This window comes from Mucilaginibacter sp. (assembly GCF_028288225.1).
Classification (GTDB): Bacteria; Bacteroidota; Bacteroidia; order Sphingobacteriales; family Sphingobacteriaceae; genus Mucilaginibacter.
Map to the genome: position 1 here is coordinate 1 of NZ_JAQBOC010000085.1, position 54590 is coordinate 54590.

Annotated in this window: 48 protein-coding genes, 4 tRNA genes and 1 riboswitch; of the genes, 39 read left to right on the forward strand and 13 right to left on the reverse strand. The window is 41.2% G+C overall.

Translation table 11 applies throughout. The annotated features are described in order from the left end of the window. Positions 1-89 precede the first annotated feature (89 nt). Positions 90-965, forward strand: a complete 876-nt coding sequence (gene era / locus JWQ54_RS25210; RefSeq protein ID WP_299590575.1) for a GTPase Era — start codon at positions 90-92, stop codon at positions 963-965. A gap of 170 nt (positions 966-1135) precedes the next feature. Continuing rightward, the gene (gene der / locus JWQ54_RS25215) at positions 1136-2437 is read left to right on the forward strand and encodes a ribosome biogenesis GTPase Der (protein ID WP_299590576.1); all 1302 of its coding nucleotides are present in this window, start codon (positions 1136-1138) and stop codon (positions 2435-2437) included. A 40-nt stretch (positions 2438-2477) separates the two neighbouring features. On the opposite strand, the gene JWQ54_RS25220 is transcribed toward der, so the two are convergent. Both JWQ54_RS25220 and JWQ54_RS25225 read right to left on the reverse strand, forming a co-directional pair. Then, the gene (locus tag JWQ54_RS25220; protein ID WP_299590577.1) at positions 2478-2852 is read right to left on the reverse strand and encodes a four helix bundle protein; all 375 of its coding nucleotides are present in this window, start codon (positions 2850-2852) and stop codon (positions 2478-2480) included. A 127-nt stretch (positions 2853-2979) separates the two neighbouring features. Next, a complete protein-coding gene (locus JWQ54_RS25225) occupies positions 2980-4575 on the reverse strand; it encodes a S41 family peptidase (RefSeq protein WP_299590579.1) in 1596 nt (531 codons plus the stop codon). Between the two features lie 241 nt (positions 4576-4816). Here JWQ54_RS25225 and murQ point away from each other — a divergent pair, with 241 nt between their 5' ends. From murQ to metF, 6 genes are all read left to right on the forward strand, one after another. After that, positions 4817-5623, forward strand: a complete 807-nt coding sequence (murQ, locus tag JWQ54_RS25230) for an N-acetylmuramic acid 6-phosphate etherase (protein WP_299590580.1) — start codon at positions 4817-4819, stop codon at positions 5621-5623. Positions 5624-5780: 157 nt separating this feature from the next. Further along, positions 5781-6347 carry a hypothetical protein gene (locus JWQ54_RS25235; RefSeq protein ID WP_299590582.1) on the forward strand — a complete coding sequence of 189 codons (567 nt, stop codon included), beginning with the start codon at positions 5781-5783 and terminating at the stop codon, positions 6345-6347. Positions 6348-6494: 147 nt separating this feature from the next. Next, the gene (locus tag JWQ54_RS25240) at positions 6495-7226 is read left to right on the forward strand and encodes a Bax inhibitor-1/YccA family protein (RefSeq protein WP_299590584.1); all 732 of its coding nucleotides are present in this window, start codon (positions 6495-6497) and stop codon (positions 7224-7226) included. Between the two features lie 26 nt (positions 7227-7252). Beyond that, complete coding sequence (locus tag JWQ54_RS25245; RefSeq protein ID WP_299590585.1) at positions 7253-7393, forward strand: hypothetical protein; 141 nt, start codon at positions 7253-7255, stop codon at positions 7391-7393. A 149-nt stretch (positions 7394-7542) separates the two neighbouring features. Next, positions 7543-7651: riboswitch (SAM riboswitch) on the forward strand. A gap of 159 nt (positions 7652-7810) precedes the next feature. Then, entirely contained in the window at positions 7811-11530 is a 3720-nt protein-coding gene (gene metH / locus JWQ54_RS25250; protein WP_299590586.1) for a methionine synthase, read from the forward strand. 96 nt (positions 11531-11626) lie between these two features. Then, complete coding sequence (gene metF / locus JWQ54_RS25255; RefSeq protein WP_299590587.1) at positions 11627-12580, forward strand: methylenetetrahydrofolate reductase [NAD(P)H]; 954 nt, start codon at positions 11627-11629, stop codon at positions 12578-12580. Between the two features lie 229 nt (positions 12581-12809). Here the strand turns inward: metF and JWQ54_RS25260 are convergent, their stop codons facing one another. Continuing rightward, entirely contained in the window at positions 12810-14888 is a 2079-nt protein-coding gene (locus JWQ54_RS25260) for a M13 family metallopeptidase (RefSeq protein WP_299590589.1), read from the reverse strand. Positions 14889-15216: 328 nt separating this feature from the next. Here JWQ54_RS25260 and JWQ54_RS25265 point away from each other — a divergent pair, with 328 nt between their 5' ends. Then, complete coding sequence (locus JWQ54_RS25265; protein WP_299590590.1) at positions 15217-17898, forward strand: valine--tRNA ligase; 2682 nt, start codon at positions 15217-15219, stop codon at positions 17896-17898. Between the two features lie 112 nt (positions 17899-18010). Further along, positions 18011-19828 (forward strand): ATP-binding protein, encoded by a 1818-nt coding sequence (locus JWQ54_RS25270; RefSeq protein WP_299590591.1) that lies wholly within the window; start codon positions 18011-18013, stop codon positions 19826-19828. On the opposite strand, the gene JWQ54_RS25275 is transcribed toward JWQ54_RS25270, so the two are convergent. After that, the gene (locus JWQ54_RS25275; RefSeq protein ID WP_299590593.1) at positions 19813-20271 is read right to left on the reverse strand and encodes a type I restriction enzyme HsdR N-terminal domain-containing protein; all 459 of its coding nucleotides are present in this window, start codon (positions 20269-20271) and stop codon (positions 19813-19815) included. The two genes, JWQ54_RS25270 and JWQ54_RS25275, sit on opposite strands and share 16 nt — an antisense overlap. 169 nt (positions 20272-20440) lie before the next feature. Between JWQ54_RS25275 and holA the strand changes: the two genes are divergently transcribed. Together holA and JWQ54_RS25285 are read left to right on the forward strand one after the other, a co-directional pair. Next, positions 20441-21463 (forward strand): DNA polymerase III subunit delta, encoded by a 1023-nt coding sequence (holA, locus tag JWQ54_RS25280; RefSeq protein ID WP_299590594.1) that lies wholly within the window; start codon positions 20441-20443, stop codon positions 21461-21463. 57 nt (positions 21464-21520) lie between these two features. Beyond that, a complete protein-coding gene (locus JWQ54_RS25285) occupies positions 21521-21973 on the forward strand; it encodes a DUF6252 family protein (protein ID WP_299590596.1) in 453 nt (150 codons plus the stop codon). Between the two features lie 63 nt (positions 21974-22036). On the opposite strand, the gene JWQ54_RS25290 is transcribed toward JWQ54_RS25285, so the two are convergent. The 4 genes from JWQ54_RS25290 to JWQ54_RS25305 form a co-directional block, all read right to left on the reverse strand. Continuing rightward, entirely contained in the window at positions 22037-22474 is a 438-nt protein-coding gene (locus JWQ54_RS25290; protein ID WP_299590598.1) for a hypothetical protein, read from the reverse strand. A 22-nt stretch (positions 22475-22496) separates the two neighbouring features. Continuing rightward, positions 22497-22919 (reverse strand): hypothetical protein, encoded by a 423-nt coding sequence (locus tag JWQ54_RS25295; RefSeq protein WP_299590600.1) that lies wholly within the window; start codon positions 22917-22919, stop codon positions 22497-22499. A 53-nt stretch (positions 22920-22972) separates the two neighbouring features. Next, entirely contained in the window at positions 22973-23398 is a 426-nt protein-coding gene (locus JWQ54_RS25300) for a hypothetical protein (protein WP_299590601.1), read from the reverse strand. 118 nt (positions 23399-23516) lie between these two features. Continuing rightward, positions 23517-23906, reverse strand: coding sequence for a hypothetical protein (locus JWQ54_RS25305; RefSeq protein ID WP_299590602.1), 390 nt, complete (start codon positions 23904-23906; stop codon positions 23517-23519). Positions 23907-24235: 329 nt separating this feature from the next. Here JWQ54_RS25305 and JWQ54_RS25310 point away from each other — a divergent pair, with 329 nt between their 5' ends. After that, positions 24236-25294 (forward strand): hypothetical protein, encoded by a 1059-nt coding sequence (locus JWQ54_RS25310; RefSeq protein WP_299590603.1) that lies wholly within the window; start codon positions 24236-24238, stop codon positions 25292-25294. Positions 25295-25344: 50 nt separating this feature from the next. Here the strand turns inward: JWQ54_RS25310 and JWQ54_RS25315 are convergent, their stop codons facing one another. Further along, positions 25345-25731 (reverse strand): response regulator, encoded by a 387-nt coding sequence (locus tag JWQ54_RS25315; protein WP_299590605.1) that lies wholly within the window; start codon positions 25729-25731, stop codon positions 25345-25347. Positions 25732-26129: 398 nt separating this feature from the next. Between JWQ54_RS25315 and JWQ54_RS25320 the strand changes: the two genes are divergently transcribed. Genes JWQ54_RS25320 through JWQ54_RS25330 form a run of 3 tightly spaced genes read left to right on the forward strand, consistent with a single transcriptional unit; the run spans position 26130 to position 28748 of the window. Continuing rightward, the gene (locus tag JWQ54_RS25320) at positions 26130-26537 is read left to right on the forward strand and encodes an EVE domain-containing protein (RefSeq protein ID WP_299590607.1); all 408 of its coding nucleotides are present in this window, start codon (positions 26130-26132) and stop codon (positions 26535-26537) included. 4 nt (positions 26538-26541) lie between these two features. Further along, the gene (locus tag JWQ54_RS25325) at positions 26542-27669 is read left to right on the forward strand and encodes a carbohydrate-binding family 9-like protein (protein WP_299590609.1); all 1128 of its coding nucleotides are present in this window, start codon (positions 26542-26544) and stop codon (positions 27667-27669) included. Further along, positions 27666-28748, forward strand: coding sequence for a family 10 glycosylhydrolase (locus JWQ54_RS25330; RefSeq protein WP_299590610.1), 1083 nt, complete (start codon positions 27666-27668; stop codon positions 28746-28748). The genes JWQ54_RS25325 and JWQ54_RS25330 overlap by 4 nt, the downstream gene beginning before the upstream one ends. Positions 28749-28912: 164 nt before the next feature. Here the strand turns inward: JWQ54_RS25330 and JWQ54_RS25335 are convergent, their stop codons facing one another. Then, entirely contained in the window at positions 28913-29440 is a 528-nt protein-coding gene (locus tag JWQ54_RS25335; RefSeq protein ID WP_299590611.1) for an acyl-CoA thioesterase, read from the reverse strand. Positions 29441-29646: 206 nt separating this feature from the next. Here JWQ54_RS25335 and JWQ54_RS25340 point away from each other — a divergent pair, with 206 nt between their 5' ends. The 3 genes from JWQ54_RS25340 (at position 29647) to JWQ54_RS25350 (ending at position 33966) form a co-directional block, all read left to right on the forward strand. Continuing rightward, complete coding sequence (locus tag JWQ54_RS25340) at positions 29647-30021, forward strand: hypothetical protein (RefSeq protein ID WP_299590612.1); 375 nt, start codon at positions 29647-29649, stop codon at positions 30019-30021. Positions 30022-30147: 126 nt separating this feature from the next. After that, positions 30148-33738: a DNA polymerase III subunit alpha gene (gene dnaE / locus JWQ54_RS25345; protein WP_299590613.1), complete on the forward strand. Its 3591-nt coding sequence runs from the start codon at positions 30148-30150 to the stop codon at positions 33736-33738. A gap of 51 nt (positions 33739-33789) precedes the next feature. After that, positions 33790-33966 (forward strand): addiction module protein, encoded by a 177-nt coding sequence (locus JWQ54_RS25350; protein WP_299590614.1) that lies wholly within the window; start codon positions 33790-33792, stop codon positions 33964-33966. A gap of 193 nt (positions 33967-34159) precedes the next feature. Here the strand turns inward: JWQ54_RS25350 and JWQ54_RS25355 are convergent, their stop codons facing one another. After that, a complete protein-coding gene (locus JWQ54_RS25355) occupies positions 34160-34936 on the reverse strand; it encodes a carboxypeptidase-like regulatory domain-containing protein (protein ID WP_299590615.1) in 777 nt (258 codons plus the stop codon). A 684-nt stretch (positions 34937-35620) separates the two neighbouring features. Here JWQ54_RS25355 and JWQ54_RS25360 point away from each other — a divergent pair. Continuing rightward, on the forward strand, positions 35621-37105 hold the full coding sequence (locus JWQ54_RS25360) for a glycine--tRNA ligase (protein WP_299590616.1): 1485 nt from the start codon (positions 35621-35623) through the stop codon (positions 37103-37105). Positions 37106-37119: 14 nt separating this feature from the next. Here the strand turns inward: JWQ54_RS25360 and JWQ54_RS25365 are convergent, their stop codons facing one another. Next, the gene (locus JWQ54_RS25365) at positions 37120-38460 is read right to left on the reverse strand and encodes a putative sensor domain DACNV-containing protein (protein ID WP_367187138.1); all 1341 of its coding nucleotides are present in this window, start codon (positions 38458-38460) and stop codon (positions 37120-37122) included. Between the two features lie 93 nt (positions 38461-38553). On the opposite strand from JWQ54_RS25365, the gene radC reads away from it, so the two are divergent. The 7 genes from radC to JWQ54_RS25400 all read left to right on the forward strand — a co-directional run bounded on the left by radC (position 38554) and on the right by JWQ54_RS25400 (position 45424). After that, positions 38554-39252 (forward strand): DNA repair protein RadC, encoded by a 699-nt coding sequence (radC, locus tag JWQ54_RS25370; RefSeq protein ID WP_299590618.1) that lies wholly within the window; start codon positions 38554-38556, stop codon positions 39250-39252. A gap of 174 nt (positions 39253-39426) precedes the next feature. Beyond that, on the forward strand, positions 39427-39660 hold the full coding sequence (locus tag JWQ54_RS25375; protein WP_299590619.1) for a hypothetical protein: 234 nt from the start codon (positions 39427-39429) through the stop codon (positions 39658-39660). Between the two features lie 220 nt (positions 39661-39880). Continuing rightward, positions 39881-42280: a phenylalanine--tRNA ligase subunit beta gene (pheT, locus tag JWQ54_RS25380; RefSeq protein ID WP_299590620.1), complete on the forward strand. Its 2400-nt coding sequence runs from the start codon at positions 39881-39883 to the stop codon at positions 42278-42280. 170 nt (positions 42281-42450) lie between these two features. Then, a complete protein-coding gene (locus tag JWQ54_RS25385; RefSeq protein WP_073405404.1) occupies positions 42451-42738 on the forward strand; it encodes a hypothetical protein in 288 nt (95 codons plus the stop codon). Between the two features lie 19 nt (positions 42739-42757). After that, positions 42758-43051, forward strand: coding sequence for a cell division protein ZapA (locus JWQ54_RS25390; RefSeq protein ID WP_299590622.1), 294 nt, complete (start codon positions 42758-42760; stop codon positions 43049-43051). A gap of 216 nt (positions 43052-43267) precedes the next feature. Beyond that, positions 43268-44836, forward strand: coding sequence for a ribonuclease Y (gene rny, locus JWQ54_RS25395; RefSeq protein ID WP_299590623.1), 1569 nt, complete (start codon positions 43268-43270; stop codon positions 44834-44836). 72 nt (positions 44837-44908) lie between these two features. Beyond that, positions 44909-45424, forward strand: a complete 516-nt coding sequence (locus JWQ54_RS25400; RefSeq protein ID WP_299590634.1) for a DUF962 domain-containing protein — start codon at positions 44909-44911, stop codon at positions 45422-45424. 111 nt (positions 45425-45535) lie between these two features. Here JWQ54_RS25400 and JWQ54_RS25405 read toward each other — a convergent pair whose 3' ends face one another. Then, positions 45536-47290 (reverse strand): lysophospholipid acyltransferase family protein, encoded by a 1755-nt coding sequence (locus JWQ54_RS25405; RefSeq protein ID WP_299590625.1) that lies wholly within the window; start codon positions 47288-47290, stop codon positions 45536-45538. Positions 47291-47368: 78 nt separating this feature from the next. On the opposite strand from JWQ54_RS25405, the gene JWQ54_RS25410 reads away from it, so the two are divergent. From JWQ54_RS25410 to tuf, 12 genes are all read left to right on the forward strand, one after another. Further along, positions 47369-48244, forward strand: coding sequence for a helix-hairpin-helix domain-containing protein (locus JWQ54_RS25410; protein ID WP_299590626.1), 876 nt, complete (start codon positions 47369-47371; stop codon positions 48242-48244). Continuing rightward, entirely contained in the window at positions 48241-48768 is a 528-nt protein-coding gene (locus JWQ54_RS25415) for an adenine phosphoribosyltransferase (protein WP_299590627.1), read from the forward strand. Before JWQ54_RS25410 ends, JWQ54_RS25415 begins: the two co-directional genes overlap by 4 nt. 164 nt (positions 48769-48932) lie before the next feature. Next, positions 48933-49421, forward strand: coding sequence for a transposase (locus tag JWQ54_RS25420; protein WP_299590628.1), 489 nt, complete (start codon positions 48933-48935; stop codon positions 49419-49421). A 396-nt stretch (positions 49422-49817) separates the two neighbouring features. After that, on the forward strand, positions 49818-50990 hold the full coding sequence (locus JWQ54_RS25425) for an acyl-CoA dehydrogenase (protein WP_299590630.1): 1173 nt from the start codon (positions 49818-49820) through the stop codon (positions 50988-50990). A 161-nt stretch (positions 50991-51151) separates the two neighbouring features. Further along, the gene (gene rpsU, locus JWQ54_RS25430) at positions 51152-51346 is read left to right on the forward strand and encodes a 30S ribosomal protein S21 (RefSeq protein ID WP_073405414.1); all 195 of its coding nucleotides are present in this window, start codon (positions 51152-51154) and stop codon (positions 51344-51346) included. A gap of 47 nt (positions 51347-51393) precedes the next feature. After that, entirely contained in the window at positions 51394-52344 is a 951-nt protein-coding gene (locus tag JWQ54_RS25435) for a tyrosine-type recombinase/integrase (protein ID WP_367187139.1), read from the forward strand. A 12-nt stretch (positions 52345-52356) separates the two neighbouring features. Beyond that, positions 52357-52704 (forward strand): ribosome-associated translation inhibitor RaiA, encoded by a 348-nt coding sequence (raiA, locus tag JWQ54_RS25440; protein WP_299590632.1) that lies wholly within the window; start codon positions 52357-52359, stop codon positions 52702-52704. Between the two features lie 245 nt (positions 52705-52949). Beyond that, positions 52950-53022 (forward strand) — tRNA-Thr (locus JWQ54_RS25445). Positions 53023-53088: 66 nt separating this feature from the next. Continuing rightward, positions 53089-53169, forward strand: a tRNA-Tyr gene (locus JWQ54_RS25450). 88 nt (positions 53170-53257) lie between these two features. After that, positions 53258-53330: transfer RNA gene (locus tag JWQ54_RS25455), tRNA-Gly, on the forward strand. An 80-nt stretch (positions 53331-53410) separates the two neighbouring features. Then, a tRNA-Thr gene (locus tag JWQ54_RS25460) sits at positions 53411-53482 on the forward strand. Between the two features lie 69 nt (positions 53483-53551). After that, positions 53552-54590, forward strand: a 1039-nt coding sequence (gene tuf / locus JWQ54_RS25465; protein WP_299590633.1) for an elongation factor Tu, incomplete at its 3' end; no start/stop codon positions are given.

Here is a 54590-nt window from a genome sequence, read left to right on the forward strand (position 1 = left end):
CAAAAATGCATTTTACACTCCGTTTTAATTGGACTGCAAAGATATAATTCGTTTCTTTGCAGTCCAAATATTATTTTAATTATTTTTCTATGGCGCATAAGGCAGGTTTCGTGAGTATAATTGGTAAGCCCAACGCGGGCAAATCAACACTTATGAATGCCCTTGTTGGTGAAAAAATGTCAATCATCACCCCCAAGGCACAAACAACAAGGCACCGCATACTGGGTATTGTAAACGATGAGGACTACCAGATTGTATTTTCAGATACCCCCGGCGTTATTAAGCCACACTATGCCCTGCACGAAAGCATGATGCACCAGGTGGATGGCTCAATAGTTGATGCCGATCTGATATTGCTGGTTACCGATATTTATGAAGAATATGACGAGGCTGATGTGCTGAAAAAGCTGGAAGGCACGCAGGCGCCGGTAGCCGTGTTGATTAACAAGGTTGACCAAAGTGATGAGGAAACCGTAAAAGCCAAAGTGGAATTTTGGAAAGAGAAACTGAATCCGAAAGTGATTTTTGCTATATCAGCTTTAAAGGATTATAACGTGCTGGCGGTAATGAACTTTGTAATTGAGCATCTGCCCGAGCACGCTGCATATTATGAAAAGGACGCACTAACCGACAGGAATGACCGGTTTTTTGCATCGGAAATGATTAGGGCGCAGATCTTTAAACAATACAAAAAAGAGATTCCATATAGTACAGAGGTAATTGTAACTGCTTTTGTGGAGGGTGAGAAGCTGCACCGGATCAGCGCCGAAATTATAGTGGAGCGCGATTCGCAGAAAAACATAATTATAGGTAAAGGCGGCGAAATGCTTAAAATTGTTGGCACCTATGCCCGCCGGGATATGGAAGATTTTTTTCAGAAAAAGGTCTTTTTAGAAATGTTTGTAAAAGTTATCCCCGACTGGCGCAGTAAGAAAAATTACCTGAAACAATTTGGGTACGAATAAGATGTGAGATTTGAGATGGGAGATATGAGAGCCTTTAATTTGGTTATTTATCTGACATTTTAAGGCGCATCAATAAAAAATAATAAATAATTTTAGGTGTTGATTTCGGATGAGGGGTTTTTATCTCCCATCTCCCATCTCACATCTCACATCTCATATCTAAATCAAAAATGAGCAATATCGTAGCCATAGTGGGCAGGCCCAACGTAGGCAAATCAACTTTATATAACCGTTTAACTGAAACCCGCAAGGCTATTGTTGATGATTTTAGCGGTGTAACACGCGACAGGCACTACGGCGTATCTGAATGGATTGGGCGCCAGTTTACAGTAATAGATACCGGTGGCTATGTTGCCAATTCTGTTGATGTATTTGAAGCCGCCATCCGCGAGCAGGTAATTATTGCCATTGAAGAGGCAACCGTTATTTTATTTATGGTTGATGTAACCACAGGCATTACCGATCTGGATGATGAAATAGCTAATATATTGCGCAAAGGCAAAAAGCCTGTATTTGTGGTGGTGAACAAACTGGATAATAACCAGCAACTGGCAGATTCTATGGTGTTTTATAGCCTGGGACTTGGTGAACTTTACAATATTTCATCAATGACAGGCTCAGGAACCGGTGAGTTGCTTGACGAAGTGGTTAAGCATTTTGATGATGAGCCGCTTGAAGAAAACCAGCGGCCTAAATATGCTATTATCGGCCGGCCTAATGTTGGTAAATCTTCCATCATTAATTCGCTTATAGGGAAAGACCGTAACATTGTAACGCCAATTGCCGGGACCACCCGCGATTCTATCCATATCCATTACAACCAGTACGGGCATGATTTTATGCTGATCGACACAGCTGGGATGCGGAAAAAAACAAAGGTTAAAGAGAATATCGAGTTTTACTCGGTAATGCGTACCATTAAGGCGCTTGAAGAAGCCGACGTAGTGATATTGATGATAGATGCTGTTGAAGGGATCGAATCGCAGGATATCAATATTTTTCATCTCGCTGAGAAGAATAAAAAAGGTGTCGTTATTGTAGTAAACAAGTGGGACCTTATCGAAAAAAATAATAAAACCATTAAAGTTTTTGAAGAGCAGATCCGGGATAAAATAGCGCCGTTTACAGATGTTCCTATTGTTTTTACATCAGTTACCGAAAAGCAAAGGGTTTTAAAGGTTATTGAAACAGCCAATGAAGTTTATCAAAACAAGATCAGGAAGATCCCGACCTCAAAGCTGAACGAAATTATGCTGCCTATCATTGAGGCCTATCCGCCGCCATCAATAAAGGGTAAATATGTTAAAATAAAATACATCACGCAGATTGCAGGCACATCACCTATGTTTGCCTTCTTCTGTAATTTACCTCAATACGTAAAGGAACCTTACTACCGCTTTATAGAAAACAAGATCAGGGAAAACTTTAATTTTAACGGCGCACCGGTACAGGTTTGGTTTAGACAGAAGTAGAAGAGATTTCGGATTTCGGATGTTCGATTTCGGAATTGTTTTATTTATTATTTTTTGAATTTTTTTGATTTACTTTTGCCGTTTTACCAATTGCCGTAAATATGGCTGTAAGTTCATTGGCTTCCTTTTTTAAAGGGATAATGGTTTCTGATTTAATTAAACCTGATTCTTCCATTAGCTCAAGCCAATAAATAGATTCATCCGCTTCTTCTTCAACAATAACAATTTTATTAATGAAGTCTGCAGTTGATTTTCCTTTGCAGGCTGAACGATAATTAGCGCCAACTGAGGATGAGCTTCTTAATAATTGATTAGACAAAACATTCAACGAACGTCCTGCCGGAAGATCTTCAACAAATTTAATAACATCAATTGCAAATCTTTGTGTCCTGCGCTTTAATTCGGTTTTGTCCATAATTGTTGATTTAGGTTGTCAATTTGAGAATATTTTTATTTGATTCAAAACATTATATCTTGAAACCTCAAATCAAAAAATTCTAAATTCTTCAACAAATCCGAAATCGAACATCCGAAATCCGAAATCAACGAACCGCTTCCACCGCTTTTGCGAGTGTATTATCATCACCGTTTATGGCTTCGTAATAGGCATTATCTCCCCATTTAAAGCGGACGGCAGCTGCTTTAAGCATCGTTTTAATTATTGGCCTCGAGATCAGCAGCTCGTGTGAGTTTATATCTTTAACGGCTTGAGAAGCATATAGAATAAAGTTATCTACATCATCGTCATTGATAGTGTATTGTTTAATAAAAGCATCGGCAGTACTGAATTTGTTCAATTGCGGCTGAAGCTTATCAATAGTATAGGCAGTGAATTGCTGCTGATCGCTTAATTGCTGTAAAAGATAGGTGTTCTGGGTAGTGTCAGCCGGTACAAAAACATCGGGCATAATACCCCCGCCGCTAAAAACTTTACGGCCGCTTAGGGTACGGTAAGGAGATGGCCGTTTAAAGATACTGTCGTTAAGGTTGCTTTGGGCCGAAAATAGTTCGCCTTTCCGCATCCGCTCTGCTATCTCATTGTGATAGCTTTCTATTCCTGCTTTGTATGATTTTTGTATCGACCGGCCAGAAGGTGTATAATACCTCGCAATGGTTAAATTAACTGCCGACCCATCATTAAAAGCAAACTGCTGTTGTACAAGGCCCTTACCAAACGAGCGGCGGCCAACAATAATGGCACGATCCAGATCCTGCAAAGCGCCGGCCAGTATTTCACTTGCCGATGCTGAATATTCATCAATTATTACTGCTAATTTACCATCCTGGAATGTGCCTGAATCGGTAGCGAAATAATCACGGCGATCTTCATGAACGCCCTTCGTATAAACTATAAGCTTGCCTTTTTTTAAAAATTCGTCTGCAAGTGCTGTAGCCGTGTTGAGATAACCCCCTCCATTTTCACGCAGGTCGAGCACCAGTTTCTGCATGCCCTTTGTTTTTAGCTTACTTAAAGCATCTCTAAAATCAGCATCAGTAGTTAAAGCAAACTTGCTGATTTTGATATAACCAACATCGGGGGCAGCCATGTACGATGCATCAAGACTGCTGGTATTAACATATCCTCTTTTTAAGGTATATAACTTTTTGGCTGCAGAATTTTGACTGGCAACAGCAAGCAACAGCGTCGAATTTTTTTCGCCCCTTAAAGTTTTGCTTACAATCTGAACAGTAAGATGAGTTCCTGAAAACTTTTTATTGTTTACATCAATGATCTTATCACCGGTAACTAAGCCTGCGTTTGCAGCCGGGCCACCCGCATAAATTTGGGTAATTACCAGCGTATCACGCAGTAATTGGTATTCCAGGCCTATCCCGGTAAAGCCACCGGCAAGGCCTTCATTTAATGATGTTGCTTTTTGTTCAGGCAAATAAAGCGAATGCGGATCGAGGTTTTGCAACAGGTTGTTAACGGTAACGCCTTCAACACTGTCAACATTTACAGAATCTACGTAATTTTGCTTTACAAGATTAAGAACTTTTGAGATCTTATCGTTATCTTCTAATGAAAAACCCAGGCTTTGGTTCATCAGGTTACGATTACTGATAAATATGCCGATAGTTACGCCCAGCAAAACCAATACCATCGTTCTGAAAATTATACCAGCTGCTCTCTTCATACCTTCTAAATTACTACAAAGTTAATTAAATACAAGGAGATGTGAGACGTGAGATATAAGATTTGAGACGAGGTTTAATGATCTAAAGTCATTTTTTTATTATCTCACATCTCATGTCTCAAATCTTTCAATATTGAGATATAAGACGTGAGATATGAGATTTGAGATTGATCAAATGCCATTTTTTTTATCTCATATCTCAAATCTCACATCTTTCAATATTTTTCCCCAATTTTGTTAAATGGAAACCACAACCGAAAAGGAATCGCGCTACAATAACCTGGAACAAATGACGGTATTGGAGATCCTTGAAAATATAAACAAGGAAGATCAGACTGTTCCGCTGGCTGTGGCAAAAGCCTTGCCGCAAATTGAAAAGCTGGCAACTGTAACCGCAGTAAAAATGAAGGATGGTGGCCGGTTGTTTTACATTGGCGCCGGAACAAGCGGCAGGCTGGGGGTGGTTGATGCTTCGGAATGCCCGCCTACATTTGGTGTTCCGTTTGATGAAGTGGTCGGGATCATAGCAGGAGGAGATTTTGCCATCCGCAAAGCGGTTGAATTTGCAGAAGATGATGCTAACCAGGCCTGGATTGACCTGGCTGTGTATAATATTAATGAAAAGGATGTGCTGGTAGGCATAGCGGCATCCGGCACTACGCCTTATGTTATTGGCGGCTTAAAAAAAGCAAATGAAAATAATATTGTTACAGGGTGTATTGTTTGTAATGCCGGCAGCCCGCTTGCAGCCGCAGCAAAATACCCTGTTGAAGTTGTTACCGGCCCTGAATTTTTAACAGGGTCGACCCGAATGAAGGCTGGGACCGCGCAAAAGCTGGTTTTAAATATGCTGAGTACCTGTGTAATGATACAAATTGGCAAGGTAAAGGGAAATAAAATGGTTGATATGCAGCTAACCAACAATAAGCTGGTTGAACGCGGAACCCGCATGGTAATGAACGAAACCGGCCTGGACGAAAAAACAGCCGGCACTCTGCTGAAAAAACACGGAAGCGTTAGAAAAGCAGTAGAGAGCATTAAAAATTAATGTGCGGATTGAAAATGATGTGCGAATGTGCAAATATGCAGATGTGCGGATTATAAATTGGTTGGTAGAATAGAGAATGATTATTGGGACAGGCGGATGTTGGCGGATGCGAAGCTTAATTCGCATACTTGCACATCCGCACATTGGAAATTAGGATATGCACGAGATAGAACCATATTATAAATGGCGTGACGATTATGTTGCAGCAGAAGATGAATATTCGCCTTTTTATGCAACACAGTATAATGAGTTTGAGTTTGATAAACAGATCTACAATTACCTGTTACACCCGCAATGGGACTCATTCGGCTCAAATACTTTATACATGAAAGTGTTATTTGTTGATTACGAAAAAGCATACGCTATCATTGAATTTATAGGTGAATGGAATGATGCCATAAACAACGATATAATGCTGATGAAGCGCGAGATCATTGAGTTGATGATAGATAACGGCATCAATCATTTTATTTTGATAGGGGAGAATGTACTTAACTTTCATTCATCGGATGATTGCTATTACGAAGAATGGTTCCAGGATGTGGAAGATGGTTGGATAGCCGGGATAAATTTCAGGGATCACGTAATAGAGGAATTTAAGCGGAACAACATCGACTATTATATCAATTTTGGCGGCGCATTGGATGACCTTGGCTGGAGGTCATTAAAACCGATCCAAGTATTTAAAAAGGTTGAGGAACAACTGACAAAAAGGCTGAGTTAAATATTCGGTATGGGATTTGATATTAAATTAATAATTAAACTATTTAGGATTTTGTAAGTCTGATAAGGGAATTAAAAAATGTTTAATCTGGTATATAAATCTCATATCAATAATTAACTTTGAATAATTAATTTTTTTAATAAAAAAATGGAAAATAACACCCCTGACTACGTTTATAAAAACGTAATACAATTAAATGAAACTGATGCGTCGCGTAAATATTTAGCTAAGGTGTTTGCGTGGATGTTCGCTGCCCTGGGTATATCGGCTGTTGTGGCCTTTGAATTTTTTCTTAACCAGGGTTTAATGGATCTTATAATCAACCCTGCAGTGGGTGGATTTACCGGCTTAGGGTATGTTGCAATATTTGCACCGCTTGCCTTTTCCCTGGCACTAAGCTTTGGTATTAACCGCATGTCTTATCCTGTTACGTTAGTGCTGTTTATTACTTATGCAGCAACTATGGGGATAAGCTTAGGCGTTTTGGGACTTATTTACACTGCTAGTTCAATGTTTGGCGTGTTTTTAAGCGCATCGGCTGTTTTTGCTATTATGGCAATTGCGGGTTATACAACGCAAATGGATCTGACAAAATTTGGTTCAATATTGATGGTGATATTTTTTGGTGTATTTGCTGTAAGCATTATAAACTTCTTTTTGGGTAGTTCACAGCTTCAATACATCATAAGCTTTGCATTCATGGTAATTATGATAGGCCTTACGGCATATTATATCCAAATGCTGAAACGCATTGGTGCAGGTATTGAATACGGTACTGCTGAATCAAAAAAACTGGTGATCATAGGCGCTTTCGTGCTTTATACAACCTTTATTAACTTATTTATGTCAATGCTGCGTATTTTTGGCGGCAGAAGATAATTAAATTAAGCATTATTAATTTGCCGGTGAAAAGTTATAGTAAACTATTATTTAGCTTTTTACCGGCATTTTTATTTGCTGTAAGCGTCATAGCTGCCGTTCCGGTATTGACACCAGCCGTACCCGGCAAAAAAGCCAAACAAGCATTGGCTGATGTGGATCTATAACTAATAGCGTTGGTATATTTTACCTCTCAATTCCCGGCTCTTTTTCTAGTCTCTTGCCTCTTGATTCTTAAAGTCTTTCCCCGGTCATTTCTTGTCCTATGACAACTAAACTCTATTGTAAATTAATTGTTTATTCTGCATCTTTGTAGTGCTTATGGAGAAAGACGGAGGGATTAGACCCTGCGATGTCTTAGCAACCTGTACTTACAAGGTGCTACATTCTACTTATCAGCTACAAAGTGATAGGAAAGATAAGCGAAAGTCAACATTATACCCGACTTTTCGATATAAGCCATTTTTTAGTTTACAGTTTACAATTGGCAGTTTGCAGTTATTTTCTGTGAAGCTTTTCTGCAAACTTTAAACTGCTTACTGCTTACTGCTTACTGCAAACTGGCAACTGCCAACTGGATTAATATGGATATTAGAAAAGAATTAGAGAAACGCATCCTGGTTATTGACGGGGCAATGGGTACCATGATACAGCGGTACCAATTGACTGAGGCTGATTTCCGTGGCGAGCGTTTTCGTGAGCATGCAACCGACCTGCAGGGGAATAACGACCTGCTGAATATAACGCGCCCTGATATAATTAAGGCTATCCATGCTGAATACCTTGACGCAGGCGCGGATATTATTGAAACCAATACTTTCAGCACACAACGCATTTCACTGGCTGATTATAACCTGGAAGAACTGGCTTATGAGCTGAGCTATGAAGGCGCCCGTATTGCCCGTGAGGTTGCTGACGAATACAATAAAAAAACACCGGGGAAACCCAGGTTTGTGGCGGGTGCAATTGGCCCAACAAACCGTACGGCATCTTTGTCGCCGGACGTAAATGATCCTGGTTATCGTGCGGTAACATTTGACAATCTTGCCGAAGCTTATTACGACCAGGTTAGAGGTTTGGTTGATGGCGGATCGGACCTGTTAATTGTTGAAACGATATTTGATACGCTAAACGCCAAGGCAGCATTATTCGCTATAAACCGGTATAAAAACGAAAGTATAGCAGCTGGTAAAGATTATGCTCCGTTTAGGGGGCTGGGGAACATTATGATTTCGGGCACCATTACAGATGCTTCTGGCCGTACCTTATCCGGGCAAACGGTTGAGGCGTTTTGGGATTCTGTTAGCCATGCAAACCTGCTTTCGGTAGGTTTAAACTGTGCTTTGGGCGCAAAAGAAATGCGTCCGCACCTTGCCGAGCTGGCAGAAAAGGCCAATGTGTACATCTCGGCTTATCCGAACGCCGGCTTGCCTAATGAGTTTGGCCAGTATGATGAAACCGCACACGAAACAGCTCATCAAATTGATGATTTTATAAAAAACGGCCTGGTAAACATTGTAGGTGGCTGCTGCGGCACAACGCCTGAACATATTAAGTGTATTGCCGAAAAAGCTGCAAAATATCAGCCACGCCATATTCCGCAGATTGAGCCGCATATGCGCCTCAGTGGGTTGGAAGCTGTAACTATAACACCCGAAAGCATTTTTGTAAATGTGGGCGAGCGTACCAATATTACAGGTTCGCCAAAATTTTCAAAGCTAATTTTAGCCGAAGATTACGAGGCCGCTTTAACGGTTGCCCGTCAGCAGGTTGAAGGCGGCGCCCAGGTTATTGATATTAACATGGACGAGGGCATGATTGATTCGGAAGCGGTAATGGTTAAATTTTTGAACCTTGTTGCGTCTGAGCCTGATATTGCCAAACTGCCAATCATGATCGATTCATCAAAATGGACGGTGATTGAGGCTGGTTTAAAATGCATCCAGGGCAAGGGGATTGTTAACTCCATCTCGTTAAAAGAAGGCGAAGAAAAGTTTAAAGAGCAGGCCCGTAAGATCCTGAGCTATGGCGCTGCTACAGTTGTGATGGCATTTGATGAAACCGGCCAGGCCGATTCATTGCAGCGCCGTACGGAGATCTGTAAACGCTCATACGACATACTGGTGAATGAAGTGGGTTTCCCGCCGCAGGATATTATCTTCGACCCTAATATTTTAACCGTAGCCACAGGGCTTGAAGAACATAATAACTACGCTGTTGATTTTATTGAAGCCACCCGCTGGATAAAACAAAACCTGCCGCACGCCAAAGTAAGCGGCGGTGTAAGTAATATATCCTTCTCTTTCAGGGGTAACAATACTGTGCGCGAGGCCATGCACTCAGCTTTCCTGTATCACGCTATAAAGGCAGGTATGGATATGGGTATTGTAAACGCCGGCATGCTGGAGGTTTACGAAGAGATCCCTAAAAATCTGCTTGAGCTGGTTGAAGATGTGTTGCTTAACCGCAGGCCGGATGCTACCGAACGTTTGGTTGAATTTGCAGATACCATAAAAAGTAAAGGGAAAGAAATTGTAAGGGACGAGGAATGGCGCAAAGACCCGGTTGCTAAACGTTTATCACATGCGCTTGTAAAAGGTATTATCGAATACCTTGATGATGATGTGGAAGAAGCAAGGCAACAATATGCTAAACCGCTTGAAGTGATAGAAGGGCCGCTGATGGATGGCATGAACATAGTTGGTGACCTTTTTGGTGCCGGTAAGATGTTTTTACCCCAGGTAGTAAAATCTGCCCGTGTAATGAAAAAGGCCGTGGCTTATCTGTTGCCATTCATCGAACTTGAAAAACAAAGAGTTATTGATGCAGGCGAGGATTCCAGCGGAAGCAGGGCCAATGCCGGTAAAGTGTTAATGGCCACTGTAAAAGGCGACGTGCATGATATTGGTAAAAACATTGTAGGCGTGGTTTTGGCCTGTAATAATTTTGAGGTGATTGACCTTGGCGTGATGGTGCCTGCTCAACGGATAATTGAAGAAGCTAAAAAGCAAAATGTAGATATCATAGGCCTTAGCGGATTAATAACACCATCATTGGATGAAATGGTTCACTTTGCCAAAGAGATGGAGCGCGAAGGCTTTACCATTCCGTTAATTATTGGAGGGGCAACAACATCCCGGATCCATGCCGCGGTAAAGGTGGCGCCAAATTATTCGGGGGCTGCAATCCACGTGCTTGATGCTTCGCGCAGCGTTACGGTTTGCAGCAGCCTGATGAGCAAGGATAACCGTGATGCCTATATTCAAGGGATAAAGGATGAGTATGAAAAAGCACGCGAGGCGCATTTAAATAAAAAGTCTGATAAACGTTTTGTAAGTATAGATGAGGCCCGGAAATCAAAATTCCAGATCAGTTTGGATGGTGACGTGACTCCAAAACCAACATTTACAGGTACCAAAGTATTTGAAAACTATCCGCTTGAAGAATTACTGCCTTATATAGACTGGACACCGTTTTTCCATACCTGGGAACTGCGCGGCAGTTATCCGAAGATCTTTGCAGATAAGTTTGTAGGCGATGAAGCCAAAAAGCTTTATGATGATGCACAGGTATTGTTAAAAAAGATAGTGGACGAAAAGTTGTTGCAGGCAAATGGCGTAATTGGCTTTTGGCCAGCCAGCAGTGTTGGCGATGACATTGAGCTTTACACAGACGATAGCCGCAAAACACTGCTTACCCGCATTCACACCCTGCGTCAGCAGGCAGAAAAGGTAAAGGGCGATCCACATTATGCACTGTCGGATTTTATAGCCACAAAAGAAAGCGGCGTGCCCGACTATTTTGGCGGTTTTGCAGTAACAACAGGCTTAGGTTGTGATGAACTGGTTGCCAAATTTGAAAAGGATTACGACGATTATAACAGCATAATGGCCAAAGCCCTTGCCGACCGTTTGGCAGAAGCCTTTGCCGAAAAGATGCATGAACTGGTACGTAAAGAATACTGGGGCTATTCAAAGGGCGAGCAATTGAGCACTGATGATCTGATAAAAGAAGAGTACCAGGGCATCCGCCCGGCGCCGGGTTATCCCGCTTGTCCGGATCACACGGAAAAAACTACTTTATTTGAATTACTTAAAGCTGAAGATAACGCACGCATGTACCTTACCGAAAGCCTGGCGATGACCCCGGCAGCATCAGTAAGCGGGTTTTATTTTGCACATCCGCAGGCCAGATATTTTGGACTTGGAAAAATTAGTAAAGACCAGGTAGAAGATTATGCTGTAAGGAAGAATATGCCGTTAGAGGAAGTTGAGCGTTGGCTGGGGCCTAACATAAATTATTAGCCCCCCGACCCCCTAAAGGGGGAGCAAAGCTGAGGGATCAAAGACAAATTAAATAACAAACTAAAAATATATTCCCCCTTTAGGGGGCCAGGGGGCATGAAAATCACAGAACATATACAAAACGCCAAAGGCAAAACGCTTTTTTCCTTCGAACTTTTACCGCCTGTAAAGGGGCAAAGCATTCAGGGTATTTATAATGCGATAGATCCATTGATGGAGTTTAAGCCGCCGTTTATAGATGTAACCTATCACCGCGAAGATTATATCTACAAGCAACACGATAACGGCTTGCTGGAAAAAGTAGCCTATCGTAAGCGCCCGGGAACGGTGGCTATTTGTGCGGCAATTATGAACAAGTATAAGGTTGATGCGGTGCCACATTTAATTTGCGGTGGTTTTACCAAAGAGGAAACCGAGAATGCCCTGATTGACCTGCAGTTTTTGGGAATAGATAATATTTTGGTTTTGCGTGGTGATGCCAGGCAGGCTGATGCCTCATTTATCCCAACCGCCGGTGGACATTCTTATGCTACAGACCTGTTACAACAAGTTGTGGATATGAATAGTGGTAAATACCTGTATGAAGATCATGAAGTGGTTAATGCCAACTTTTGTATTGGCGTAGCAGGTTATCCTGAAAAGCACTTTGAGGCACCTAACCTAAAAACCGATTTTAGATACCTGAAACAAAAAGTTGACATGGGAGCAGAATTTATTGTGACCCAAATGTTTTTTGATAACAGCAAATATATTGAGTTTGTAAAGCAGTGCCGCGAAAACGGCATTAACGTACCTGTTATTCCCGGCTTAAAACCCATTACATCATCCAAACAACTGATCAACCTGCCTAAAATATTTCATATTGACATCCCTGATGATTTGAGCGATGCCGTACATGCATGTAAATCTGAAAAAGAAGTAAAAGAAGTTGGTATTGAGTGGATGATAGCTCAATGTAAAGAATTGGTAGACGTTGGCGCACCTGTATTGCATTTTTATACTATGAGTAATCCAGGGCCTACAAAGAAAATTGCGGAGGCGATATTTTAGGAAAGTCCGAAAGTCCGAAAGTCCGAAAGTCCGAAACACATTATGTTAACTTGGCCTTATGATCCAAAATTTCGTGAAATCTTCCCCCAAACCGTGGTCTGTGTCCTCACAGACCACTACAAAGCCGGCTGTGAGGACACAGCCGGGGGATAAGGAGATTAAATAATAAAGCCTGCTTTTTAGCAGGCTTTATTTATGGTCTATCGTCCATGGACAATGGACTCAAAAACTACCACACCTTCGTCCTGTCCTCCGGTTTCTTATACAGTTTATCACCTGGTTTTACCCCAAAAGCTTTATACCAGGCATCAATGTTTGTTAACGGTGCAATGATGCGGTATTGTTCTGGCGAATGCGGATCTGTTAAGATGCGTTGCGCGGCAGCTTCGGGGCGTTGCGAGCTTCTCCACACCTGCGCCCATGACAGGAAGAAGCGCTGATCCGGTGTAAATCCATCAATTTTTGTGTTTGATTTACCTTCCTTAGTTTTCTTAAAAGCAGCATAAGCCACATTCAATCCGCCAAGATCCGCAAGGTTTTCACCTAATGTTAGCTTGCCATTTACATGAATAGTATCCACCACGGTAAAGCCGTTGTACTGTGCAACCACCTGGTCCGCACGTGATTTGAATTTATCAGCATCATCTTTTGTCCACCAGTCGCGCAAGGTACCATCGGCATCATATTGGCGGCCCTGGTCGTCAAAACCATGGGTCATTTCATGGCCAATAACGGCGCCAATACCGCCATAATTAACAGCATCATCAGCCCCAAAATCAAAGAATGGGAATTGTAAGATTCCTGCGGGGAAAACAATCTCATTGTTATTAGGGCTGTAATAAGCATTAACGGTTGGGGGGCTCATACTCCAGCGGGTTTTATCAATCGGTTTACCCAACTGGCTTACGTTGTAGTTGTATCTCCATTGCGAGATCCTGCGCAGGTTACCGTAATAATCGCCTCTTTCAATGTCCAAACCGGCATAATCCTGCCATTTATCAGGGTAACCAATTTTTACGGTAAATGCAGCCAGTTTTTTTAAGGCACGGCCCTTTGTTTCCGGGCTCATCCATGTTAGGCCCTGGATGCGTTCGCCTAAAGTAGCTTTAAGGTTATTCACCAAGTTCGCCATGTATTGCTTTGCGGCCGGGCTAAAATATTTTTCTACATAGATTTGTCCCAATAATTCACCAAGACTGCCGTCAACCAGGCCCGACATGCGTTCATCGCGCGGCGCCTGTACCTTTTGCCCGCTCAATGCTGCGCTGAAATCAAAGCTCGCCTTCACAAACGGTGAGCTAAGCGATGATGCAGACCCTTTCAAAACATTCCATTGCAGGTACGTTTTCCAATCGGCAACAGGGGTTGCAGCCAGCTGCGCATCCAAAGCTTTATAATAATCAGGCGAGGAAACGATAACCGTATCCTGCCCGGTAATTTTCATCAACGGCAGCAGCTGCGCCCAATTTAAGTGCGGGGTAAGCTTACCGAAATCAGCTACAGCAAGTTTGTGGTAGATTTTATTTGGATCTCGCATGGCAACGCGGCTGAGCTGAGCATTTGCAATGGCGGTTTCTATGGTGAATATAGTTTCTGCATTTTTTGCAGCATCTGCATCGCTTGCACCGGTTAGCGTAAATAACGAAATGATATATTGCTTATAAGCGGCCTGGATCTTTTTGGTACGGGCGTCATCCTTTATATAATTGTCCCGATCGGGCAGGCTGGTGCCGCCCTGGCCAAAGCTTACTATATTTACAGTTGGATGTTTGGAATCCTGACCAACGCCAAAACCAAATAATGGACTGCCAACGCCATTGGTACGCTCATAAACTGCTTCTTTTATTACACCATCAAGGTCATCTATTTTGCCAACACGCTCCAGATCGGGTTTTATGGGGTCGTACCCGCGTTTTTCAATGGCAAGGCTATCCATTCCGCTCGCATACAGGTCACCAACACGCTGTTTCAGGCTGCCTTTTGACTCTCCCGGAGCTTTACTTACGTCGTTCAATATTCCCAGCAGCCTGTTTGTGTTTCCCTGGTGAAGGATCCCAAAACTACCCCAGCGCGTTTCTTTTGCAGGTATGGCATTGTTTTTTACCCATTTACCATCAGCATATTCAAAGAAATCATCACCCGGTTTAACCGAGAAATCCATATTTGCCGGGTCAATATATTTTTTGAGGTTTAATGAAAGATCCGGAGATTTTGGCTTATCCTTCATTTTCGCGCCAACCTGGGCGAAGGCATTTACCGATAGGCAGAGCATTCCCATCAGCATAAAATTCTTTATGTTTTGTTTCATATCAGTTACTGAAAACTAAAGTTAACAAATTCAGGGTGAAGCCTGCAAGCCGGCGTGGAAGGAGGCTAACGGTTAAACCACTTTATCAGGAAAGAGGACTTCGCTCTTTTAAGCATTTCAAGCAGATAACGGTGCAATGACAATGTTTTCATAGCCATAAAGGATGTTTTTAGATTTAACTTTTTAATTGTAAAAATATTGTGGCAGAAGGGTTAGCAGATGATTATTAGTCAATGGACCATGGCAGGGAACAAAAAGAATCGCTATGGACCATGGACTATCGACTATGATCTAAAAAAACCATGAACTATTATTAAATTTGCAGCCTATGAGTATTTCTAAAACATACCTGCCCAAAGAAGCCGAAGAAAAGTGGTACAGTTACTGGTTAAAGCATGATTTTTTTAAATCGGTGCCTGATGAACGCGAGCCATACACAATTGTAATTCCGCCGCCAAATGTTACCGGCGTGCTGCACATGGGCCATATGTTGAACAATACCATACAGGATGTACTGATCCGCCGCGCGCGCATGAAAGGCAAAAACGCCTGCTGGGTACCCGGCACTGACCACGCCAGTATTGCTACCGAAGCAAAAGTGGTTGCTATGCTTAAGGAGCGCGGGATCAGTAAAACGGATTTGACCCGTGCCGAATTTTTAGAATATGCCTGGGAATGGAAGGAAAAATACGGTGGTATTATCCTTGAACAGCTTAAAAAATTGGGTGCATCATGTGATTGGGATCGTACGCGGTTCACCATGGAGGCTGATCTGTCGGAAGCTGTAATTGATACTTTTATTAAGCTCTATAAAAAAGGACTTATATACCGTGGCGTACGCATGGTAAACTGGGATCCGCAGGGGAAAACTGCAGTATCTGATGAGGAGGTTATCCGTAAGGAAGTAAATCAGAAATTGTATTATATACGATATAAAGTCTCAAGCCCTCAGTCTGAAGCCTCGAGTCAAAATGCGACTTTGGACTCCGAACTTAAGACTTCGGACTACCTCACCATCGCTACTACCCGCCCCGAGACCATTATGGCTGACGCGGCCATTTGTATCAATCCTAATGATGAGCGATATTTGCATTTACATGGTAAAAAAGTGTTGATCCCGCTTATTAACAGGGAGATCCCGGTTATTTTGGATGAGTATGTAACGATGGACTTTGGCACCGGTTGTTTGAAGGTAACACCCGCGCATGACCTGAATGACTATGAGCTTGGTCAGAAACATAACCTGCCGGTTATTGATATTTTAAATGACGACGGTACACTTAATGAAAAGGCACAGATCCTGGTGGGAGAGGATCGTTTTGCTGCCCGTAAAAAAATAGTTGTTTTGCTGGAAGCTGATGGCTATTTGGATAAAGTTGAAGACTATAAATCGCAGATAGGTTTTTCGGAACGTACAGACGCGGTAATTGAGCCAAGACTGTCTATGCAATGGTTTTGCAAGATGGAAGAAATGGCGAAGCCGGCGCTTGATTATGTATTGAAGGGCGAGATAAAACTGATCCCTGATAAATTCATAAATACGTACCGCCATTGGATGGAGAACATAAGGGATTGGAATATAAGCCGCCAGTTATGGTGGGGTCAGCAGATTCCTGCGTGGTATTTACCAAACGGACAGTTTGTAATTGCTAAAACTGCGGATGAAGCCCTTGAGCTTGCAAAAGCAGAGCCTAGTAATTCAGGACTTACAACTTCGGATTTAAAACAGGATGAAGATGTTTTAGACACATGGTTCTCTTCATGGTTATGGCCGATCTCGGTATTTGACGGTTTTAAAGATCCAAACAACGCGGATGTAAACTATTACTATCCAACAAATGATTTGGTTACTGCTCCTGAGATCCTTTTCTTTTGGGTTGCAAGGATGATAATGGCCGGGCACGAGTTTAGGGGGGAGGCGCCGTTTAAAAACGTTTATCTTACCGGGATAGTTAGGGATAAGCTTGGCCGTAAAATGTCAAAATCATTAGGTAATTCGCCTGATCCGCTTAGCCTGATTGAAAAGTTTGGCGCTGATGGCGTTAGAGTAGGAATGTTGTTATGCTCGCCTGCAGGTAACGATTTAATGTTTGATGAAAGCTACTGTGAGCAAGGCCGTAATTTTGCCAACAAGATCTGGAACGCATTTAAACTGATTAAAGGGTGGGAAGTTGATGAAAATTTAAAAAATGATAACCAGGTAGCTATTGATTGGTTTGAGAGCAGGTTTAACCAGGCTTTAACAGAAATTGAAAGCAACTTTGAACAATTCCGTCTTTCAGAGGCTTTAATGACCACCTATAAGCTGGTATGGGACGATTTTTGCGCATGGTACCTGGAAATGATCAAGCCGGTTTATCAGCAGCCTATTGACAGGCAAACCTATGATAAAACCATTGCATTTTTCCAGGACGTTTTAAAGATCCTGCATCCTTTTATGCCATTTATTACTGAAGAGCTGTGGCATGATGAGCTGTTTGGCGAGCGCCCTGAGCTTGACTGTTGTATAATTGCCCAGTTACCAAAATTTGGGCAAATAAATACACATCTGCTTGACGATATTGAAATGATAAAACAGGTAATTACGCAAGTGCGTAATATTCGTAACGCAAAACAAATATCGCCGAAAGAAAAACTGGCACTTTCGGTTAAAGCAAATTCGGGAGTTGCTTATAAGAATTACGAATTAATTATTACGAAACTTGGTAACATCGGCACCTTTGATTTTGCGACCGATAAAATAGCCCAGTCTGCCGGCTTTATGGTCTCAACAGACGAGTTTTACGTTCCGCTAAACGAAAGTATAGACCCAGTTGCTGAGTGCGCAAAGCTGCAAAAAGAAAAAGAGTATTTAAATGGATTTTTAAAAGCAGTTAACTCAAAGTTAGGAAATGAACGGTTTATGAGTAACGCAAAGCCTGACATAATTGAGGTTGAGTTAAAGAAAAAAGCCGACGCTGAGGCCAAACTAAAAATACTGGAAGAGAACTTATCGGCTTTGGCTTGTTAATTGCCTGTATGGTTGTGATAAATTATTGTGAGCAGGGGGTTCTAAGTTTTTTTAGCCTCCTTGCTATTATTGATTTTTATAATCAACTTTAACAGTTAAGTGCCAACATTTAATGAGCAAGGACGCAGGTTTTTTTAATTTTTCCATCCGAAATATAATTTCAAACGACCAGTCCATTCTTGATCAGGCGCGTATCCGTTTATTATATTATGGCTTCTTCATAGTATTTGTTGCAGTTGCCGGCTTATTTTTCAGTGTTTACCTCCAGCACTTGCCTTTACTCACCAAAATATCAGGCATTGTATTAGTGTGCGTGGCTGTTTTATTTAAATATCTTACCTATAAACCGCAGTGGCGTTATATATCCCATACTTTACTTCTTATTGCAACCCTTGTTAATTTAAGCAACGTTTTTATTGTTATACAAAAAGTTGATATTATAACCATCCAGGTAATATTGCTGGTGGTTATATTCAGCTATTATATGCTGGGGCACGGCTGGGGGATATTTTATTCGCTTTTAAACATTATACCCGTAATGGCATTTTATGTGCTGGAGTATAATGAAAACTACTTTATCCCGCTAAGACCTGAAAGCATCGACGAGGCAACAATTATAATTAGCATGTTTGCCAATTTTATAATTATAATTTTTATTCACAGCCACTTTTATAACGCATTTTTTAAAAATATAAAAGAGTTGGAAGAAACCAGCCAGGAACAAGCCATCCTCAATAATAAATTAGGGTTGGCAATTGATAAAGCCGAAAAATCATCACAAATAAAATCAGAATTTTTGGCAACCATGTCGCATGAGATCCGCACGCCTTTGAATGCTATTGTGGGGATGAGTAATTTGATGATAATGGCTAACCCGAGGCTGGATCAAAAAGAAAACCTTAACGTTTTAAAATCCTCGGCAAATAACCTGCAATCTATAGTAAATGATGTGTTGGATTTTAATAAAATTGAGGCTGGTAAGGTAATATTTGAGCATACCAAATTCAGCATTGTTGATTTATTGCAAAATATTTGCGGAGCCCAACAGATAAAGGCCGAACAAAAAGGACTTACGTTTACACTGAAAATTGACCCAACGTTGAATAACAGAGTGCTTGTAGGCGATCCTACCCGGTTAACCCAGGTATTATTTAACCTGATAAGCAATGCAATAAAATTTACCAGGGAGGGGAATATTTATGTTAAGGCTTTTTGCTACGAAGACCGTAATAACAAATTACGGGTAACCTTTACTATAAAAGATACGGGTATTGGTATTGATAAAAATAACCTTCAGAGTATTTTTGAGCCTTTTACCCAAGAGTCAATAACTACTACGCGGCAGTATGGCGGAACAGGTATGGGTTTGGCTATTGTAAAGCGTTTGCTTGAATTACAGGGACTGCAGATGCATGTTTCAAGCAAAGTTGGCGAAGGTTCTGAGTTTTCATTTAATATGGAATTTGCTATATCATCGGCAAGTATAAATGAGGTCGGAGAAAAACATCCCCTGTTGCAAAACACAGGGGCTTTAAGTAACCTTAAGATGCTTATTGCCGAGGATAACCCGGTGAATGTATTGCTGATGAAAAAGCTGCTTTCCAAATGGAAAATAGTACCTACCATAGCTGAAAATGGTGAGGTGGCGATTGATGTTTTTAAAAAGGGTAATTTCGATATTATTTTAATGGACCTGCAAATGCCGGTTATGAACGGCTTTGATGCCGCCATGGAGATCAGAAAGCTGCCTGATGCTAAGAAAGCAAACATTCCTATTATAGCTTTAACCGCAGCCGCTTTGCTGGATATTGAAGAACAGGTTTTACATGCTGGGATGAATGATTATGTATCAAAACCGTTTAAACCCGAAGAACTTATGGAAAAGATCCAAAACCTGGTTTTTGCTGTTACCGCTCATGGCTCATTGTAAAAAGGCAATTCCTCAATAAACTTATAATCCTGTTTAACAAAATCAATACGGCAGTAATAATGCTGCAGGCCATTAGTAACAGCAAGCAGCTTTACTTTATGAACCATATTATACCTGGCCACCTGGTCGAAGGTTTTTTGGTCGATGATAATTGAGGGTGCTTTGCACTCAACCAGCAATATTTTTTCTCCCGACGAATTATAAACCACAATATCTGTCCGTTTAGCCATTCCGTGCAGTTTATGACCGCCCTCAAGCTTTATTAATGTTTTAGGATATTTCTTTTGGTTGATGAGGTATTGTACAAAATGCTGGCGCACCCATTCTTCGGGGGTAATTATAATATTCCTTTTCCTGATCACATCAAACAACATTAACTGGCCGTTGAGGTCGTTTATTTTGAAAGGGTAAGGAGGGAGGTTGAGCGGCAGCAGCAGATCCATTATGCGAAAATGGAAATTTTAGAGGTGTAATCCTAATGTTTAATTAGTGAATAATGAGTGGTTGATTAAGTGAGTTGTTGAGTGCAGGCAGGTGATTTATAATAGTATTTTAACTATTCACTACTCACCACTTAACCACTCACCAAAAATCCTTAATTTGCACACTGAAATGACGGCAAGCGATATTATTAAAGATCTTAAGAATAAAAAATATAAACCCCTGTATTTACTGCATGGCGAGGAGCCTTATTTTATTGACTTAGTGGGCGAATATGTAGAGCGTAAGCTTTTGCCCGAAGCCGAAAAAGGCTTTAACCAAACCGTTTTGTATGGTAAGGATACCGATATAATGACCGTTCTTAACGCCTCAAAACGCTACCCAATGATGGCCGATTACCAGGTGGTTTTGATAAAAGAGGCACAAGATATGAAATGGGGGAGTGACGATGCCGATAAAAAAGGGATGAACCCCTTATTAAGCTATTTGGAGAATCCGCTGCCAAGCACCATTCTTGTTTTTTGCTACAAGTACGGCAAGTTTGATAAACGTAAAAAAACATATAAGGCAATTGAAAAAAACGGGGTGATTTTTGAATCGGCTGCCTTGTATGATAGCAAGATTCCTGCATGGATTGAAGGTTTTATAGCTGAAAAAGGATATAAGATAAACCAGCAGGCCTCATTAATGCTGGCTGAATATTTGGGTAATGATCTTTCAAAGATCTCCAACGAGCTTGAAAAACTGATGCTGAATGTAGAGGCAGGGCAGGAGATTACACTGAAACATATTCATGATAATATAGGGATCAGCAAAGAATACAATGTGTTTGAATTGCAGGCAGCTCTTGGTAAAAAGGATGCTTTAAAGGCAAACCAGATCATTAACTATTTTGAAGCCAATCCGAAAGCCAACCCTATAGTGCTGGTATTGGGTAATTTAAATAACTTTTTCAGCAAGGTGCTTACCTATCATTACGTTAAAGATAAATCACCGCAAAACCTGGCAAGGGAGCTGGGGATCAGTCCATATTTTATAAAGGATTATGAGCAGGCTGCGCGCAGTTATAACTACGGTAAAACCATGCAGATCATCAGCTACCTGCGTGAGTATGACCTGAAATGCAAAGGTGTTGATTCAAATACCGGTAACGGTGAATTGATGAAGGAATTGGTGTTTAAGATTTTGCACTGAAAATTGATTGAGCGCATATTAAAAGTTTCGCTATCTTGCACACTCTAAATCTTAAACATGAAACGAATAAAACCAGTATTATTTCTTCTTATCCTTTGTATTTTAGCGTTTAATTCCTGCAAAAAAAGTGGTAGTTCGCCAACAAATGCAATTAACATTTCATTAAAAATTAACGGCACGGCAAAAACCTCGTCAGCGCCTGTAGCCGATTATATTGTTAGTGAGAAGTCACTTCAAATAATGGGGGCATTTGGCACTGAAGGCGTATCAATAATGATTCAGAATGTTAAAGTGGGGACCTTTGATGTAGCCAAAGACGAGGCCATAATGACCTACTCAGTAAAGCCCGATTTTCAATACACTTACCTTGGCACAACAGGTAAAGTTACCATAACTTCATTTACTGATACCACAGTTGCCGGTACATTTGCATTTAGCGGTACCGACATGAATGGCCTTAACGGCGTTGTTACCGAAGGGAAATTCCAGGCTAAGCTTTATAAACAGTAACGGTTATTTGATATAAAAAACTCACTAAGTTTTCAAAACTTCGTGAGTTTTTTTAAAGCACGGTCAGGCCTTTTCTTCAAACTTATCTGAGGCTACTCTTATCCTGTTATCCGGCATGCTCTCCATCTCGAATAAAAGGGTGACCTTTCCGTCTTTGCCTTCAATAGTTATGGTTATATTTTTATCCTGTCCATCATTGTTTGTCAACAGGGCTTTAATAACTGTTTTTCCCTCTTTATAGGGCACTTTCCAATTGCAGGTATCAGCATTTATGGTGCCGCCCCATTCATGGTTGTCATTTATGGTAATATCAACCCTGGTTTTACTTATTTCTACCATTGCAGACTCATCAACTGTTCGGGTCACAACACCGGCGGCATTTAAATGATCTGTTTTTGATGAAGTAAGCACAACTTTTTTATCGCACTGGGCAATGCTTGCAGCGGATAAGCCTGCCAGTAAAGTAATGGTCAGGAATGTTTTTTTGATATATTGATTCATGATCTTTTATGTTTTATAATGATCAGGTCTTCTCTGCAAATTTATCAATCGCCACTCTTACCCTATCATCCGGCGTTTCATCCATTTGAAACACAAGGGTAACTTTTCCGTCTTTTCCTTCAAGGGTTAGGGTTACAGGCTTGTCTTGTCCGTCGCGTTGGGCTACACCATGAATAACCGTTTTTCCTTCTTTAAAGGGCATACTCCAGTTACAGGCATTTGATTTTATTAGAGCGGTTATTTTGTGCTCGCCATTTACGGCAACATTAACCTCAGTTTTGCTTATTTCTATTACTACTGCTTCGTCCTCGGTTCGTATCAAAGCGCCGGCCGGATCGATATGGTCGGTTTTTGACGAATTAAGCACAACAGGTTTGTCGCATTGTGCAAAGCAGGCAACGCTTAAAGCTGCCAGTAAAGTGAGGGTTAATACTATTTTTTTCATTGCTTTTTAGTTTGATTTATAATGTTGGCTTAATTAACAAGTCTTGTTTGTGGTTAAGCCTTCTCCACAAACTTATCAATCCCTACACGCACCCTGTCACCAGGTTCGCCTTCCATTTCAAACAAAAGGGTAACCTTACCATCTTTACCTTCAATGGTTATGGTTACTTTTTTCTCTTCGCCATTGTCATTACTCATGTTTGCGTGGATAACGCTCTTTCCTTCTTTAAAGGGCACTGTCCAGTTACAGGTATTGTCGGTAATCGTACCGTTCATTTTATGATCGTCGTTTACGCTGATATCAATAGTTGTTTTGCTGATCTCGACCTGTGCTGTTTCATCATTTGTGCGGGTTACAGCACCGGCGGCATCCAAATGATCTGTTTTTGAAGAATTAAGCACCACTTTTTTATCGCATTGTGCAAAGCTTACCACGCTTAAACCTATCAGCAATGATAATGTCAGGATGATTTTTTTCATGATTTTTTATAATTAGTGATTTAGTGATTTATTAAATTAGTGTACTTGAACATTTTTTCTTTCAGACTTCCCGACTTTTCCCAACTAATCTCTGATCTCCAGACTCTAATCTCTACCCTTACCTCCCCTTCAAAACATTACTTATGCCATCGCACATTTTTTTAATACGCAGGTATGATGACGTGGAGTTTTTCTTTTTATCAATGACTATTTTCAGGTCACCCGGCGATTCCTTTATATAAAAATCTGTTCCGTCTTTAAGGGTGGTGGTCACATTAAAGTAGTCGTGAGTTGATTTGAAAAGGCTGTTGGGTTTAATGCTGTGGTTAATATAATTCTGCACCTTGCCGGTATAATCTTCATCAAATGAGGCGGTGTAGGTATAGGCATCATCGGTGTCTTTTACAGCGATAGATACATCGCCATTATTTTTTTGAAATTTTACCCAGCCTATGAAAATGCTCAAAGACACCAGGCAAAATGCGGCTATAAAAAAGCTTGTTTTCATTTTATTGTTGTTTAAGGTTAATGATCCTGTTTTGTTGGTTTAGTGGTTTTGTTTCTTATTAGACTGTTTGATTTGCTAATATGTTACAAAGATATATGTTAAATACAGTAATATGCAATACATAGTTCTATTTATTTTTTTAATAATTATGTAATTAACTAATAATGAGATAGATATTTTTATTATAAATTCAAATTCCGCAGATTAAAGTCGATATTTTTTAAAGTGAGCAATAAAAATCACAGTTATACAAAAAAGTAACATTTGGCAAAACGAAGCAATTTGGCTTTTATCAAAAACTAAATTTGAATAATCAATTCATAGCCATCATGAAAAAATTAACCTATACCCTAATGTTTTTCGCCGGCATTATTGTTGCCATGTCCTGTAAAAAAAGTGAAATCATATCTCCGGTAAACGAAGTAAACCAAAGTTCGCAGCTGGCAGTGGCAGCCAGTTCAACAAGCCTTAAAATTACCACAATAGCCGGCAATCCATTTCACTTCGGGGATGCAGACGGCGTTGGTAAGCAAGCATTGTTTAACAGCCCTTTTGGACTTGATTTGTCGGATGACGGGTACCTGTATGTGGTCGATGGGTATAATAACAAAATACGCAGGATCCTACTTTCAAATAATTCGGTAACCACAGTAAATATTCCGAAGGCGGCCGACGGTTCGTCAATTACAGGGCCATATGTTGTAAGAGTATCAAAAGACGGCACACTGAACATAATAGCTGAAGAACCGCACTTCGTATGGATAGTAAAGCCAGACGGCTCTGTTTTAACACCCGGCCATGCGCCTGAAGCCGTTTTGTCTCCCGACCTGGAACGTGATCCGTCAGGCAACTTTTTTTGGATGGCCGAGGTTGATTCGAAAACGGTTAACGGTCAATATACGCAGAAGGCTTACTTAAAGAAATTTTATATTAACGATGCCACCGGTACAATCGGCACGTCGCCTTTAAACCTAAATGTTAATTCAATAGAAGAAGAGGATAGGGCCTTTTTTGATATATTAGATTTTTACCCGGGATACAACGGTGTAAAGTATGTGGTGATAAACCATACCAAACTATATAAGCTCAGCTCGGCAGGCGTTTTTAGCCGGATTTATAAAGACATAGATTTGCATGAGATCTATAGCATGGTTTCCTCAAGAGACAGCCGCACATTATACCTGGCAGAATCCGGGCAAATAAGATGCATTGCCGACGGGGTACACAAGTTTTTGGCCGGACCAAATCCGACCTATCACGATGGCAGGGATGGAGTAGGTTCCGGTGCCGATATTTTTGCCTTTAAGCTGGCGCTTTCCAAAGATGAAAACACGCTTTATTTTAGCGATTTTAACACCAGCACCATCAGAAAGATGCAGCTGAAATAAATGGTTACTAATTAGGGCGGCGTTAAACATGGCGTTTATGCCTTGTTTGCTTATGCAGGCGGGTTCCGTTTAATCTTTGACTGCTTAATAGTGTCTGAAACAATTGCAATCAGTTCTTCTATCCCGAAAGGTTTTTGCAGGTAGGCATCAGCCCCGCACTCAGCAGCTATTGTTGCAAGGTTGTCAGCGCCGGAAACTAATATCACCGGTATTTTTGATGTAGATGGGTTCGCTTTTAAATCTTTACATAACAAGTGACCATACCCATTAGATAACCTTATATCCAAAACTATTAACTGAGCGCCAAACTCAATAACATCATCCACCGGCACATATTGATTAAAGGCTACCACCTCATGCCCCTCTTCCTCAAGGATCATTTCCATAAGTTCGAGGATCTTTACTTCATCCTCAAGTACAAGTATACGTTTGCTCATACAACAGTTTCGAATTCTCAGCATAACGTATATGTTAAAAGTTTGTTTCAAGCAGCAAATAAGTCACTTTCCAGAGAGGTCGTTTTGGACAGTAATTAACATTTTTATCGCTTTTTTATTTAAAATTAAAAGGCAGGAAATGCTCGTTTAAAGCAAAATATCGGGCAAATAAAGCATTTTGCTTTCGCATAGGTTAAGTGCGACTTCTTGTTTTCCAAAAAGTGAGAAATAGGGTTAGTCATTACACAATAAAGTAACAATTAATGAAAGTGAAAATCCTGAGGTTTACCAAAGGTTTAATTTATAGACTTAAATTATTTGCCCTACATCACCACACAAATGCCCCAAACCCGCTCTTCATTTTCCCCAAATTAATTACATTTGGCAAAAACCTTAATATGCAGTATTGGCTTGTAAAATCGGAACCGGAAAAATACAGTTGGGAAAAGTTTAATAAAGAAGGCCGCACCTTTTGGGATGGTGTTCGCAACTACCAGGCGCGTAATAATTTACGCGAAATGAAGGAGGGCGACCTGGTGTTATTTTACCACAGCAACGAGGGTAAAGAAGTGGTAGGCATTGCCAAAGTAGCCAAAGAATTTTACCAGGACCCAACCACCAGCGACCCAAATTGGGTAGTAATAGACCTTGTACCTGTTGAATCTTTAAAAACCCCGGTTACCCTTGAAGAAATAAAGGCCGATGAAAGTTTAAAGAATATTCATTTGGTTCGGCAGGGGCGTTTATCTGTAATGGGCCTTCAGCGGGAGGAGTTTGACCGCATTGTTGAACTTGGCAGCCGGTAAGCATATGAAAACGGACTTACAGGTTTGCTATTTGAAAATAATTATTGCTGCGCTGATCCTTTTTGGTACATCAGGTACTATGGCACAACCGCAGTTTAAGGGCCTTGAGCATTTATTTACCACCCCCAAAAGTTACGTGGCAGGCTATACAAAAAACGCCCCGTTAATTGATGGCGATATAAACGATGCCGCGTGGCAGCAGGCAAAATGGACGGATGATTTTATAGATATTGAGGGCGACCTTAAACCTCATCCGCCACTGCAAACAAACATAAAAATGCTTTGGGACGATACCTGCCTTTACATGGCAGTAAAGGTTATGGAACCGAATGTTTGGGCTACCCTGAAAAAACGTGATGACATCATCTTTATGGATAATGATGTAGAGGTTTTTATCGACCCTGGCAACACCACCCACGAGTATTTTGAAATAGAATGGAACGCCATAAATTCTGTTTTCGACCTGTTTTTGAACAAACCTTACCGCAACCTGGGCAAGCCCATAAGCAGCTGGGATATTAAAGGAATGCGGTCGGCTGTTAAAATACAGGGTACGCTGAATGACCCTTCGGATACAGATAAAGGGTGGACGGTTGAAATAGCAATCCCCTTCAAAGCCCTGAGCTTTGGTAACAGAAGGTCGGCGCCCGGAGAAGGCACTTTTTGGCGCTTCAACTTTTCGAGGGTGGAGTGGGATACCAAAGTGGTTAACGGCAAATATGAAAAGCTAAAAGATAATAACGGCCATAACCTGCCTGAGCATAATTGGGTTTGGAGCGCCCAGGGTATTGTAAATATGCATTACCCAGAACGCTGGGGCTATTTGCAGTTCACTAAAAACACGGATACTAACGCTGCGTTTGTTTTGCCCTATCCCGAACAACAAAAGCAATATTTATGGCTGGTTTATTACCGGCAAAAAGAATGGTTAAAAGAGCATAACAGCTATTCACAATCGTTAAAGGAGCTTGGCATTAATGGTATTGTAACTATAACCGGCAATGTGAGCGACTTGAAAATGGAGGCTACCCCGCACCAGTTTATGGCATTTATTACTGATAAAAAAGATAACTTAACTTACACCATTGACCAGGACGGCCTGGTTGGCAAACTAAAACAACAAACCCAATGAATAAACGCGAGTTTTTAAAAGCTGGCCTGGTAGTTGGCGCGGCATCAGCCTTACCCTATAAAGGTATGGCAGCAGAAATTACGGCAATCAAAAAACATAAAAAGTTCAAAAACTGGGTGTGGACCAACCCCAACCAAAAAGACACTGATGATGAACTTAATATCCGTTATACAGCTTTTAAGGCTGGCGGCATAACCGGGATATTTTTTGAAGCGGATAGCGAAAGGCATTTCCGTGCAGCTAAAGCTCATAGTCTTGAAGCGCACCGCTGGATCTGGACCTTTAACCGTGCCGAACTGGTAAGCATTCACCCTGATTGGTACAGCAAGAACCGCAACGGCGACTCGTGCGCTGATAAACCACCCTATGTAAATTACTACCGCTGGCTTTGCCCGTCGCGCCCTGAAGTGCAGCAATATTTGGAACAGCAGGTAAATGACATCCTGGATAAGGATTATGTAGACGGCATCCACCTGGATTATGTGCGTTACTGCGATGTGGTATTGCCGGTAAACTTGTGGGATAAATACAAAATTGAACAAACAAAAGAGCTGCCCGAGTATGATTATTGCTATTGCGAGGTTTGCAGGGCTAAATTTAAGGAGCAGTACGGAACAGATCTTTCTGAGATCCAATTCCCGGAAGCGAGCTTATCATGGCGCTTGTTCAGGTACAACAATATCATCAGGGTGGTAAACAGTATCTCTGCTATAGCACATCAGCATAAAAAATTAATTACTGCTGCCGTTTTCCCAACCCCCGAAGTTGCCCGCCGCAATGTAAGGCAGGACTGGACCAACTTTAAGCTTGATGGTGTTTGCCCGATGATCTATCATGGCTTTTATAAAGAAAATGTAGGTTGGATAGGTGATGCCGTTGCCGAAGGGATCCACTTTTTAGCCGGCGCCTTCCCGCTGTATGCAGGCCTTTATTTATCCGATTTTAAAAATGATGACGAAATAAGGCAAGGAATCCGGTTAGCGTTAAAAAATGGAGCATCAGGGGTTTCATTTTTTGGGAATGTAACACCGCAGGTGCTGGATATTTTGAAGAGTGAGTTGGCAGGTGTAAAATCCTAAAAAAATCTACAGGATAAAAAAGTAAGTCATGCTAATTTATTTCAGCACCTCACGTGCTAAGTATACGCCATGCTAATAAGCGGCGGGACCTGGCTCTTAGTTACCTTATGATGGGGTGCCGATCCGACCAGTTGGCGGACTGCATGACGCGAGGGGGATTAAATTTACTTCTCATGCCCCTCTCCAAAAAACAGCGCCTTCAGCTCCGTAGCTTCATCTGGCTTCATTTTGCCGGCAAGGATCAGGCGCAGCTGCCTGCGGCGAAGGGCCCCATCAAATAAAACCATATCTTCAATAGTTTCAGGGATCAGCTCAGGTACGGGGATGGTGTGGTTATTTTGATCAAGCGCCACAAATGTATAGTAGGCCTCGTTGCTTTTGATCCTGCTGCCCGATGGAATATTTTCGGCCCAAACATCAAGCCGTACTTCAACAGAGGTATTGAATGCCCGGGAAACCTTGGCCTCAATGGTTACCACATCGCCCAGCTTAATAGAGTGTTTAAAAGATACATTATCAACCGATGCGGTTACCACTATGCGGTTGCAATGTTTTTGTGCAGCAATAGCCGCAGCAATATCCATCCAATGCAATAAACGCCCTCCCATCAAATTATTCAATGTATTGGTATCATTCGGCAGCACCAGCTCATTCATTATAGTGTGCGATTCTTTGGGCGTTTTTCCTGTCATGGCGCAAATGTAAGCATAAAGCTCAAAGCATAAAGTCCAAAGCTTTAAATGCTTTCTGCTTTAAGCTCTGCACTTTTAGCTATTTATCCGCAAATGTAAGCATAAAGCTTAAAGCAGAAAGTCCAAAGCTTCAAATGCCTCATGGTTCAAAAAGAAAATTTAACTAACTTGCACAGTTGCACCTTGTCCTAAATAAAATGTTAAAAATGAAAAATATCCTGTTCCTTGCCTTAATCATGGTATCATTCGGCGTCAAAGCCCAGTCACAAGGTAAAACCGATGAACAGCTTCAAAAAGAATGTCTTGAGTTAGCCTATAAAAGCACTGATTATAAAAAAGTTTATGCCGATGTAACGGAGTTAAAGGCTAATATTAAATTGGCTAAAGACAACTCGCTATCCAGGGATACAGTGATGAAACAGTACAACAATTTGCTTGGTGGGTACATGGGTCATAAGGATACTTTTGATGAGGTAGACGCAAGGGTAAACAACGATGGCTATAAATTAATCCAAATGGTTTTGTTAAGAACAGCGGCAAAAATTGCCCGGGAAAAAGCTGCTGAATCGGATAAACACTAATCTTGCATGCATCAAATTTTTACTCGTTAATAATCAGCGTTTTTTATCAACAAATCCGAAATCGAACATCCGAAATCCGAAATTCACAATAACTTTGGTATCTTCATTAAAGGAAAAGAATAGACGATGCCCGATTTTTCACACTTACACGTACATACCCAATTTTCACTGCTCGACGGTGCTGCCGATATCTCAAAACTATACAAAAAAGCAGCTGCCGATGGGATGAAAGCCCTGGCTATTACCGATCATGGTAATATGTTTGGCGTGTTTAAGTTTGTGGCCGAAGCGGGTAAGCATAATATAAAACCTATTGTTGGCTGCGAGTTTTATGTGGTTGATGACAGGCATAAAAAGCAGTTCACCAAAGAGAAAAAAGATAAGCGTTATCACCAGTTGATGCTGGCTAAAAATCCTGAAGGGTATAAGAACCTAGTTAAGCTTTGCTCATTAGGTTACATGGAAGGCCTGTACAGCAAATGGCCCCGTATAGATAAAGAATTAATATTAAAATACCATAAAGGCTTAATAGCTACTACCTGCTGCCTGGGTGCATCGGTACCGCAAGCCATTTTAAGGGGTACTGAAGGAGAAGCAGAAACTGAGTTTAAATGGTGGCTTGACCTGTTTGGCGAAGATTATTACATCGAGATGCAGCGCCATGACATTCCCGAGCAAAATACGGTGAACGCGGTTCTTGCAAAATTCGCCAAAAAATATAATGTTAAGGTGATCTGTTCGAATGATTCGCATTATGTAGATCAGCAGGACTCGAATGCGCATGATATTTTACTTTGCGTAAACACCGGCGATATGCAGAGCACGCCCATAGCTACGGATGAAGAAGGTGGCAAGGGCTATAGGTTTGGTTTCCCTAATGATCAGTTTTACTTTAAAACGCAGGCCGAAATGGGCAAGCTGTTTAATGATATCCCGGAATCACTGGATAACACGAACGAGATTGTTGACAAGGTGGAAGTGCTTAAGCTAAAGCGGGACATCCTGCTGCCAAACTATGTTATCCCGCCTGAATTTAAGATCCACAGCGACAGTACGCCTGATTCTGACACCCTTAACCAATGGGAATACCTGAAACATCTTACATTTATGGGTGCAAAGGAGCGGTATATTGATATTGACGCCGAAACCGAAGAACGGATCAACTTTGAGCTGTTCACCATTCGCACCATGGGCTTTGCAGGGTACTTCCTAATAGTTGCCGACTTTATAAAGGCCGGCCGGGATATGGGCGTGTTCATCGGTCCGGGCCGTGGTTCGGCAGCGGGTTCGGTGGTGGCATATTGTACAGGGATCACCAACATCGACCCGATGAAATATAACCTCCTGTTCGAGAGGTTCCTTAACCCGGATCGTAAGTCGATGCCCGATATTGATACGGATTTTGATGATGCAGGCCGCCAGAAGGTTATTGACTACGTGGTTGATAAATATGGCAAGAACCAGGTAGCGCAGATAATTACTTATGGCTCCATGGCTGCCCGTACCAGCATCCAGGATGTGGGCCGTGTGCTGGATATGCCGCTATCTGAAATGAACGCCATCAAAAAGCTGGTACCTGACACTTTGGGCATCACCCTAAAAGATGCTATTGAGCAGGTACCCGAGTTGAAAGAGATCTTAAAAGGCAACGACCTGCGTGCCCAGGTATTGCGGGAGGCTGAAAAGCTGGAAGGATCGGTACGTAATACCGGAGTGCATGCTGCGGGAATCATCATTGCCCCTTATGATTTAACAGACATTGTTCCTGTCGCGGTAGCAAAAGACTCTGACCTGCTGGTTACCCAGTATGATGGCCGTGTTATTGAAGACGCCGGTGTTATCAAGATGGACTTTCTGGGCCTTAAAACCCTGACCATTTTGAAAGATGCTTTAAGGCTGATCAAACAAAATCATGGGGTATCCATTGATATAGATTACATTCCGCTGGATGATAAGGAAACTTTTGAGCTTTACCAGCGTGGCGATACCAACGGTACGTTCCAGTTTGAAAGTGACGGCATGCAGATGTACCTGCGCGAGCTTAAACCGGATAAGTTTGAGGATTTGATAGCCATGAACGCACTGTACCGTCCGGGCCCGATAGAGTATATCCCCAATTTCATCAGCCGTAAGCATGGGCGTGAACCTATCACCTTTGACGTGCCGGATATGGAGGAATACCTGGGCGAAACTTACGGGATTACCGTGTACCAGGAACAGGTGATGCTTCTGTCGCAAAAACTGGCAGGCTTTAGTAAAGGCGATGCTGACGTTTTGCGTAAGGCAATGGGTAAAAAGCAGATTGAGGTTTTGAATAAGATGGAGGCCCAGTTTATGGATGGGGCTGCCGCTAAAGGCCACCCTAAAGATAAGCTGACCAAGATCTGGAACGACTGGAAAGCATTTGCACAATACGCTTTTAATAAATCACACTCTACCTGTTATGCCTTTGTGGCTTATCAAACAGCCTATCTGAAAGCACACTACCCATCTGAATACATGGCGGCGGTTTTAAACAACCAGAACAACATGGAAAAGATCACCTTTTTTATGGAGGAATGCCGGAGAATGGGCGTTGAGGTTTTGGGGCCGGATATTAATGAAAGTGATATGGCATTTGCCGTTAACAGTAAGGGCCAGGTACGTTTTGGACTTACAGGGGTTAAAGGCGTGGGTGATAAAGCGGTTGAAAGTATTATTGAGGAACGTATGGAGCGCGGTCCGTATAAATCTGTTTATGATTTTGCACAGCGATCAAACACACGAAGTGTAAACCGTAAATCGTATGAGAACCTGGTTTATGGTGGTGCCTTTGATGAGTTTGGGCTGAACCGTGCACAGTTCTTCGCCAAAACAGATAACGGCGTATTAACAGGGGTTGAGCGTTTGATAAAATATGCTAATGACTACCAGAACACCCAAAATAGCTCCCAATCATCCTTATTTGGTGGCTCGGTAGCCTCTTATATTCCTGAGCCGGCCATGCCGGAAGCTGAAGAATGGCCGCTGATAGAAAAGCTGAAATATGAAAAAGATGTGATCGGGATCTACCTTACCGGACACCCGCTTGATAATTATAAGGTTGAACTGGAAAGGTTTTGTAACGCCAGCATAAGTGATTTAAAGATAATGCAAAAAGCTCGCTCAGGCGAGGGAGGCGAGGACATAATGAACGCATTTGCCAACCTGCGTAAAAAAGGCGAGGTCTGCATAGGCGGACTGGTAGGCAACGTACAGCACAAAATGACCAAAACGGGCAAGCCATTCGGCACCTTTGTTTTGGAAGATTATAACGAATCGTACGAGTTTGCCTTGTTTGGGGATGATTATGTAAAGTTCCGGAACATGATGGTTGACGGGTACTTTTTGCACCTGCGGGGCATTATTGAAGAGAAGTTCCGTCAGAAAGATAACTGGGATATGAAGATAACGGTAATGAGCCTGCTCTCTGAAATGCGCGATAAGCTCACCAAATCCCTGACCGTTTGCCTGGAGCTGAATGCGCTGAACAGTCGGCTGCTTGAAGACCTGCAGGGATTGATCACCACCAATAATCAAAAATACCCGGTTAAAAATTGTACCCTCAAGTTTATGATAAAAGACAGGGATGATAACATGCTGGTCGAGCTGCCGTCAAAAAACTTTAAGGTAAACCCAAGCGATGATTTAATGGCGGATATTTTTAATTTGACTAATGTGCAGCCGGTGTTGAATTAGGTTGATTTGAAGATTTGGTGATGTGGGGATTTGAAGATTAAATCACAGGGCATGGAGAAAGATAATATTGTAAGCGAAATAGATCCATGGGAGGATGGAGCTTTCCTAAAGGAATTAAAAAGCCGTATTGATGATATTGAAAGCGGGAAGACTAAAAGTATTTCCTGGGAAGAAGTAACACGCCGTGCCGAGGCCGAACTCAAAAAAAGACGTAATAATGCAAAGTAAATCAAACGATCGTCATTGCGAGGAACGAAGCAAACTCTGCATAGGACAATCAAGAACCTTTATGTTGATATTGACCTTACAGCCGCTTGATTAGTTGCCACGTGGCCTTTTACTCCTGTGCCTGGCTGGCGTAGAGATTGCTTTGAAGCAGGTTGCGAGCAACCAGCCGCGCAATGACGATGCGGATAGAACACTAATTCAGCCTAAAGACAGCCGTATCCTTTTTACCTGAGTTAAACAGCTCTTCCCCTTTCAGCCCCTCCTTCAAAAACTTCTTATAGCAATCCTTAATATAAAGCTCCATCTCATAATCGGTGACTTTATGGGCCAATTTATAATGGGGACGATAGCTCACCATAAATGCCGAAAGCGTATCGCCTTTTAAGCCGGTTACTTTTGCTACAAGGCCGTGGTTAAGCTTTTGGTTTACAAAGTCCGCCTGCTCATCGCGCAGCAATAATTTATTGAACTTGTATTCGCGGGTGCTTTTTTTGGTGAGCGCCCTGGCTAATCCAAGTACATCAATGGTGATCAGTTCGCCGGGGTTTTTAAGTGGTTTCCCTACAAAGGCATCCATAACTGTTGGCCCTTTGTAGTTAAACTGTTTGGCATAAAATGAGCGATTCTCTGCCGAATCCTTTTTAAATTCCCGCTCCCGGTTTGAGTGGATGATAACTTCTTTAAGCACTATTTTGGCAGGTTCCAGCTCAACGTGAACCGCAGCCATCACATTCCTGACCAGCGTTTTATAAGTTTTATAACCAAAGCAGGCGATCTTAAGGCTGTCATTACCCGACGTTGCAATATTGAATTCGCCAAAGGAATTGGTAAATGCCTGTTTGCTGCCAAGGGTTACTATAGCGCCGTTAACGGGTAGTTTTGTGTCTTTATCAACCACCTTGCCTTTTAGATGCTGACCATAACAACAGGTTGTTGCGATGAGAAATATAAATAACAGCAGGGATCTCATCAGGCAATAAAATTGGTGAGCAGGTTTAATCATTTACCCAAAAATAACCAACAGGAAATGGTTAACTAATTGTTTAACATCATTTAACAGATGGGTGTCCGTTCGTTTTTTTACCCCCGGTCCCCCAAACGGACGGACGCTTCATCCCGGTTATCAGCCTAAACTTTCTCTCTGAGAAAAACAGCGGGACCAATATTGATAAGCATAATAAGTTACCAGCTAAAAATGTGCTCATCTATACAAATCAATAGCAACTTCTGCTTTTCAACTGGAAATTTTCTACTGATAATTAATATAAGTATCCGTTTCCTCTGTAAATCTACCCAACTCCAGCTATTCTTTTTTCATTGGAACTCCTTCTACTGATAATTAATATAAATATTAATTAAAATACCTTACCCTTACCCAATTACCAGTATGATAAAGGATGGCTGTGCATTAAAAAGAAAAGAGTGGCTGGGATGGTTCTTGCTAACAAATTTATTCCAGTTATGCAAATAATATATTGTCTTTTTTTGATGCTTATTTAAGGGGGTGTCCGTCTGTTCGCTGGGCCCCTTCCCAAAAAACGAACGGACGCTTTTTAGTGCCCCGGGGTAAAATCTTTAACTCTTTTTCCTCTTTCGGACTTTACTGACTTCCGGACTTTCCGTCTTTCCCACAAAAACATATCTTTGCGCTATTATGAGCAAATCAACCGACGAACTTTTTAAAAACGTTATATCGCACGCAAAAGAATATGGCTTTGTTTTCCCGTCCAGTGAAATTTATGATGGCCTTAGCGCTGTTTATGACTACGGGCAATACGGCTCGGAGCTGAAGAATAACCTTAAAACCTACTGGTGGAAAGCTATAGTGCAGATGAATGAAAACATAGTCGGGATTGATTCTGCCATATTTATGCACCCGAAGATTTGGAAGGCAAGCGGTCACGTAGATGGTTTCAGCGACCCGATGATCGATAATAAAGACAGCAAAAAACGTTACCGTGCCGATCAGTTGCTTGAAGATAAAATTGAACGTTACAGCAAAGACGGTAAAACTGATAAGGCTGAAAAGTTGCAGACAGACATGGACGACGCCTTAAAAGCTGAAGATCTTCCCCGTTTGCGCGAATTAATTTTAGAACACGAAATAGCCGACCCGATTAGCGGCACCCGCAACTGGACGGAAGTACGCCAGTTTAACCTGATGTTCAGCACCCAGATGGGGGCGATAGCCGAAGATGCCGATGTGGTTTATCTTAGGCCTGAAACTGCGCAGGGCATCTTTGTGAATTATTTGAACGTACAAAAATCGGGCAGGATGAAAATTCCTTTCGGGATAGCGCAGATAGGTAAGGCATTCCGTAACGAGGTGATTGCGCGCCAGTTCATTATCCGAATGCGCGAGTTTGAGCAGATGGAGATGCAGTTCTTCGTACGCCCTGGCACGCAAAAGGAATGGTTTGAAAAGTGGAAAAAAACACGTTTAGACTGGCATTTGGCTTTAGGTACTGCTTCCGAAAAATACCGTTACCATGAGCATACCAAACTGGCTCATTATGCCGATGCTGCTTATGATATTGAGTTTGAATTTCCTTTCGGTTTTAAAGAGGTGGAAGGGATCCATAGCCGTACTGATTTCGATTTAAGTCAGCACCAGAAGTTCAGCAATAAAAAGATGCAGTACTTTGATCCGGAGACTGACCCGGATACCGGTAAGCCTTATGGCAACTATATCCCTTATGTTATTGAAACTTCTATCGGTTTAGACAGGATGTTTTTATTAACGATGATAAACGCCTTTGAAGAGGAGGATTTAAGCACCGAAGAAAAACAGGACAGTCGCACCGTATTACGCTTACATCCATGCCTGGCGCCTGTTAAGGCAGCTATTTTCCCACTGATAAAGAAAGACGGTTTGCCCGAAAAGGCGCGCGAGATAATGGATAAGCTGAAGCTTGACTTTAACCTGCAATACGAGGAGAAAGATGCTATAGGTAAACGTTACCGCCGCCAGGATGCTATTGGTACGCCTATTTGTATCACTGTTGATCACCAGACTTTAGAAGATAACACCGTAACTATTCGCTACCGCGATACCATGCTGCAGGAACGCGTTGATGCCCGTGAGCTTGAAAAGATTTTGGGCGATATGGTGAGCTGGAAGAATTTATTGGTGGGATAAGGTTTGCAAGTCGGTTATTTTAATGAAGGTGATGGGCGTCTAATTTTGGAACTCCTTAAAAAATGTTGCGTTTTGATATTTTCCCAAACTACCAACTTTTCGTTAACTCTTGTGACTGCCCTGATATCACCATCTTGAGAAACAACGAATCCGAAGCTGCCTTTATGTTTCCAACAATATGAAAACATAGACCGATGACGAGTACCAAAATGATTTGGATCTGAGGGGGTCAATGAGACCGTGGACCCTTTTGCGGTAGACGATATGAAAATCTTTTCAGGCAGGTCTTTTGTTTTTAATACAACGCCAAATCCTTCAGATTCAAATTGTTCATTAAATAAGACAAGCCCATCAACACCAGTTTGAGATGCAATAAATCGTATTGCACCTTTCAACTCGTCATAAGTGTCTTTTTTTTCATTTTCAGATATCTGTTCGTCAAGATAAAGCGAGGAGGAAATAGTTTTTTTTTGATCGTCTAATCTTTCCATAATTATATTGGACGCATTGTAATTAATTATGGTTTGTTTGATCAAATCGACTATAGAAGAAGGAATTCTAATATACTTGGCTTTATATTTTATATCAAGGTCATCCGAATTGTTATTTGTAAACAATATCGCACCCCCATGCTTGTAGTTTTGTATTCGTAGCAGCAACCTCGACAAAGTTTCTCTAAAAATAACATCAATCCAGTCGTTCCATTCAATTATGCTATCAAAAGAATATTCATCTTTCAATTCCTTTTCAATTTTTAACTTAAATGGACTTACTTTTTCTTTTAAAAGTGATGATATTGGACCTAATCGAAGAACGTCAATATACTTGGTTACCAATTTATCTTGTTTCAGATTTGCTATTAATTCATAGTCGAATAATACGATTATATTTCCGATGCCGGTTATTGAAGATTGAAATAGACCTGGCTGCTCCGCGCCCGACTCTGTTTCATAATTTAAGAAGCTCTGATAATGAACAGATTGATCAATCATTCCCCAAATAAATAAATTCATGTTTTCATCGTAAAAAACAGCTAGCGATGAACTCCATGGATCAGCAGCTTTTGATAATTTTACCAATGATGCTATTGTGTAAGGTATCGGGTTTTCAAACTTAATGTATTGCCATCTATCTGCAACAATCCGCAACGGTGGTTTTGGATCTGGATTTAAAGGGTCGATTAATGTAATTGTGACTTTTAATAAGTTGCTTTCTTCAGTTTTCATACTCGTGTAGAACAGGCACTCAATTAATTTATTAATTACTATAAGTGGTGGTGGAGTTGTCTTAGTACCTGTGATCCTATTGAATATATATTTGGCTAAATCTTTTGGTTTGGAGATTTTGTTCAGCATAGTGATTTTGGTTTAACTTTCTCTAAAATATGAAAGTTAATCTTTATTTTGGCTAACTTGATTAAAAAATCAGATTAATAAAATTTAAATTACTTGAGCGACTCCTATACCAAAATCGGCATAAAATCATGGGCAGAAGAAGACCGCCCGCGCGAAAAACTAAGCGGGCAGGGCAGGCGCGCATTAACAGATGCCGAGCTGATAGCTATATTGATAGGCTCCGGCAGCCGGAATGAAACCGCGGTGGAGCTGAGCAAGCGCATTTTGCATCATTACGGCAACGATCTGAACAAGCTGGGCAAGGCCTCTATAGCTGAGCTCTCCAACTTTAAAGGCATCGGCGAAGCCAAAGCAATCTCCATAATAGCTGCGCTTGAAATTGGCAGGCGAAGAAATGATATGGAAAGCCCGGTTTCGGAACAAATCAATAGCAGCAGGGATGCCTACAACCAGATGAAGCGCCATTTGGTTGATCTGAATCATGAAGAATTCTGGATCCTGCTCACCGGCCGTTCACAAAAATTTATTGCTAAGGAACTGGTAAGCAAAGGTGGGTTATCAGCAACAATTGTTGACCCTAAGATCATCTTCGGTTTGGCATTACAACACCAGGCCAGCCATATTTTTCTTATACACAACCATCCCTCAGGTAATTTAAAGCCAAGTCATGAGGATTTGCACATAACCAAAAGATTGGTGGATGCAGGCCGATTACTGGATATTAAAGTCCTTGACCATCTGATTATCACCAACGAGGGTTTTTATAGCTTCGCTGATGAAGGGCTGTTTTGAGCGAAGGTGAAAGCTGAAAGGTAAAAGGCAAAAACTCAAAGATTGTGGATGAGAAGCTGGATTTTTTCTTTCGGACTTTACTGACTTTTTCGACTTCCGGACTATCTTTTACCTTTTTTTCTGAAACATCCCATTCATTTTAACGTTAACTTTGAATAATTAAATTTAACAGCTATGATAACTCCGGATAATCAAATACCCATTGACGATGCAGACAACAATGAGTCTGACGATCAGCAAAGCCAGAAAGATGTACATTCAAACGGTTTGGATGATATCCCTGAGCCTGGCGATACAGTTGACTACGCCGATCCTGATAAGCTAAAACGCGCTTACGATGCCGCAGAATCATCATACACGCTTAACTTAGGTGACGATGGCGATACGGATACGGGCGATGATGAATAAGGTGAAAGGTAAAAGGCGAAAGGTAAAAGGTTTTTGAATATCGAATAATGAATATTGAATTTTAAATAAAGAAGTACCAATATTCCGCAATTGGCATTCCGAATTCCGCATTAACTTTCGCCTTCACCATTTTTAAAAGCCTTTCGCCCTTAACCTTTCACCTTTTACCTTTCTCCTTTCCGCGCCAAATCCTATCTTTGCCGATTATCATTTCGCTATAATGAAGATATCATATAACTGGCTTAAAGAATTTATTGATACAGATAAAACTCCCGAAGAGATCTCGACCATATTAACAGGTACAGGTTTGGAGGTGGAAAGCCTTGAAAAAGTGCAGCCTATCCCCGGCGGTCTTGAAGGTTTGGTGGTTGGATTTGTGAAGGAACGTTCCCAGCATCCCAATGCCGACAGGCTCAGCATCACCAAAGTTGATGTGGGAGCAGGTGAGGACTTGCAGATTGTTTGCGGTGCGCATAACGTTGCTGCAGGGCAAAAAGTAGTGGTGGCCACGGTTGGTACAACCGTTTACCCAACCGTTGGCGAGCCGTTTAAGATCAATAAATCAAAAATACGCGGCGAGGTATCTGAAGGAATGATCTGTGCCGAGGATGAGATAGGCCTGGGAACCGACCATGCCGGTATTATGGTGCTTAATACTGATGCAGAAATTGGCACATTAGCTAAAGACTATTTTAAATTAAACGACGATTACCTTTACGAAATTGGCTTAACCCCCAACCGTGCCGATGCAACTTCGCATTTGGGTACTGCAAGGGATATTGCTGCATTTTTAAAGATCGCTGTTAAAAGACCTGATGTTTCGGCATTTAAGGTTGATAACACCAGCAGGACTATTAAGGTTGTGGTAGAGAATGAGGCTGCAAGTCCAAGGTATTCTGGTTTAACTATCTTAGGTGTTGAGGTTAAGGAATCACCAAAATGGCTGAAGGAAAGGCTGGCTGTTATCGGGATCCGTTCCATCAATAACATTGTTGATGCTACCAATTATGTGCTGCACGATCTTGGTCAGCCGTTACACGCTTTTGATGCCGATGCCATTAAGGGCGATACGGTTATCGTTAAAAATTATCCCGAAGGAACTATCTTTAAAACATTGGACGATGTGGAGCGCAAGCTTTCTGCGGATGATTTGATGATAGGCAATGCCGAAGCGCCAATGTGTATAGCCGGTGTTTTTGGCGGAGCAGAATCGGGCGTAAAAACATCCACAAAAAATATCTTTTTAGAAAGCGCTTATTTTAATGCGGTTTCAGTTCGTAAAACATCCAAACGTCATGGCCTAAAAACCGATGCTTCGTTCAGGTTTGAGCGCGGTACCGATCCGGATATGACGCTGTTTGCCCTTAAGCGTGCAGCATTGCTGATAAAGGAAGTGGCAGGTGGGAGTATCTCGTCAGAAATTTCAGATCATTATCCAAACCCGGTGGGGCCATTTGCCATTGAGGTTACCTATAAAAATATCCACAGGCTGATAGGTAAGGAAATTCCGCATGGCGAAATAAAAGGCATTCTTACCGCATTGGATATTGAGATTGTTGGCGAAACTGGTGAGGGGCTTTCATTAAGGGTTCCGCCATACCGTGTGGATATTACCCGCGAGGTGGATATTGTGGAAGAAATCTTAAGGATCTATGGTTACAATAACATCGAGATCCCCACACAGATCAGGGCATCGTTAAATACATCTGTAAGGCCTGAGAAAGATACCGTGCAGAATTTAATTTCTGATATGCTTAGCGCCAATGGCTTTAATGAGATCATGTCGAACTCGCTAACCAAATCTGCCTATTCGTCAAACCTTGATAAGGCGGTTAAGATCCTGAACCCATTAAGCGGTGATCTGGATGTGATGCGCCAAACGCTGATCTATTCGGGTCTTGAAGCTATCGCCTACAACACAAACCGTAAACATGCCGACTTAAAATTATACGAGTTTGGTAAGGTTTACGAGGTTAATGAAGATAAATATACCGAAACACAAAGGTTTGCCCTGTTTATATCAGGCGTTGATAAGCCCGAGCAATGGAACCAGAAGGCAAAGCAGGTATCGTTTTATAACCTGAAAGCTATTGTTGATGGCATCATCACTAAATTAAACATCAGCGACCTAACCCTGGAGGAATCAACCTGTAAAAAGCTGAGCTGGGGCATGCAGTACAACCGTAACGGCAAGCAGTTGGTTAAATTTGGCAAAGTATCGCCTGATGCATTGAAAAAGGTTAATGTGGATAAGGAAGTTTTTTGTGCAGATTTTAATTTCGATATGATATTGGCAGCCGTACGTAAAAACAAGATCGTTTTCCAGGATGTATCAAAGTTCCCGGCGGTAAAACGCGATCTTTCTATGTTGATTGATAAATCGGTTACGTTTGGTCAATTGAAGCAAATAGCCGAAAGAACCGAGCGTAAGCTGTTGCAGGATATAAGTGTGTTTGATGTTTACGAAGGTGATAAGCTGCCGGCCGGAAAAAAATCCTACGCGCTAAGTTTTATTTTACAGGATAGTGAAAAGACTTTAACCGATAAAGCAATAGACAGCATTATGCAAAAGTTAATTTATAATTTAGGAAAAGAAGCGGGAGCGGAGATTCGTAAATAGAGACTAGTTAATCAGAGATTAGAGATTAGTTGATTGGAGGGGGGCACTATCATTAATCCAAAACTAATCTGTGGTCTCTAACCTCTAATCACTATATTTGTTAATAATTAATTAATATTATAAAATTATAATCTAATCTCTGGTCTTTGACCTCTGATCACTAACAACCAATGGCCTTAGCAGAGCAATTAAATACAATTGTAGAAAGAACGGAGCGCTTAATTGAGCTTTGTGCCGCTTTGCAGGAGGAAAATGACTTATTGAAACTGGAGAGTGAAGCGCTTTCAGTAGCCCTTGATGCCAGTAAAAATAAGACAAAAGAGCTTGATGAAAAGCTCCGCGCATTGAAGATGGCGAAGTCATTTTCAGAAACAAATGAAAAAAGTCTTGACATAAAGCAAAAAATTAACGAATTTGTGCAAGAAATAGATAAGTGTATTGTATTATTGAAAAAATAATACAAAAAGTGAAGCTCAAATGGGAGAAATCTCAATAAAAATAAACATTGCTGACAGAGTTTACCCCTTAAAGGTAAACATGGAAGAGGAAGAAATAATACGTAGGGCAGCCAAGCTGATTAATGACCGGATAAAGGAATATCAGGAAAATTATGCAGTGAGGGATAAACAAGATCTGCTTTCAATGTGCGTGCTGCATTATGCAACATCGTCATTAAAGGCTGATATGAAGGTTACCGTAGAGGATACAGAAGTAACGGAGAAGGTTTACCAGTTGGATTATTTGTTATCGGAGTTTTTTTCAAAGCAATAACGTTCTTTACATATAAACAGAGCAATTAAGATTTAACCGCAGTTAAATTTTAAGTTTCACTATTGAAAACTTAACACTTCTATATGGGTGGATCTAAGTGGCATACGTTAATCGTAATGGTTTAAACGGAGCCCGGGATCCGTATCCGAAATGAAGTTTTAAATACATGAAGCTTAAATATTAGTTGCGGTTTTTTTATTTATACCAATTACAGACATGAGTACAACATTATTATACCTTATCATCGGTGTGTTGATAGGGGGCCTTCCGGGTTTCATCCTTGGACGCTTTTTACTGAAAAAACTTTTTAAAGACCAGGAAGTATCGGCTCAAAATAAAGTGAAAAAGATTTTGAAGGATGCAGAAAATGATGCTGAGATCCTTAAAAAGAATAAATTACTGGAAGCTAAAGAGCGGTTTTTACAATTGAAAGCCGAGCATGAGCAGGAGATAAATGCTAAGAATAACAACATTAACCAGCGCGAGAACGGCATTAAACAAAAGGAGCAATCCTTAAACCAGCGTTTAGAGAATCAGAACCGTAAGGATACTGAGCTGGACAACCTCCGCAAAAACCTGGAAAAGCAAACTGAAATCGTTCTTAAAAAGCAGGAAGACGTTGAAGTGCTCAAAAACTCGCACGTACAGCAGCTGGAAACTATTGCTGGCTTATCTGCCGAGGATGCTAAGAATCAGCTGGTTGAAAACCTGCGTGAAGAAGCCCGCAGCAAGGCTATGGCACAAATAAAGGATATTGTTGACGAAGCCAAACTGACAGCTACAAAAGAAGCCAAGAAAATAGTTATCCAAACCATCCAGCGTACGGCTACTGAAGCAGCAATTGAAAACACAGTTTCTATTTTCAATATAGAGAATGACGAGATAAAAGGCCGCATCATCGGTCGTGAAGGCAGGAATATCCGTGCGCTTGAAGCAGCTACCGGCATAGAGATCATTGTGGATGATACACCTGAAGCCATCATCCTGTCAGGCTTTGACCCGGTTAGGCGTGAGATTGCCCGTTTGGCCATGCACCGCCTGGTAACGGACGGACGGATCCACCCGGCACGTATTGAAGAGATAGTTGCCAAAACCAAAAAACAGATAGAAGAAGAAATAGTTGAAATAGGTGAGCGCACCGTGATTGACCTCGGCATTAGTGGCCTGCATCCGGAGCTGATCCGTATGGTTGGCAGGATGCGTTACAGGTCATCATACGGGCAAAACCTGTTACAGCACTCCCGCGAGGTAGCAAACTTCTGCGCTACTATGGCAGCTGAATTGGGCCTGAATGTTAAACTTGCCAAACGTGCCGGCTTATTGCATGATATTGGTAAAGTGCCTGATGATAACCCGGAATTGCCACACGCAATTTTAGGGATGCAGCTTGCTGAAAAATATAAAGAGCACCCAGAGGTTTGTAACGCCATTGGCGCCCACCATGATGAGGTGGAAATGACTTCCATGCTATCGCCGATAATCCAGGTTTGTGACGCTATATCAGGCGCAAGGCCGGGCGCACGCCGCGAAGTGGTTGAAAGCTACATCAAACGTTTAAAAGAGCTTGAGGAGCTTGCGTTATCATATCCTGGCGTCGAAAAAACATTCGCTATCCAGGCTGGTCGTGAATTACGTGTTGTTGTGGAAAGCGAAAAGATCAGCGATGCACAATCAGAAATACTGGCAGCTGATATCTCAAACCGGATCCAAACCGAAATGACCTATCCGGGTCAGATCAAAGTTACCGTTATAAGGGAAACAAGGTCGGTAGCATTTGCTAAATAAAATTAATCATAAGCCTCTCTGTAAAAGGAGGGGGTTTTATAAACTGTGGCAACTAACAATAAAAGCACAAAAATGCATACTGGCGGTTCTGCATTAGCGGATAAACGGCCGGTTGATATTTATTTTGATAAATATGCCGAAAGCCATCAAAACCCAACCAATGAGCTTATTCATTGGATCTGCGTACCACTCATAGTATTTAGTTTGCTGGGACTGGTTTGGGCAATTCCGTTTCCTTACATTAAATTTTTAGGTCAATATAATGGGTTCCTTAACTGGGCATCGTTTTTAATTGGCTTCAGCGTATATTACTATTACAAGCTTTCGCCGGCGCTCTCCTATTTAATGCTGCTTATATTATTTGGATTTAGCTACGGAGTTATAGAGCTGGAAACATGGCAAAAAGCAGGTGGCCCGGCTATATGGCAGGTATGCCTGGTTATTTTTGCACTTTCATGGGTGGGGCAATTTATAGGGCATAAAATTGAGGGCAAAAAACCCTCTTTTTTAGACGATCTTAAGTTTCTGCTTATTGGCCCCATATGGCTGCTTCATTTTATATTTAAGAAGTATTCTATTAAATATTAGAAAGAAAAGAGCCATGAATCAAGAGGTCAAGAGTCAGGAAAGATAGTGGCTCTTGTTGCTGATACCTGTTAGTCTTGATTCTTAAATCTTGACTTCTTAATTCTTTCCCCTCTACAGGTTCTTTCCCAGTTTCTCCAAAATATCCTGTGGTACTTTTTGCAGGTCGAGTACTAAAAATCCGTCGAGACAATCGGCAAATTTGGGGTCGATATTAAAGCAGATGATCTTGGCATTTAACGCAATGTACTGGCGAAGCAATACAGGAACTTTCATGTTGCGGGTCTCCACTTCTCCTATCAGGTTATCCAGGCCCTTAAAACTATCTTCCCCGGCCATTAACAAATCGGTATCAATGCTTGCCAAATCAACCTTGAATTTTTTACGGGGCCTTACATATTGGGCCATTTCATGGTCGAAATGATTACGGTTAATATAATCAACAATAAGCGATTTGGAGAAATTGGAGAATGAATTGCTGATACTTACCGGACCTATTAAATACCGGTAGCGGGGATTATCAATTAAATATTTCAGAATGCCTTTCCATAATAAAAACAACGGTAATGGCTTTTGCTGATACTCTTTACGAACAAACGAACGACCAAGCTCAATGCTCTTTTTCAGTACCGGCGTAAATTGCGATTTGATCTTGAACAGCTCAGATACATAAAAGCCCTTTTTGCCTATACTGTAAAATATTTCGTCACCAAGGCCTATGCGATAGGCCCCGACAAGCAGTTTAGCTTCAGTATCCCAAATAAACAGGTGGTGGTAATAAATATCGTATTCATCCAGGTCAATAGCTTTATTGGTGCCTTCGCCTATCTCTCTGAATGTGACCTCCCGCAGCCTGCCAATTTCACGGATCACATGGGGAATAAGGGTTGTAGGAGCAATAAACACCTCGTAGTTTTTTTCCACCCAGATCCTATAATTCTCGCGTAATGGTTCAACTTCTTTTTCCAGCACATCAGCAGCAATTTCAGGCGCTATGGCCGCTGGTAGTTTTTTTATTTTAAATAAATTACGGGGATTGAAGATCTTCTTCTCATCTTCAAGACCTGTACCCAGGGCATAGGTACGTGCCCGTAAATAGTTAAGCAGCTTGGTGCTGTTGGTATAATCGGGTATATCTACTACATTTATCGGCTTGCCTATTCTTAACTTTATGGTGTGCCCATGCTTATTAAATAACTCCGATGGTAATTTAGCAGTACGCAATGCAGGGTGAATAAGGCTGAGCAGGTTAAAAAGCAAGCCGTTATTTCCATGAAAATAAATTGGCACAACCGGTACTTTCGCTTTGGCTATTATCTTGCCAACCACCGGGTGCCACATCCTGTCAGTAACCTCTTGTTTATCTACTTTATAAGTTGAAACCTCACCGGCAGGAAAAATGCCGATCGGTGTTCCATTAGCTAATAGCTCTAATGTGTTTTTTAAACCGCTTATGCTTGATGAATGCTCCACATTCTCAAAGGGGTTAACCGCAATAAAATAGTCACTTAAATTTGGGATCTTTTTAAGCAGGAAATTTGCCATTAGTTTGGCATCGGGCCTAACCATGCACAGCATCTTTAACAATACCATGCCTTCAATGCCGCCATAAGGGTGGTTGGCTATTGCAATAAAGCTGCCTGTTTTTGGGATATTCCTTAAGTCTTTTTCATCAAACTCAACATCAATTCCACAGCCTTCTAAAATAGCATCAACAAACTCAGGTCCTACTTTAGGCTGCGCCTGGGCAAACAATTCGTTCACCTGGTTAATTTTCATTAGCTCCATCAATAAAGCTGCAAGGCCGGGCATCTTCAACTTATCCAGTTTTGTGGCTTTGGCAAACTCTTCTGTGGTAATTACTTTCATACTTATAAAATAAACCCCGTTTAAAGGGAGCTAAATATCCTGAAAAATTCTTTAATTTAACGCTGATAAACCTTATACATGAAAGCGCGGATAAAAAATTACCTGTCAATAACCAAAAAAGAATGGAACGGCATGGTAATTCTTGTTATTTTGATTGCATTGGTACTGGCTGCGCCCTATGTTTATCAGTTAATCCGCAAAGATAATACAATAAATTTTAAAGATTTTGATAAAGCAGTTGCTCTACTGAACAAGGCTGGTAATAAGGCAGGTTATGTTGCTGACAATGATAAACCTGAAGCAAATACAAGGAACGCCGGGCGTGTTATGTTCCCTTTTAACCCTAATAAACTTACCATAACTCAATGGAAACAACTGGGCTTAAGCACAGAACAGGCCGGCATAATAAAACATTATCAGGATAAGGGCGGCAGATTTTATAGCAAAGAGGATGTGAAAAAGATGTATGCTATTACCGCTGCAGATTATAAAAGATTGGAGCCATATATTAATATTCCCGAATCAGCATACGCTAATAAGAAAGCCAAACCCGGTGAAATTATTGAGCTCAACAGTGCTGATTCCGCTAAACTTACGGCGTTAAAAGGTATAGGTCCGTCATTTGCTGTGCAGATAATAAGGTACCGTGGCCGGCTGGGTGGTTTTCACCATAAAGAACAATTAAAAGAAGTTTATGGAATAGACTCTTTAAAATATGAAGAGATTAAAAACCAGGTTTCGGTAAATGCGGGAAAGATAAAAAAGATAAATATAAACAGCATCTCGTTCAACCAGTTAAGGATTTTTCCTTATCTCAGCTATAAACAGGTAAACGCCATTATTGAGTATAGAAAGCAGCATAATAACTATGCATCCATTGCAGATCTGAAAAATATCGTACTGCTTGATGAAGGAATTTTACGTAAAATTGAGCCATATTTAAGTTTTAAATGATAGCGCAGCAAATAAAATCAGCCATTCGTGATATTCCTGATTTTCCAAAACCAGGGATCATCTTTAAAGATATTACCCCCATATTAAAAGATCCGCAACTGTGCGAAAATATAGTAAACGCCTTTGTAGAACAATTGCATGGCATCCGTATTGATGCCATAGCCGGAATTGAAAGCCGTGGGTTTTTATTTGGCTTAACACTTGCCACAAAGCTGGGTGTGCCATTTATACCGGTGCGCAAAGCTGGCAAGCTGCCATTTACCATTAAACAAAAAGCCTATAAGCTTGAATACGGTACCGCCACCATCGAACTGCATACCGATGCTTTTGAACCAGGTCAGCATATTTTAATCCATGATGATCTGTTAGCAACCGGTGGTACTGCCCTTGCCGCCAGCGAACTGATCCAGGAAATGGGTGGCATTGTTGCGGGATTTTCTTTTGTTGTAGGGTTAGGTTTTTTGAACGGGATGGAAAGGATAGCGCCCGTTTGTGATAAGGTGGTGGTACTGGCGGGGTATTAGGGATGTCGGAGTTGTTTAAAGATAAATATAGGATCCCGTCAGCACGATTACAGACTTGGAATTATGCTGATAATGGCATGTATTTTATCACAATATGTACAGCAAACAGAGAATGCTTTTTCGGAAATATCGTGGAGACGCGATGCATCGCGTCTTTAACCAACATGCCTGAATATGAAATGCAATTAAATGATCTCGGGAAAAAGGTAGAATCGGAATGGTTAAAAACTGCAGAACTAAGGCCGGATATGAATTTGGAACTGGCTGAATACATTGTAATGCCAAATCATTTTCATGGAATTATAATAATTGGTGAGAATCAATATAATACATCGATGTATAATACTGATCGTGAATTAGAACCGTCATATTTAGGCATTACGCATTTAGACGCGAAGCATCACGTCTCTGCAGATCAAAATGTTAATGATAATTCCAAAAATAAATTCGGTAGCCAATCTAAAAATTTGGCATCTATTCTTCGTGGTTTTAAATCGGCAGTAACAACCTACGCCAGGATAAATGATATTCCATTTAATTGGCAACCCCGCTTTCACGATCATATCATTACTACAAATGAAGAATACCTTCGGATCGCAGATTATATTATAAACAATCCCAATAATTGGCAAAAGGATAAATTTTATAAGTAATATCGTAGAGACGCGATGCTTCGCGTCTTAAACCATTAAGGTAGACATCATAACCAACAGCATGATCTTTGGTTTTGTGAAACATGTTGGCAACCTGTCCGCAGTTAGACGCGAAGTATCGCGTCTAAAACCATTAAGGTAATCATCACAATCAATAGTAAGGTCTTGGTTTTGTGAAACATGTTGGCAACCTGTCCGCTTTTAGACGCGATGCATCGCGTCTCTACGGGAAATTCAAAAAAAATATTAATCTCAATTCCCACACAACAAATCCCCCTATAATACCTAAACCAATTATTCATACCATATACCAAACCGTTCTCTTTTCACGCTGTTTTTAAATGAAACTAATGCATGATTTATTACGTTACTTTGCTGTAAACCAATTATAAATACATGGATTCTTTATTAACAGACACGCCTGCAGGATACGATTTTTCTATCAACGATAATCAAAAAATGATAGGCCAAATGGCCAGGGATTTTGCCGAAAAATACATCAGGCCACATGTAATGGAATGGGACGAGGCACAGCATTTCCCGGTTGAACTGTTTAAGCAATTGGGCGGGCTCGGGATGATGAGCGTATTTGTGCCTGAGGAATATGGCGGCTCCGGATTTGGATATTATGAATACGTAACAGTAATAGTTGAAATTGCTAAGGTATGCGGCTCGATAGGCTTATCCGTAGCGGCGCATAATTCTTTGTGTACCGGTCATATCCTTGCATTTGGTAATGAAGAGCAAAAGCACCGCTGGCTGCCCAAATTAGCAACTGCTGAATGGTTAGGGGCATGGGGCCTAACAGAAGCAAACACAGGTTCTGATGCTATGGGGATGAACACTACCGCTGTTTTGGATGGTGATCATTATATTGTAAACGGCTCAAAAAACTGGATCACACATGGTAAATCTGGCAATGTAGCTGTAGTGATGGTTCGCACAGGTGAGAAGGGTGATTCAAAAGGGATCTCGACCCTGGTTATTGAAAAAGGCACTCCCGGATTTACCCATGGTAAAAAAGAAAACAAGCTGGGTATGCGCGCATCAGAAACTACAGAGCTAATATTTGACAATTGCCGTGTGCCAAAAGAAAATCTTTTAGGTGTTGAAGGCGAAGGTTTTAAACAAGCTATGAAGGTACTGGATGGCGGCAGGATCTCCATTGCTGCTTTGTCATTAGGTATTGCAAAAGGAGCTTTTGAAGCTGCTCTGGCTTATTCAAAAGAACGTAAGCAATTCGGGCAGTCGATAAGTAATTTCCAGGGGATAGCTTTTAAACTGGCAGATATGGCTACAGAAATTGAAGCAGCGGAGCTATTGATAATGCAGGCTGCCGATCTAAAGAATAGAAATTTGCCCGTAACCAAACAATCGGCAATGGCTAAATACTATGCATCGGAGGTTGCCGTACGCACCGCGACTGAAGCCGTGCAGATCTTCGGTGGCTATGGTTATACAAAGGATTTTCCCGTTGAAAAATACTACCGTGATGCAAAGCTGTGTACAATAGGAGAGGGTACATCAGAGATCCAGAAGATAGTTATAAGCAGGGAGATTTTGAAGTAGGGGTTGTAAGGTTGAAAAGTTGTAACGTTGAAATGTTATTAAATTTATAGCAGCAACAACCTTACAACTTTTCAACCTTAAAACATTTCAATAATCCCCTTTCATATTCAAAACTAAATACTTACCTTTGCCCTCCCACGAAAGGAGGTATTTCAGGAATTATGATCATTATTAACGTAAAAGACGGCGAATCATTAGATAAAGCATTAAAACGCTTTAAAAAGAAATTTGAGAAGACAGGAGTTTTAAGAGAACTTCGTAGTCGCCAGGCATTTGAAAAGAAATCTGTGACCCGCCGTCACGTGGTTAAACATGCCATCTACAAACAAAATATGAACTTAGAAGCAACCGTTTAATTCTTGCAAAAGAATTTTCGATTTTTCTAATCAATATAAAAAACTATTTGTACATTCATCATTCGGATGTACAAGTAGTTTTTATGTTTATAGACCGTTTTATCCGTTATATTAAATTCGAAAAGCGGTACTCTCCGCATACCGTATCGGCCTATCAATCAGACCTTGACCAGTTTATTGCCTTTTTAAATAATCCCGATAAACTAATTCCGGCGCCAACTCCCGAAATAACACATCCAACCCAAATTACGCATTATCACATCCGTAACTGGATGGTTGAGATGATGAACCATCAAATTATTGCGCGTTCCATCAATCGTAAAATTGCTACGCTGCGCAAATATTTTAAGTTTTTGCTGCAGGAGGGAGTTATTGAAATTAATCCCGCCTCAAAAATTAATACACCCAAGATCCCTAAAAACTTACCGGTTATAGTTGAAGACGTTAAGCTATCGCAGATGCTTGATGAAAATAAGGTGTTCAGCAGTGATTTTAAGGGCTTGCGCGACAAGTTGGTGATAGAGATGCTGTTTGGTACAGGTATGAGACTTTCGGAGCTGCTGGGCGTTAAAGACACCGATATTAACACTTACGAAGGAACAATAAAAGTTTTAGGTAAGCGGAATAAAGAGCGGATCATCCCGGTAAATCATGAATTGAAATTATTAATCGCTGAATACCAGCAGTTAAAGAAAAAACAAGATTTTTTTGGTAACAATTCCTTAATGCTGATCGTTACAGATAAAGGAACAAATGCTTATTCAAAGCTCATTTATTTAATAGTGCAGAAGTATCTATCCTACATATCAACCCAAACTAAGAAGAGCCCGCATGTGTTGCGCCACACTTTTGCAACCAGTCTGTTAAACCGCGGAGCTGATTTAAATGCCATTAAAGAACTTTTGGGTCATGCTAGTTTGAGTGCTACTCAAATCTATACGCATAACTCAATTGAACGGTTAAAGTCTATTTACAAACAAGCCCATCCAAAGGCGTAAAAAGGAGGAATCATGAAAATTACAGTGCAATCAATTCGTTTCAATGCAGACAAAAAATTATTGGATTTTATTCAGAAGAAGGCTGATAAGCTGGATACCTTTTATGATCACATTATTAGCGGTGAAGTTTATTTAAAGCTGGAGAATGTAGAAGACGAAGCCAATAAGATAACGGAGATTAAACTGATGCTGCCAGGCAACCAAATATTTGCCAAAGAGCAATGTAAAACATTTGAAGAGGCCACCGATCTGGCAATTGAGAGCCTTAGAAAACAGATTGAAAAGCACAAACAGAAAAAATTTGCTGCTGCCGAAGCTGCTAAAAAAGTAGTTTTACTGACGGCAACAGACGAATTTTGAACGTAATAAGCATTAATTTTTAACGTAAATCGGTGGGTTTCAGCCTGCCGATTTTTTTTTAGAAAATAAATTTTGTTCAGCATTAAAAATGTGTAAATTTGCAATCCCTTTCGGAGAGGTATGTGAATGTTCTCTCGCTGTTAAAAGGGTTGGTTCTTTAAAATAAAAATACAGCCTTATTAATTAACCGGTACAATCCCGTAGATCAATAACGATCGGCGGAGGTAAGAAGGGTAATAATTTAAGCCTCCTTAGCTCAGCTGGTAGAGCGACTGACTTGTAATCAGTAGGTCATTGGTTCGATCCCGATAGGAGGCTCTGTTAATTTCGGAAGAGGAATGTTTAGCTTCAACTTTGAACATTGCAAATCCGAAATCAACAAATGGGGGGATACCAGAGCGGTCAAATGGGGCGGACTGTAAATCCGCTGCTTCGGCTACGAAGGTTCGAATCCTTCTCCCCCCACTTTTTGAATGAGTGAATTAGTGAGTTTTTGAATGAGTTAATGCTCAAATCAATAATTCACTAAATCGCTCATTCACTAATTAAAAAAGCGGAAGTAGCTCAGTTGGTAGAGCGATAGCCTTCCAAGCTATAGGTCGCGAGTTCGAACCTCGTCTTCCGCTCTGTTACAGTTGGCAGAGATCAGTTCACAGTGGGCAGTTACTAACTGGAAACTGCAAACTATAAACTGCAGACTGAATAAGCCGACGTAGCTCAGGGGTAGAGCACTTCCTTGGTAAGGAAGAGGTCATGGGTTCAAATCCCATTGTTGGCTCAATATTATAATGAATAATAGAATACAATTTTAAGTATAAAATTAACCTACAAATAATTAAATATAATCATGGCAAAAGAAAAGTTTGACCGCAGTAAACCGCACTTAAACATCGGTACAATCGGTCACGTTGACCACGGTAAAACAACCCTTACCGCAGCTATTACTAAAGTATTGGCTGATAAAGGTTTCTCAGAAGCCCGTTCATTCGATTCAATCGACGCGGCTCCTGAAGAAAAAGAGCGTGGTATTACCATTAATACAGCGCACGTTGAGTATTCAACTGCAACCCGTCACTACGCTCACGTTGACTGTCCAGGTCACGCTGACTATGTGAAGAACATGGTTACAGGTGCGGCTCAAATGGACGGTGCTATCATCGTTGTTGCTGCTACTGATGGTCCAATGCCTCAAACTCGTGAGCACATCCTGTTAGCCCGCCAGGTTGGTGTGCCTTCATTGGTTGTGTTTATGAACAAAGTTGACATGGTTGATGATCCCGAATTATTAGAATTAGTGGAAATGGAAATCCGTGAATTATTATCATTCTACGAATATCCTGGAGACGATATCCCAGTAATCCAAGGTTCAGCTCTTGGTGGCTTAAATGCTGATCCAAAATGGGTTGACAAAATTATGGAATTAATGGATGCAGTTGATGCACACATTCCAATTCCTCCGCGTTTAACTGATCTTCCATTCTTAATGCCTGTTGAAGACGTATTCTCGATCACTGGTCGTGGTACTGTTGCAACTGGTCGTATTGAGCGTGGTGTTATCAACTCAGGTGAGCAGGTTGACATTCTTGGTATGGGTGCTGAAAACTTGAAATCAACTGTAACAGGTGTTGAAATGTTCCGCAAGATCCTTGACAGAGGTGAAGCTGGTGACAACGTAGGTTTATTGTTACGTGGTATTGAAAAAACTGATATCCGTCGTGGTATGGTTATTTGCAAACCAGGTTCAGTAACCCCGCACACTGATTTCAAAGCCGAAGTTTACGTATTATCAAAAGCAGAAGGTGGCCGTCACACTCCATTCTTTAATAAATACCGCCCGCAATTCTATTTCCGTACAACAGACGTTACAGGTGAAATCACCTTAGCTG

What these genes read in the sequence shown, in the direction of transcription:
- era (WP_299590575.1), top strand. Translation starts at nt 90, where the DNA reads ATGGCGCATAAGGCAGGTTTCGTGAGTATAATTGGTAAGCCCAACGCG.
- der (WP_299590576.1), top strand. Translation starts at nt 1,136, where the DNA reads ATGAGCAATATCGTAGCCATAGTGGGCAGGCCCAACGTAGGCAAATCA.
- JWQ54_RS25220 (WP_299590577.1), bottom strand. Translation starts at nt 2,852, where the DNA reads ATGGACAAAACCGAATTAAAGCGCAGGACACAAAGATTTGCAATTGAT.
- JWQ54_RS25225 (WP_299590579.1), bottom strand. Translation starts at nt 4,575, where the DNA reads ATGAAGAGAGCAGCTGGTATAATTTTCAGAACGATGGTATTGGTTTTG.
- murQ (WP_299590580.1), top strand. Translation starts at nt 4,817, where the DNA reads ATGGAAACCACAACCGAAAAGGAATCGCGCTACAATAACCTGGAACAA.
- JWQ54_RS25235 (WP_299590582.1), top strand. Translation starts at nt 5,781, where the DNA reads ATGCACGAGATAGAACCATATTATAAATGGCGTGACGATTATGTTGCA.
- JWQ54_RS25240 (WP_299590584.1), top strand. Translation starts at nt 6,495, where the DNA reads ATGGAAAATAACACCCCTGACTACGTTTATAAAAACGTAATACAATTA.
- metH (WP_299590586.1), top strand. Translation starts at nt 7,811, where the DNA reads ATGGATATTAGAAAAGAATTAGAGAAACGCATCCTGGTTATTGACGGG.
- metF (WP_299590587.1), top strand. Translation starts at nt 11,627, where the DNA reads ATGAAAATCACAGAACATATACAAAACGCCAAAGGCAAAACGCTTTTT.
- JWQ54_RS25260 (WP_299590589.1), bottom strand. Translation starts at nt 14,888, where the DNA reads ATGAAACAAAACATAAAGAATTTTATGCTGATGGGAATGCTCTGCCTA.
- JWQ54_RS25265 (WP_299590590.1), top strand. Translation starts at nt 15,217, where the DNA reads ATGAGTATTTCTAAAACATACCTGCCCAAAGAAGCCGAAGAAAAGTGG.
- JWQ54_RS25270 (WP_299590591.1), top strand. Translation starts at nt 18,011, where the DNA reads ATGAGCAAGGACGCAGGTTTTTTTAATTTTTCCATCCGAAATATAATT.
- JWQ54_RS25275 (WP_299590593.1), bottom strand. Translation starts at nt 20,271, where the DNA reads ATGGATCTGCTGCTGCCGCTCAACCTCCCTCCTTACCCTTTCAAAATA.
- holA (WP_299590594.1), top strand. Translation starts at nt 20,441, where the DNA reads ATGACGGCAAGCGATATTATTAAAGATCTTAAGAATAAAAAATATAAA.
- JWQ54_RS25285 (WP_299590596.1), top strand. Translation starts at nt 21,521, where the DNA reads ATGAAACGAATAAAACCAGTATTATTTCTTCTTATCCTTTGTATTTTA.
- JWQ54_RS25290 (WP_299590598.1), bottom strand. Translation starts at nt 22,474, where the DNA reads ATGAATCAATATATCAAAAAAACATTCCTGACCATTACTTTACTGGCA.
- JWQ54_RS25295 (WP_299590600.1), bottom strand. Translation starts at nt 22,919, where the DNA reads ATGAAAAAAATAGTATTAACCCTCACTTTACTGGCAGCTTTAAGCGTT.
- JWQ54_RS25300 (WP_299590601.1), bottom strand. Translation starts at nt 23,398, where the DNA reads ATGAAAAAAATCATCCTGACATTATCATTGCTGATAGGTTTAAGCGTG.
- JWQ54_RS25305 (WP_299590602.1), bottom strand. Translation starts at nt 23,906, where the DNA reads ATGAAAACAAGCTTTTTTATAGCCGCATTTTGCCTGGTGTCTTTGAGC.
- JWQ54_RS25310 (WP_299590603.1), top strand. Translation starts at nt 24,236, where the DNA reads ATGAAAAAATTAACCTATACCCTAATGTTTTTCGCCGGCATTATTGTT.
- JWQ54_RS25315 (WP_299590605.1), bottom strand. Translation starts at nt 25,731, where the DNA reads ATGAGCAAACGTATACTTGTACTTGAGGATGAAGTAAAGATCCTCGAA.
- JWQ54_RS25320 (WP_299590607.1), top strand. Translation starts at nt 26,130, where the DNA reads ATGCAGTATTGGCTTGTAAAATCGGAACCGGAAAAATACAGTTGGGAA.
- JWQ54_RS25325 (WP_299590609.1), top strand. Translation starts at nt 26,542, where the DNA reads ATGAAAACGGACTTACAGGTTTGCTATTTGAAAATAATTATTGCTGCG.
- JWQ54_RS25330 (WP_299590610.1), top strand. Translation starts at nt 27,666, where the DNA reads ATGAATAAACGCGAGTTTTTAAAAGCTGGCCTGGTAGTTGGCGCGGCA.
- JWQ54_RS25335 (WP_299590611.1), bottom strand. Translation starts at nt 29,440, where the DNA reads ATGACAGGAAAAACGCCCAAAGAATCGCACACTATAATGAATGAGCTG.
- JWQ54_RS25340 (WP_299590612.1), top strand. Translation starts at nt 29,647, where the DNA reads ATGAAAAATATCCTGTTCCTTGCCTTAATCATGGTATCATTCGGCGTC.
- dnaE (WP_299590613.1), top strand. Translation starts at nt 30,148, where the DNA reads ATGCCCGATTTTTCACACTTACACGTACATACCCAATTTTCACTGCTC.
- JWQ54_RS25350 (WP_299590614.1), top strand. Translation starts at nt 33,790, where the DNA reads ATGGAGAAAGATAATATTGTAAGCGAAATAGATCCATGGGAGGATGGA.
- JWQ54_RS25355 (WP_299590615.1), bottom strand. Translation starts at nt 34,936, where the DNA reads ATGAGATCCCTGCTGTTATTTATATTTCTCATCGCAACAACCTGTTGT.
- JWQ54_RS25360 (WP_299590616.1), top strand. Translation starts at nt 35,621, where the DNA reads ATGAGCAAATCAACCGACGAACTTTTTAAAAACGTTATATCGCACGCA.
- JWQ54_RS25365 (WP_367187138.1), bottom strand. Translation starts at nt 38,460, where the DNA reads ATGCTGAACAAAATCTCCAAACCAAAAGATTTAGCCAAATATATATTC.
- JWQ54_RS25375 (WP_299590619.1), top strand. Translation starts at nt 39,427, where the DNA reads ATGATAACTCCGGATAATCAAATACCCATTGACGATGCAGACAACAAT.
- pheT (WP_299590620.1), top strand. Translation starts at nt 39,881, where the DNA reads ATGAAGATATCATATAACTGGCTTAAAGAATTTATTGATACAGATAAA.
- JWQ54_RS25385 (WP_073405404.1), top strand. Translation starts at nt 42,451, where the DNA reads ATGGCCTTAGCAGAGCAATTAAATACAATTGTAGAAAGAACGGAGCGC.
- JWQ54_RS25390 (WP_299590622.1), top strand. Translation starts at nt 42,758, where the DNA reads ATGGGAGAAATCTCAATAAAAATAAACATTGCTGACAGAGTTTACCCC.
- rny (WP_299590623.1), top strand. Translation starts at nt 43,268, where the DNA reads ATGAGTACAACATTATTATACCTTATCATCGGTGTGTTGATAGGGGGC.
- JWQ54_RS25400 (WP_299590634.1), top strand. Translation starts at nt 44,909, where the DNA reads ATGCATACTGGCGGTTCTGCATTAGCGGATAAACGGCCGGTTGATATT.
- JWQ54_RS25405 (WP_299590625.1), bottom strand. Translation starts at nt 47,290, where the DNA reads ATGAAAGTAATTACCACAGAAGAGTTTGCCAAAGCCACAAAACTGGAT.
- JWQ54_RS25410 (WP_299590626.1), top strand. Translation starts at nt 47,369, where the DNA reads ATGAAAGCGCGGATAAAAAATTACCTGTCAATAACCAAAAAAGAATGG.
- JWQ54_RS25415 (WP_299590627.1), top strand. Translation starts at nt 48,241, where the DNA reads ATGATAGCGCAGCAAATAAAATCAGCCATTCGTGATATTCCTGATTTT.
- JWQ54_RS25420 (WP_299590628.1), top strand. Translation starts at nt 48,933, where the DNA reads ATGCCTGAATATGAAATGCAATTAAATGATCTCGGGAAAAAGGTAGAA.
- JWQ54_RS25425 (WP_299590630.1), top strand. Translation starts at nt 49,818, where the DNA reads ATGGATTCTTTATTAACAGACACGCCTGCAGGATACGATTTTTCTATC.
- rpsU (WP_073405414.1), top strand. Translation starts at nt 51,152, where the DNA reads ATGATCATTATTAACGTAAAAGACGGCGAATCATTAGATAAAGCATTA.
- raiA (WP_299590632.1), top strand. Translation starts at nt 52,357, where the DNA reads ATGAAAATTACAGTGCAATCAATTCGTTTCAATGCAGACAAAAAATTA.